Source organism: uncultured Desulfovibrio sp. (assembly GCF_910584445.1).
GTDB lineage: Bacteria > Desulfobacterota > Desulfovibrionia > Desulfovibrionales > Desulfovibrionaceae > Desulfovibrio.
Window position 1 is genome coordinate 30,133 of sequence record NZ_CAJUBO010000013.1, and the last position, 42,682, is coordinate 72,814.

Sequence of the window (42,682 nt, forward strand, 5' to 3'; positions counted from 1 at the left end):
CATCCTGGGGCTGGCGAGCGCCGCCGTTGCCGCCTGCCTGCTCCTGAGCGCGCGGCGCGCCGCGCCGCCGACCCCCGGGGAACAGCCGGAAGCGCAGGCCGGGGGGACACGGGGTACGCGCGCGGACGGGACAGCCCCCCGCAAGGCCAGGGACGCCTGCTCCGCCGGGCCGTGCCGTTCCTCGCATGGACGCGGCGTATGGGCGCAGGCCGTTCCCTACGGGCGTCCTTCCTGAGTCCGAAACGTCCGCCCCCGTGCGCGCGGAGGGCGGCGGGATGCCCGCCCCGCGGCCATCCCGCGGGCGGGGAACGGTTGTCGGGGAAACATGCATACGGAGAGCGTGTGGATACTGCCATGCAAGACGTCAGCAGGGCCAAGGCGCGGTTTTTGCGCGCGGCGGACGCCGTTGCCCCGCTCGACTATGTGCGCGAGCATCCGCTGCGGAGCGTCGGCTGCTCGTTTCTGCTCGGCCTGGCCCTGAGCTTTCTGCGCCGGGGTCCCGGCGGCCTTGCGCTGCTGCCCCTGGCGCTTCAGGCGACGGAACTGGCCGCCCGCCTCGGGCTGCTCGCCAGTCCGGAAACGCGGGAGCCGGCAGACGACTGAAACGCGCCGCCATCCCATGCGCCCGTAGCTCAGCAGGATAGAGCAGGAGCCTTCTAAGCTCTTGGTCAGGGGTTCGACTCCCTTCGGGCGCGCCACAGCAGACGACAGGCTTCCCATGGATGTGGGGAGCCTGTTTTTTTGTATGCCAGCGTCCGGGTAAAAATTTTTTTACAAAAAGGCTTGCGTTTTGCGCGCAATGCCGGTACAAAAATTTTGCCCCGCATGGGGTGGGGCGTTTTTCCCTGTTTCGGGGACAGAAGAAGAGGAAGGGACGATGAAAAAACTGTGTACGCTTCTGCTTGCCGCGGGCCTTGTCTTCGGGGCCGCCACCGGCGCGAGCGCCATTGATTTCCAGGCCAAGGGCCAGTGGCTCATGGGCTTCGGCGTTCAGGATACCAATTTCATCCACAAGACGCGTAATGCGGACGGCAAGAAATCCGCCACCAATACCGATGACAAGTTCGGCGCGGTGCAGCGGCTTCGCCTCCAGCTGGATGCCGTTGCCAGCGAGAGCCTCTCCGGCACGGTCGGCTTTGAGATCGGCACCACCACCTGGGGCCAGGCGGAGAGCGGCGGCGCCCTCGGCGCGGATGCCACCAACGTCATCAGGCTCAAGCGCGCCTATATCGACTGGATGGTTCCCGAGACGGACCTCAAGTTCCGCATGGGCATCCAGGGCGTGACCCTGCCCAACGTGGCCGGCGGTTCCGCCGTCATGGACACGGATGTGGCCGCCATCACCGCCAACTACAAGTTCAACGACGCCGTTTCGCTGACCGCCCTGTGGGCGCGTCCGCTCAACGACAACTTTGACGGCAACCGCACGATTGGACGCCATGACTCCAACCGCGCGGGCTACCTCGACAATCTGGATCTCTTCAGCCTCATGGTGCCCGTCACCCTGGACGGCTTCTCCATCACGCCCTGGGCCATGCTCGGCATGAAGGGCGCCAACTCCATGGAAGGCATCGCGAAGTGGCAGGGCCGCAGCAGCGAGAACGGCTTCTCGACGAGGGACGGCAACCCGAACTACAGCCTCTATCCTTATCCGGGGCTTGCGGGCCGCAACAATATCGGCGGCACCAGCAAGGGCTACGGCACCCTGTTCTGGGCCGGTCTGCCCTTCGCCATCACGGCCTTTGATCCGCTGAACATCGAGGTGGACCTCAACTACGGCTACTCCGAGCCTATGGGCCGGTACTGGGCCTCCAAGAACGGCGTCGCCAAACGCTCCAGCACCGAGCGTCAGGGCTGGCTGGCAAAGGCCCTTGTGGAATACAAGATGGACTGGGGTGTTCCCGGCATCTTCGGCTGGTATGGCTCCGGCGACGACGGCAACCCCAAGAACGGTTCCGAGCGCATGCCTTCCGTCGTGCCCATGGGCAACTTCACCTCCTTCATGGGCGACGGCAACTACGGCTGGGCCTGGCAGGACTTCTGCCTTGACTATTCCGGCACCTGGGGCATCGGCCTTCAGGTCCGCGACATGAGCTTTGTGGAAGATCTCTCCCACACCTTCCGCGTGGCCTACTGGGGCGGCACCAACAGCACCGGTATGGTCAAGTACATGGAAAATTCCTGGGCCTGGAACGACGGCATGGGCAGCAACACCGGCCCGTACCTGACCACCAACGACGGCCTGCTCGAGTTCAACCTCGTCAACAACTACAAGATGTACGAGAATTTCGACATCAACCTCGAACTCGGCTACATCGCCAACTTCGTGGACAACGACACCTGGAAGAAGGCGGGCGCCCGCAATACCTCCTTCCAGAAGCAGGATGTCTGGAAGGCCGAAGTCATCTTCGCCTACAGCTTCTAGTGTCTGTCGGCAAACGCCGACACGAACGAAAGAACGCAAAAACGGGGAGCCGGAAGGCTCCCCGTTTTTGCATGTTCAGGAGGAGGCGTTGCGGGGCGGAGGGGCGCCCCGCGTCATCTTCTGGCTCTAGTTCCAGCAGCCCCCGCGCGGGCCGTAGCCGCCATGGTGGCCGCCGCGGCGCCCGTGGTGGTAGCCGTAGCCGTAGCCGTGGCCGTCCGGACCCCAGCAGGGACCGTAGCCCGGGCCATAGCCGGGTCCGCCGTAGCCGGGTCCAGGCCGTCCCTGGGGCGCGGGCGCGGCATAGGCGTCCGCCGGGATGCCTTCCTTGGCGAGTTTGGCGCGCAGGTCCACGCGGGCGGCCATCAGCTTGCCGCGCAGTTCGCCGATGTCACGCGAAAGGGACTCGATCTTGCCCTTGTCGGGTTCGGGGCTGGCAAGCTGGGCGTCCAGTTCCGCGCGCTTGGCGCGCAACGCGTCGCGGAGGGCGTTGGTGCCGGCGAGGCTTTCGGAATGGAGCTTTTGGGCCGTGGCCTGCTGCTCGGGGGAAAGCCCGGGGTAGGCGTAGGCATCGGGGCGGTAGTCACGGCCGTTGGCGGCTTCCGCCGCGCCGGCCACGCCAAGGGCCAGGATGCCGGCCAGGGCCAGGGTGGTGATGCGTTTGCTGAGCATGGTCATGATGTTCCTCGTTGCTGAAGTTTGGGGCGCATGTGGCGCCGGAATTCCTGTGGCCGCCTTATAGCAAGCGCCATGCCATTATATATAATATACTGAAAGAAAAGATAAATTTCAAAAATTTGTCCCGCCGCCTTGCGTGCTGGGTGCGGATTGTGTACCCTTTTTACCCAGAGGCGGTCCATGGTGAGTAAAAAGGATACGGATCCCGAAAAAGCGGATACTTTCGACACGGTCGCGCCCGGCGTGCCGCGCGCAAGGGCGCGGCGCGGGGATGCGGTCCTCCCTTCCCCCGCGTCCCCGCCGTTCCGGCAGCAGCTTCTCCTGCTGGCGGGGCTTGCGCTGGCGGGGCTTTGCATCGCCGTCCTCGTCATCACGCGCGCTGTGGAGCGCGAGCGGGAGCAGATGCTGGCGGCCATCCATGGCCGCGCCGATTCCCTCGTCTGGGCGCTGGAGGGGAGCGCGCGCTTTCTGGACCCGGGACCCCACGGGAACGGCATGCTGGCGCGTCTGGCGGAAGAGGTGGCCCGGCAGCCGGGCGTGGCCTGGATCGCCATCACCGACGGCGCGGGCCGCATCCTTGCGGACAGCAATCCCGAGCTGGCAGGCTCGGTGCTCTACACGCCGGAGGAACTGCGCCGCCTGGCGCCGGGCAGCCTGACGCAGGGCCGCTTCAGCCCGGACGACCCCTCCATCTATGAGACCTGGCGCCTGTTCGCCCCCGGCCGCCTGCGCGGCGTGCACGGACGGCACGAAGGGACGCGCCCCGGCCCGGAACGGGCGGCCCGCTGCATTTTTGTGGCCCTGGATGTGACGGGCATGGAGGAACGGCTGGAGGAATATGTCCTCCACCTCTGGTTCATGGCCGGGCTTGTCCTGGTGGCGGCGCTGGCGACAACCGCGCTGGGGCTGCTCTTTCAGCGCTACCGTTCCTCGCGGCGCCGGCTGGCGGATGCCGAGGCTCTGGCCGCCCAGGTGGTGCGGAACTATCCCGCCGGGCTGGTCGTGCTCGACACGGCGGGCGACGTGCGTCTGTGCAATGCCCGCGCCCGCGCCCTGCTCGGCATGGAAGCGGCGGATGCGGCGCGGGACGCCGCCGGGCGGGGGGCGCCGGACACGATGGCGGCGCGCCTGGCCGGGACCGGGCTTGACTGGTCCGCGCTCATGGCCGAGCTGGACGGCGGCGTCCCGCTCCTGGAGCGCGAGCTGGAGCTGGGGCGGCCGCAGGGCGCGCCGCTGCCGGTGCAGCTGACGGCCGCGCGCCTGTCCGGCGCCGGGCATGAGCCTCTGGGCTATCTGTTCGCCCTGCGCGACCTGGGCGAGATCCGCAGTCTCCAGCGCCAGCTCCGGCAGCACGAGCGTCTTTCGGCCCTGGGCAATCTGGCGGCGGGCCTGGCGCACGAGATCCGCAATCCATTAAGCTCCATCCGGGGCTATGCCACCTATCTGACGGAGCGGCTGCGCGACGACCCGCTCGGCCATGCCACGGGCCAGGTGCTCATTGAGGAAACGGAGCGCCTGAACCGCGTGCTTTCCGACCTGCTCAGTCTGGCGCGGCCGCGCGAGCTGGCGCGCGCTCCGGCCAGCCTGGGCGCCGTGCTTTCTCGGGTGGTGGCCGTGGCCGCGCCGGACGCCGCGGAAAAGGGCGTGCGTCTGCGCCTCCGCCTGCCGGAAGGCGGGACGGATGCGGCAGAGGTGGATGCGGACCGGCTCATGCAGGCGGTGCTCAATCTGGTCATCAACGCCATCCAGGCCACGGACGCGGGCGGCGAAGTGGAGGTGGCGCTCGCGCGCGGGCGCGGCCCGGAACAGGCGCGGGACTGCTGGCGCATCAGCGTGCGCGACACGGGCTGCGGCATGTCGGCATCCACGACGGCCCAGATCTTCACGCCCTATTTCAGCACCAAGGCCGGCGGCACGGGCCTGGGCCTGAGCATCGCCCGCCAGATCGTGGAACAGCATGGCGGCGAGATCAGCGCCGGCAGCCTGCCCGGGCGCGGCACCACCATGACCATCCTGCTGCCGGACGGAAGCGGCGGCGCATGCCGGGCGCGCCCGGCGGAGGGCGCGGCATGAAGGCGAAACTGTCCATCCTCGTGGCCGATGACGACGTGGCCCACGGCCGCATGCTCCGCACCCTGCTGGAAAACTGGGGCTATGCCGTGGACGTGGCGGGCGACGGCGCGGAAGCCGTGCGCGCGTGCCGGGAGCGGTCGTTCGACCTTGTCCTGCTCGATGTCCGCATGCCGGTCATGGACGGTCTGGAGGCGCTGCAACGGATCAGGGAAGCGCGGCCTGCCCTGCCCGTGCTCATGATGACCGCCTATTCGGATGTCCCCGCCGCGGTGGAGGCCATCAAGAGCGGCGCCTTCGACTACCTCGCCAAGCCCCTGGACTTCGAGCGGCTCAGGGTCAGCCTGCGCAACGTCTTTGCCCATGCGGACCTGGTGGAGGAAAACGCCGCCCTGAGCCGCCGCCTTGCCGAAGGGAGCGCGCGCGGCGGCATCCTCGGCCAGAGCGCGCCCATGCGGGCGCTCTGGGAGATGATCCGCACCATCGCGCCCAGCGAGGCCACGGTGCTGGTGGCCGGGGAGTCCGGCACCGGCAAGGAGCTGGCCGCGAAGGCCGTGCACGACCTGAGCCGCCGGGCCTCCGGGCCTTTTGTGGCCGTCAACTGCGGCGCGCTCACCGAGACCCTGCTCGCCTCGGAGCTTTTCGGGCATGAAAAGGGGGCCTTCACCGGGGCGGACCGGCGCCATGACGGACTCTTCGTGCGGGCGCGGGGCGGCACGCTCTTTCTGGACGAGATCGGCGAACTGCCGCTTTCCATGCAGGTCAAGCTCCTGCGCGTCCTGCAGGAGCGCGAGGTGCTCCGCGTGGGCGGCGCCAGGCCCGAACCTGTGGATGTGCGCGTCATCGCGGCCACCAACAGGGACCTCGCCGAAGAGACGGCGCACGGCCGCTTTCGCGAGGACCTCTACTACCGCCTCAATGTGGTGACGCTCACCATGCCGCCCCTGCGCGACAGGGACGGTGACATCGAACTGCTTGCCCGGCATTTCGCCGCGCGCTTCGCGCAGGCCAACCACAAGCGCGTGACGGGCATCACGCCGCAGGCCCTGGACATCCTCACCCGCTACGCCTGGCCCGGCAATGTGCGCGAGCTGGAAAACGTCATGGAGCGGGCCGTCATCCTCATGCCCGGCGAACATATCGACGCGCGCGAGCTGCCGGAACGCCTGCTGCGGCCGGCTGGCGGGGCGCCGGAGGGGGGAGCGGCCGGCACCGGCACAGGCTTTGGTGATGACGGGCCTGCCGCCCTCCCCGGGGAACTTCCCGGTGATGGCGGACGCCTGCCCACCCTCGAGGAGGTGGAACGCGCCGTCATCGAGCGGACCCTGCGCCGGTGCGGCGGCAACAAGAGCGAGGCGGCGCGGGTCCTGGGCATCACGCGCAAGACCCTGCATGCGCGGCTCACCAGGTACGGCGGGGGATCCGTGGAGGGCGGGCCGGGGACGGAGACCCCGGAAAAGGGGTGAGGGGATGGCGGTCATTTTTCTCGTGGGGGGCCGCGGCGCGGGCAAGACCACCGTGGGCCGGGCGCTGGCGCTGCGCCTCGGGTGCGCGTTCACGGACATGGACCAGTTCCTTTGCGGACGCGCGGGCATGAGCGTGGCGGACATTGTGGCGGCCGAAGGCTGGAGCGGCTTCCGCGCCCGGGAAAGCGCGGCCCTGCGCGAGGCCGCGGCGAGCGCGGCGCTGCTCCCAACGGGGGCGGTCATCGCCACCGGCGGCGGCATCGTTCTGGACGCGGGCAACCGGAGCTTTCTTTGCGCGAACGGCGTGGTCTTCTGGCTCTCGCTGCCGCCGGAGGCCGCGGCCGCGCGCCTTGCGGCCAGTCCGCTGGCAGCGCAGCGGCCGTCGCTTACCGGGCGGAGCATGCTGGAGGAGCTGCGCGAGGTGCTGGCGGAGCGCGCCCCCCTCTATGCCGCCTGCGCGCACCATACGGTGGACGCCTCGGCATCCCCGGACGCGGTCTGCGCGGCCGTCCTGCGTCTGCTGCCGGGCGCGGCATGAGCGGTCGCCGGCAACTTTTTTTCGTATTTTGCCATATTTGTTCCCAATACCCTTTGACATAATCCTGACAGGGGGCTATGGTACGGGAGCTTTTTCACCCATTGTCATTGCAGGGGGCCGTGCATGCTGGACCTGAATATCACCCTCCTTTTTCAGCTGGCGAATTTCTTCATTGCCCTCTTTGTGCTCAATCTCCTTCTTATCCGGCCTGTCCGCGAAATCATCAAAAAACGCAACGGCATCATGGACGGCATGGCCGCGGAGGCCGATGCCTTCAATGCCGAGGCCACGGAAAAGCTCAACGCCTATGAGGCGGAGCTGGCCCGCGCCCGGCAGCAGGCGGGCCTTGCCCGCGAGGAAGGCCGCCAGTCCGGCCTGAACGAGCAGCAGGATATCGTGGGCGAGGCGCAGCAGAGCGCGCGCCAGCTGCTCGCGGAGAACCGCTCGGCCCTGCGCGGCCAGGCCGAGGCGGCCCTGAACGAGCTTCGCAACGGCATCAGCGATTTTTCCGCCAGGCTCGGCAACCGTCTGCTCGGCAATTCCTAGGCACTGGCACACACGGGTCCGCAGATGATGAACGCAGACCGCAACGGGGGGTGCGTCTTGAGCAAGAGAACTTTCCGCAACTTCCTTCCCGCTTTCCTGGCCGGTCTTCTGGTCCTGGCGGGCGCGGCCGAGGTCCTTGCCGCGGAAGGGCATCCGGCCCCGCGCTGGGGCGACTTTGCCTGGCGGGTGGTGAACCTCGTGGTCTTTGTGGGCATCCTCTGGTATTTCGTGGGCGGTCTCGCCAAGCGCTTCTTCAGGGGGCGGCGCCAGACCATCAAGGATACCCTGGACGAGCTGGAAAAACGCCGTGGCGAGGCGCGCGAACATCTCGCGGCCATTGAGGCGCGCATCGCCAACCTTGAGGCCGAGCGCCGGGCCATCCTTGAGGAAAGCAAGGAACAGGCGGCGCGGCTCAGGCAGAACATCGTGGACGAAGCCCGCCGACAGGCCGGGCAGATCGTGGAGCAGGCGCGCCGTGCCGCGGAAAACGAGGGACGTGCCCTGCGCGACCAGGTGCGTTCCACCCTGGCCGACGAAATCGTGGAGGCAACGGAAAAGGCCCTGCGCGGCAAGCTCACCGAGCAGGACCATGACCGGCTCATCGCCAACTCTCTGGACAAGGTGGTGCTGCGTTGACCGACACCGTTGTTGCGAGAAGGTACGCCAATGCCCTGTTTTCGCTGGGCAGGCGTGAGGGGGGCGACACCCTGGCAAAACGCGGGGCCTGCCTCGCGGCCCTGGGGGATCTTGTCGCCGGGGAACCGAAGCTGGGCGCTGTGCTGAAAAGCCCGGTCGTCGGCGTGGAGGAAAAGAAGGGCGTGCTGGGCGCACTGCTGGAAAAGCTCGGCGCCGACCAGACCATGCGGAATTTCTGCTTTCTTCTGGCTGACAAGGAGCGCCTTGCCTCCCTGCGCCAGATCGCCGGCTGGTACGGCATCCTCCTCGACGAGGCCAACGGGGTCCTGCGGGGCAGGGTGATCACCGCCGTCAAGCTCTCCAAGGCCAAGCGGGAGCAGCTGCGGGCCGAGCTGGCGAAGAAGAGCGGCGGCGACATCGAACTGGCCTTCAGCGTGGACCCGGAGATCCTCGGGGGCATGGTGCTCGCCGTGGGGGACAAGGTGCTGGATTCGAGTCTGCGCGCGCAGCTGGGGATCCTCCGCGAGACTTTCAAGAGGGGTGTGTAGATGCAGATCAAAGCGGACGAGATAAGCAAGATCATCGAGGATCAGATCCAGAACTACGAGCAGCGCGTGGAGATGAGCGAGACCGGCACCGTGCTCTATGTGGGTGACGGCATCGCCCGCGTGCACGGTGTGGAGAATGCCATGTCCATGGAGCTGCTGGAGTTCCCCGGCGGAGTCATGGGCATGGTGCTCAACCTTGAGGAGGACAACGTGGGCGTGGCCCTCCTCGGCTCGGACGTGGGCATCAAGGAGGGCGACCCGGTCAAGCGCACGGGCAGGATCTTTTCCGTGCCCGTGGGCGAGAAGGTCATGGGCCGCGTGCTCAACCCCCTGGGCGAACCCATCGACGGACTCGGACCCGTTGAGGCCGACGAGACCCGCCCCGTGGAAATCAAGGCGCCCGGCATCATCCAGCGCAAGAGCGTGCATGAGCCGATGCCCACGGGTCTCAAGGCCATCGACGCCATGACGCCCATCGGCCGCGGCCAGCGCGAGCTGATCATCGGCGACCGCCAGACCGGCAAGACGGCCGTGTGCGTGGACGCCATCCTGGCCCAGAAAGAGACGGGCATCCACTGCTTCTATGTGGCTATCGGCCAGAAGGAATCCTCGGTGGCTCTGGTGGCTGACGTGCTGCGCAAGCACGGGGCCATGGAATACACCACCATCATTTCGGCCACCGCCTCCGATCCGGCGCCGCTCCAGTATATCGCGGCCTATACCGGCTGCACCATGGCGGAATACTACCGCGATAACGGCAAGCACGCCCTTATCGTTTATGACGACCTTTCCAAGCAGGCCACGGCCTACCGCCAGATGTCCCTCCTGCTCCGCCGCCCGCCGGGACGTGAAGCCTTCCCCGGCGACGTCTTCTACCTGCATTCGCGTCTTCTGGAGCGCGCGGCCAAGCTCAGCGACGAGCTGGGCGCCGGCTCGCTCACGGCGCTGCCCATCATCGAGACGCAGGCGGGCGACGTGTCGGCCTATATCCCGACCAACGTCATCTCCATCACGGATGGTCAGGTCTATCTGGAGCCGAGCCTGTTCAACGCCGGCGTGCGCCCGGCCATCAACGTGGGCCTTTCGGTGTCCCGCGTGGGCGGTGCCGCGCAGATCAAGGCCATGAAGCAGGTGGCCGGCACCATGCGTCTGGACCTTGCCCAGTACCGCGAGCTGGCGGCCTTCGCCCAGTTCGGTTCCGACCTCGACAAGGCCACCAAGGCCAAGCTGGAGCGCGGCGCGCGTCTGGTGGAGCTGCTCAAGCAGCCCCAGTACCAGCCCATGCCGGCCCAGGAGCAGGTGGCATCCATCTGGGCGGCCACGCACGGCTATATGGATGACGTTCCCGTGGAGGACATCCGCGCCTTCGAGGCGGACATGCTCACCTTCCTGCGCGATACGCGCAAGGATGTGCTCGATGCCATCAGGGACAAGAAGGTCATCGACGCTGACGTGGAAAAGGGGCTGGAAGACGCCGTCACCGCCTTCAAGCAGGGGCGGCAGGCCTAAGCGCGGGAGAGCCGGATGCCATCGCTCAAAGACGTAAAAATGAAGATCGTGGGTGTCGGCAAGACCAAGCAGATCACCAAGGCCATGGGCATGGTGGCCTCGGCCAAGCTGCGCGGCGCCCAGAGCCGCATCGAGCGCTTCCGCCCGTATGCCGCCAAGTACCGCCAGGTCATCGGCGAGCTTGCGGCCAAGGTGGATGGCGTGAGCCACCCCCTGCTCACCGAGCATGAGGAGAAAAAGCGCTGCTGCATCATCCTCGTCACCTCCGACAGGGGGCTGTGCGGCGGTTTCAATGCGGGCATCATCGCCGAGGGGCTTCGGCTCGCGCGGGAACGGACGGCGGAAGGCATGGAGGTGAGCTTTCTCTGCGTGGGCAGGAAAGGCCGCGACGCCATCCGCAAGAGCGGTTTCGCCCTGGGCACGTCCTTTGGCGACCGCATGGGCAGCGTGGACTTCCCGCTGGCAAGCGCGGTGGCCGTGGAGGTCATCCACGCCTATGAGAAACTGGAGCTGGACGAAGTGTGGCTCGTGTATGGCGAGTTCCTCTCCATGGCAAAGCAGCCGCCGGCATCCCTGCGTCTGCTGCCGCTCAAGGCGCCCGGCGCGGAGAGCGGGCCGGACTCCGGACCCCAGTGCGAATATGTCTATGAGCCGAGCGAGGCCAAGCTCCTGGAGGATCTTCTGCCGCGCTACGTCAAGGTGCAGGTGTACAGCGGCCTGCTGGACACGGCGGCCAGCGAGCATGCCGCGCGCATGGCCGCCATGGACAACGCCACGCGCAACTGCGACGAGCTCATCAACACCCTGACCCTGCTCTACAACAAGACCCGGCAGGCCTCCATCACCAGCGAACTCATCGACATCGTCGGCGGCGCGGAAGCGCTCAAGGGCTAAGGAGCGAACATGAGCAAGAACATCGGCAAGATCGTCCAGGTCATCGGCGCAGTGGTGGACGTGGAGTTCAGCGACGGCCACCTGCCCGAGATCCTGACCGCGCTCGAGATCAAGAATCCCAACAATAAGGACGCCCCGGACCTTGTCTGCGAAGTGGCCCAGCACCTGGGCGACAACGTGGTGCGTACCATCGCCATGGACGCCACCGAGGGCCTTGTGCGCGGCATGGAAGTGACGGATACGGGCAAGCCCATCATGGTGCCCGTGGGCAAGGCCGCCGTGGGCCGCATCCTCAACGTCATTGGCCGCCCCGTCGACGGCCTCGGCCCGGTGGAGGCGGAAAAGCACTATCCCATCCACCGTCAGCCGCCGCAGTTCACGGACCTGAATACCAAGGTCGAACTGCTTGAGACCGGCATCAAGGTCGTGGACCTGCTCGTGCCTTTCCCCAAGGGCGGCAAGATGGGCCTCTTCGGCGGCGCCGGCGTGGGCAAGACGGTCATCCTCATGGAGATGATCAACAACATCGCCAAGCAGCACGGCGGCACCTCGGTCTTCGCCGGCGTGGGCGAGCGCACGCGTGAGGGCAACGACCTCTATAACGAGCTGAAGGAGGCCGGCGTTCTGGAGCGCGCCACGCTCGTTTACGGGCAGATGAACGAGCCTCCGGGAGCACGCGCCCGCGTGGCCCTGACGGCCCTCGCCTGCGCCGAGTATTTCCGCGACGAGGAACATCAGGACGTGCTGCTCTTCATCGACAACATCTTCCGCTTCACCCAGGCGGGTTCGGAAGTGTCGGCCCTGCTCGGGCGCATGCCCTCGGCCGTGGGCTACCAGCCCACCCTCGGCACGGACCTGGGCGGCCTGCAGGAGCGCATCACCTCCACCAACGAGGGGTCCATCACCTCGGTGCAGGCGGTGTACGTCCCCGCTGACGACCTGACGGACCCGGCCCCGGCCACGACCTTCTCGCATCTGGACGGCACCCTCGTGCTTTCGCGCCAGATCGCGGAACTCGGCATCTATCCCGCCGTGGACCCGCTGGACTCCACCTCCCGCATCCTCGACCCCAACGTGGTGGGCGAAGAGCATTACAGCGTGGCCCGGCGTGTGCAGATGGTGCTCCAGAAGTACAAGGAACTTCAGGACATCATCGCCATCCTCGGCATGGACGAGCTTTCGGACGAGGACAAGCTCACGGTGGCGCGCGCGCGTCGCATCCAGCGCTTCCTCTCCCAGCCCTTCCATGTGGCCGAGACCTTTACGGGCATGCCCGGCCAGTATGTCAAGCTCGAAGACACCATCAAGGGCTTCAAGGGCATTCTGGACGGCGAGTATGACCACCTGGCCGAGAGCGACTTCTACATGGTGGGCGACATCAGCCAGGCCATCGCCAAGTACGAGGCCCGCAAGGCCCAGGAAGAAAAAGCCTGAGTTGCAGCGCCCGCCCGCGGTCGCGGGCGGGCGCGCTGCCGGGGCTTCTGATCCCGGCTCCCATCCGTCAGGCGGCGGTGTCCCGTTGTCACGATGGAGAGGCACGGCCCGGTTTTTCACGCGCTATTTGAGGAGCAGCCATGGCTACATTGCGACTGGAAGTCGTCACACCGGACAAGACCGTGGTGAGCACGGATGCGGAAATGGTCATCTGCCCCGGAGTGGTGGGCGAGTTCGGCGTCCTGCCGCATCACGTCTCCCTGCTTTCGGCCCTGAAGATCGGGAATCTGCGCTATCGCGCCAACGGCAAGGATGAAGAGGTCTTCATCTCCGGCGGCTTTGTGGACGTCAACAATAATATCTGCAGCGTCCTGGCGGAATCGGCGGAGCATGCGCGGGACATCGACACCCGGCGGGCCTTGGCCGCCAAGGAACGCGCCGAGCAGCGCCTGGCCCGGCGCGAGGAGGATCTGGACGAAGTCCGGGCGCAGGTCGCGTTGCAGCGCGCCCTCATGCGCCTTCAGATCGCCGGGGTCTAGAGCATTTTTTGATGGAAGTTGCTCAAACCGTTTCAGAAAATCCAAATATGTCCAGTTAGCATGTTCTTTCAGCATGTTAACTGGGCATATTTGCCGTATGCCATCCACCAAAATCCCCCTGAATCCGGAAAATCCGTCGGTAGACATGCTGGCAGTCCGTAGGCCGGAGCTGTCGGTGATGGCATCCTGCGAAGAATTTTTGCAGGATCGTTCGCGAAAAAGCGTGGTTTTTCGCGCACTCCCGGCGGCTATGCCGCCGCAAAACCCTTACGGGTTTTGTAGTGTCTACTTTTGCAAGTAGACCCTGGCGTGGGAGGAGTGGGCATCTACGTGCGGACGTGTTTCAGACGGGCATACAGTGTTGCGCGCGAGAGGCCCAACTTTCGTGCCGCGGCGCTCGCGTTGCCGCCACATCCGCGCACGGCCTCCGCTGCTTGTTCCGGGCTTACGGCCCTTGCTCCCCCGAGTCTGGGCTTTCCGATGTCCACGTTTTCGCGAATCCACGGGGGCAGGTCGCGCAGGCTGATCTTCCGGTTTTGGGCGGCAATATCCGCATAGATCAATGCGTTGCGTAATTCGCGCACATTGCCGGGCCACGCATATGCCATCATGGCCCGCATGGCTGCGGCATCCACGCGGCTTGAGAGGTTATCGACTTTCAGGAAATGTCTGATAAGGAGCTTCAGGTCGTTGCCTCTCTCACGCAGGGGGGGGATGGCGAGCGGCAGCACGGCCAGCCTGAAAAACAGGTCTTCCCGAAATTCGCCGCTGTGGGCCATTCGCCGCAGATCCTTGTTGGTGGCGCAGATGAGCCGGATATTCACCGAGCGGCTTGTAAGCGAATTGAGCCGTTGCACCTGGCCGGTTTCCAGCGAGCGCAGTAGCACCCCTTGCGACTCCAAGGGCAATTCACCCACCTCATCCAGAAACAGCGTGCCCTTGTCCGCAATTTCCATCAGGCCTGGCTTGCCCTCCTTCCTTGCGCCTGTGAAGGCTCCGGGCGCATAGCCGAACAATTCCGAATTGATTAAGTCGCGTGGAATGGCCGCGCAGTTGATGCAGACAAAGGGAGCCTCTGCCCTGCTGCCGCCACGCTGGATGGCACGGGCCAGCAATTCCTTTCCGGAACCTGTGGGTCCGGTAAGGAGCACAGGTTCATCAGAGGCGGCATAGCGTGCCGCCATTCCGAGGCAGGCAAGCATCCCCTTGTCCTGGGTCACGATGTCGCCGGAAAGCAGAGTGCGGCCGGAGGTGAGGCGCGAGAGGAGTTTTTCATTACTGGCGAGTCGATCCCAGAGGCCGTTCCAGCCCTCGTTGCCGACGCATAAAAGTTGCGAAATGAAGCCCGTCACCTGGCCGCTGGCATCGCGGATAGGGATGCGGTTGACGAGGATCCGCGTTTTCTCCTTGAATACCGAACTTTCCTGGTAAAGCTCTTCGCGGCCCTGGCGCATGACTTCTTCGGCACGCGACCTGGGCATGAACTCGGTGATCCTGTGCCCGATGATCTCTTCCGGCGGCCGCCCCAGATAGGCGGCATATGGTTCGTTGATATATCTGACAACGCAGGCCCTATCGCAGTAAAAGACGCCAAAGGGAAGGGAGCGCAGAACGGCCAGCGTTGTCTTGTCCGGCTGCCCATTTTGTTCATTCATCGCGGTTTGTGGGGTTTTTGTGTTTAATTCGGCTGAAAATCTGTCAAAATGTGTATAAATTGTAGAATTTCCTGTCAAGAAGTGCCTTCCGGCCTTTCCCTGTTGAAGGGCTGCCTTATAAAATCCATAAAATTCGAAGAGATGTGAGCATTGTCTTTCTTTGGCCCGCTTCTTGCCTAATAGGAAACAGCCGGCGCGGGCGATGCGCCGCAAATCTTCTAATCAGTTGAGGCAAGAGCCATGAGTTGTTGCAGCGCGGGGTATGAGGTGCTTTCTCCCCAGGAAGAACGTATCGAGGCTGGGAAGTTGTATGATACGCCACCCGAGGGATTGAGTCCAGGTCGTGAACGGATCTACCGGATGCTGAAGCGTCTGAGGGAACAGAGGCTCCCCCGCATCAGCATGGACCGTGCCCGTCTGTTTACCGAATCCATGAGGGAGACGGAAGGCGAGCATCTGGACTTGCGCTGGGCAAAGGCTCTCCTGCACATAGCGAAGAATATTCCCCTTCATATCGAGGAGGACACCCTGCTGGCCGGGCGCTGCGATGGCAAGAGCGGCCGCCACGGCATCATTTTCCCCGAGCTGGAAGGCGGTTTTCTGGATCGCGTGGCCGACGCGTTTGAAAAGGAAAACGACGTTTACGAACTTTCCGCAGCAGACGCTGCATCCATGCGGGAGATGGCTGAATACTGGCGTGGCAAGACCCTGCTCGACAGGTTGTATGCGGCCATTCCACCTGATACCCGACGCCTGATTTTCAAGGATGGCGACTATTACGGGCAAAAGTACATCATCACCCAGACGGCCTCCACGCGTTCTTCCCTGCAATGGGTGCCGGATTATGGCAAGGTAATCAACAGGGGCTTCGCCGCCCTGCGCGATGCAGCACAGGCGCGCCTCGACACGCTGGATCTGCTGGATTCAGAGATCGCCCTCAACGAGGAACCCTTCCTGCGCGCCCTGATCATGAGTTGTGACGCCATGATCCTGTTTGCCCACCGCTACGCCGACCTGGCCGCCAATATGGCCGCCAGGACTTCCGAACCCAAACGCCGTGCCGAGCTTGAACGCATGGCCCGGACCCTGCGCCGCGTACCGGAATTCCCGGCCCGGGATTTTTACGAGGCTGTGCAGGCGCACTGGATCTTTCAATGCTTTTCCCGCCTTGAGCAAAGGACAAGCTCAGTCATTTCCAACGGGCGTCTCGACCAGCTTTTCTACCCCTTCTATGTGGCGGACAAGAAGGCGGGCACGCTCACCGATGATGATGCCCTTGAGATTCTCGAAAATCTCTGGCTCAATATCGCCAACTACATCAATATCAGCGTCAGCCCCCAGGCCAAGGCCTTTTACGAGGGGCACGCCCATTGGGAAGCCGTGACCATCGGCGGCAAGCTCCCCGACGGGCGCGACGCCACCAACGAGCTTACCTACCTCATCCTGCAGTCCAAACGCGCCGTGCCGCTGAACTATCCCGACCTCGCCGCGCGCATCCATTCTCTTTCGCCTCAGCCGTACCTCATGGAGGTGGCCGAAACCATCAAGGAAGGCTCGGGCTTCCCCAAGATTTTCAACGATGAGGAGATCATCCCCCTCTACCTGCAAAAGAATGTGCCGCTGGAAGTTGCCAACGACTATTCCGCTTCCGGCTGCTCTGAAGTACGCCTGCCTAACTGGGATACCTGCCTCACCCCCCACCCCTGGCTCAATCTCGGTTCCGTGCTTGAGATGACCCTCAACAACGGCCGTCTCCATTATTTCGACAACCAGCGCTTCGGGCTGGAAACGGGCGACGCGCGCGACTTCAAGAGTTTTGACCAGCTCTTCGAGGCCTTCAAGAAGCAGCTGTATCACATGTTGACACGCGCCTTTGTGCTGGTGCGCTGCGTGGAGAAAACGCGGGCGGAAAATCTGGCTACACCGCTCTTCTCCCTCTTGCATGACAAGGCCTTCGAGCAGTGCAAGGATCTCCACTCCAACGCCATCAAAGGCGGTGCGAGCGTGGGTTTCTACGACCTCATCGGCCTTGGCACGGTGCTGGATTCCCTGGCCGCTATCAAGAAGCTCGTCTTTGAAGAGGAAAAGCTGACCATGGCCCAGGTCTGCGACGCCCTGGACGCCAACTTCGAGGGCTTTGACACTGTGCGCGCCCTGCTCGGCACGGCCCCCAAGTACGGCAACAATGATCCCTATGTGGACAGCATCGGTTACGAGCTGGAAAAGGCCGCAGTGGAGTTTTCGCACAAGTACCGCACCGGCAACGATACCGAGCTGGATGTCCGCTATGTGCCGGTCACCTCACATATCCCGCTCGGCAAGGTGGTCTGGGCCACGCCCAATGGCCGCCTGGCCGGAACCTACCTCTCCGAGGGGTCTTCGGCCTCCCATGGCGCGGACACCTGCGGCCCCACGGCGGTGCTGCTCTCCAATGCCCATACCAAGTATCTCGGCCTGCCCGAGCGCGCTGCCCGGCTGCTGAACATCAAGCTCAGCCCCGCGGCCATCGCCGGTGTCGCCGGTTCGCGCAAGCTCACCCAGTTCCTGCGCACCTTCTGCGACCTCAAGCTCTGGCATCTCCAGTTCAATGTCATCAACAGGGAAACCATGCTCAAGGCGCAAAAAGAGCCGGAACACTACCGCAACCTGCTGGTGAGGGTGGCCGGTTACAGCGCCTACTTTGTGGACCTTTCGCCCAGTCTTCAGGACGAGATCATTGACCGCACGGAGCAGACGGAGGTGTAGCCGTGCGGGACGACACCATGGCAGCCAAGGGCGCCGTCAGGGGCATGATTTTCAATATCCAGAAATTCTCCGTCCATGATGGCTACGGCATCAGGAGTACGGTCTTCTTCAAGGGATGCCCCCTTGGTTGCCTCTGGTGCTCCAATCCCGAATCACAAGCCGCCGGGTTCGACTATTCGCGCTCCAGCCTCCGCTGCAAGGGCTGCGGCATCTGCGTGGCACACTGCCCCGAGGGGGCGCTGGTCCGGGGCGAAGACGGGAGCATCCTGCGTGACGCGCAGAAATGCGTCATGTGCGGGCGCTGCGCTGATGCCTGCCCTGAAGGGGCCATAAACCTTGTGGGGCGGGAAGCCACCGTGGCCGAAGTTCTGGCGGAAACAGCCATGGACGGCGTTTTTTACCGCGACAATGGCGGCCTGACCATCAGCGGTGGCGAGCCGTTGCTGCAACCGGTGTTCGCGGCGAGCCTTTGCGAGCTGGCGCGACGTCAGGGAATGACCACGGCCATGGAGTCTTCCTTTGCCGCGCCTTTGGAACATGCGCTCTCGGTATGCGGCCATCTCGACCAGCTCATGACGGATATAAAGCATATGGACAGCAAGAGACACAAGGGGGCCACGGGACTCGGCAACGAGCGCATCCTCGCCAATATCGGCGAGGTGCGTCAGCGCTTTCCCGCGCTGGACATGCTCATTCGTTGCCCCGTGATCCCCGGTTTCAACGATGACGAGGCGCATGTGGAACGACTGGCCCGCTTTGTGGGTTCCCTTCCCGGCGCAAGGCTCGAACTTTTGGCCTATCATCGCCTTGGTGAAGGCAAATACGCCAATCTCGGGCGTCCCTATCCCCTTGCAGGCGTGGCTCCGCTCCCAAAAGAAAGGATGACGGAATTGCGTTCCCTGGCGGCGGCGTATGCGCCTCCGCCGGCCCAGGAATAACTGGTATTCCCCGTCGCCCGGTTTGGCGGCGGCTGTCAAATCCTCAAACAGGAGAAGGACGATGAGAAGATCAAGCTGGCTGACCCTCCTGCTCGCGCTTGCCCTGCTGGTTTTTCCGGCAGCGGGGAATGCGGCCTATCCTGAGAAACCCGTGGTCATGATCGTGGGCTACGCGGCGGGCGGAAGCACGGATATTCCCGCCCGGGCCTTCGCCCAGGTTCTGAGCAAGAAACTCGGCAAGAATGTGGTCATCAAGAACGTCACCGGCGCTTCCGGCGTGGCCGGCAATGCCGAGGCGGCCTTCTCCAAGCCCGACGGCTACACCATCCTCTATGGTCCCGCCGGACCCATGGCTATGTATCCCAATATCCAGAAAATGCCCTATGCGCCGGACGCGCTGACGCCCGTGTGCCGCGTGGTACAGGACAATACCGTGCTGTTCTCGCCCAGGAACGCCCCGTGGCACGACTATAAAAGCATGGTCGAAACCATCGCCAAGGAGCCGGGCAAGTACCGCTACGCCACTTCCGGCAACAATAATCCCGCCCACATGGCGAACCTTCTGCTTTTCAAGGAGCTGGGGCTGGATGTGGGACATCTCCCGGCCAATGGCGGCGCCGGCTGCGTACAGGCCATGAACGCGGGCAATGCCCATTTTTACGCGGACATGCCACCCGTGGGCAAAACCTACGATCTCCAGCCCATTGGCGTCTATGCCAGCGAGCGCCTGCCCCATGCGCCGGACATCCCCACCTTCAAGGAGCTGGGCGCCAACCCGCCAGATACCTATGTCTGGCAGGGGCTGTTCGTCCCCAAGGGCACGCCCCGGGAAGTGATCGACACGCTGGCAAAGGCCACGGAAGAAGCGCTCAACGACCCCGAGTGCAAGGAACTCTTTAAAAAAATCCAGACCACTGGCGCCTACATGGGCACGGAAGAGTTCAAGAAGTTTTATCCTGAGGAGATCAAGCGCTGGCATGACATCTATGTCAAGGCCGGCGTACTGAAGGAATAGGCGGATTTCGCAGGGTCGCAGGGTCTCGTTGCCCTGCGGCTCCGCCTCTCCGGACGCCCGTGTGACGAAGCCGGCCGTCCGGCCGTGGAAAACACCTGCGGCGAACAGCCGTGAGGAGGGGCTATGCCCAGCTACAAATACCAGGAATTCATCTTTTCCCTGCTGATGTTGGTGGCCGGGCTTGCGCTCGTCGTCCATTCGTATTCGGACGCCTACACCCATTCCCACTCCGGGAACGGCGCTCTGGAACCCATGTTTTATCCCCGGCTCGTCCTCTGGCTCTGGTGCGCCTCCTCCCTCGTCATGGCTCTTCGTGCGCTCAGGCTTTCCCCCAAGATCCGCAAAAGTTTCAACGGCAGGCAGGTCTGCCTGGCCCTCGGCATGATGACCGGGATGCTGGCGCTCATGCTCGCCTTCGGCTTCATGGCCGGGGCCGCGCCATTTGTGGCCTCGTTTGCGATTTTACTCGGCTACAGGCACAAGTGGCGGCTTGCCATCGCCTCCCTGCTCATCCCCCTGTTTCTCTATGTGCTCTTTGAGCACGCGCTCGGAATCATGCTGCCCTCGCCGCTCTGGGATCCACTTGGCATCTGACGCCAGTTCATAACGAGCCCTGCGGGGCGAGGAGATCGGGATGGAAGCCTTGCTTGAATCGCTGACCAATATCGGCTGGATAACGCTTCTGATGGTCTTTGTCGGGACGCTGTTCGGGACGGTCCTGGGCGCCCTGCCTGGCTTGGGGTCCATCGTGGGCATCAGCGTTGCGTTACCCTTCACCTTCACCCTGCCCAGCGCGGCCGCCATCGCCCTCTTGCTGGGGGTGTACGCTGGCTCTATCTATGGTGGCTCCATTTCCTCCATTCTCATCAATACCCCGGGAACGCCGCAATCGGCGTGCACCGCCATCGAGGGCTATCCCATGGCGCGGATGGGCAAGGCGCGGGAAGCCATTGGCTGGGCGACCATGGCCTCCCTGCTCGGCGGCTGCTTCTCCTGCCTGGTCTTTCTCATCTTTGCCCCGCAGCTTGCCAACTGGGCCAGCAAGTTCGGGGCCATGGAAATCACGGCCCTCGTCTTTCTCGGGCTTTCGTCCATCTGCCTGCTTTCTGCTGAATCCAAGGTCAAGGGCATCTTTTCCGGACTCACCGGCCTTGTCCTCGCCATTGTAGGGCAGGACCCCATTACGGGCGAGGTCCGCTTCACCTATGACTGGTATCCGCTCATGTCGGGAATCACATTGATCCCGGTGGTGGTGGGGGCATTTGCCATTGCCGAGGTGCTGGCCCGGGTGGACGCCATCACGCGCACTGAGGAACTCAATCCCGTCAAGTGCGGCCTGATGAAACTGCCCTCTCTGGCCGAGATTGGCAAGCGCTGGAAGCAACTGCTGAAATCGTCGTTCATCGGCACGATGATTGGCGTATTGCCGGGCGCTGGTTCCACCGCCGCTGCCTTCATCAGCTATGGCGAGGCCAAGCGCAGCTCCCCCCACAGGGAAAACTTCGGCAAGGGGGAAGTGGACGGCATCATCGCAAGTGAGGCGTCCAACAACGCGGTGACAGGCGGCGCGCTGGTTCCCGCCTTCGCGCTCGGCATCCCCGGCGATGCGGTGACGGCCATCATGCTGGCGACGCTGATCTTCCATGGGGTGGTTCCCGGGGCCAGGCTGATGCAGGAAAGCCCGGCCACGGTCTATTCCGCCTTCATCACATTGACCATTGCCAATATCCTGCTCATTCCCTGCGGCATGATCGTCATGGCTATGTTTTCGCGCCTGCTGCGCATCCCTGAGCAGATATTCCTGCCCTTCATCTTCCTTATCTGCCTTCTGGGCGCCTATTCGGCGCGCAACAACGAGCTTGATCTCTATCTCGCGCTCATTGCCGGCGGCCTGGGCATCGCATTCCGCTATTTTGGCGTTTCCGTGGCGCCAATGGTCATCGGACTCGTGCTTGGCGCTCCCTTTGAATACAGCCTGCGGCAAGCCTTCATCCTTTCCGAGGGACATTTTTTCACGTCCTTCATGGAACACCCCATTGCGGTGTTCCTCCTCGCGTTGACGGTACTCCTTCAGGGCGCCCCGTGGGTGGTCAGTCTGAGAAAGAAACGCACAATCCCGGCAAATGGTTCCGGGCAGTAAATGAGGAAGGGGATCATGAAAATCCTGACCATTGGCGCTGCGGGCTTCCTTGGTTCCTTTGTGTTGAAGGAACTGACGGCCACAGGCTGCGAACTTGCAGGCGCGGATTTTAAGGACAAGCCGGCTGAGTTGCCTGCGACCATCGCCTACAGGCATGTTGACGTGACGGATTTTGAAAATGTCCGGGAAGTGGTGGCCTGGGCCAAGCCCGACACGGTCATCAACCTTGCGGGCCTTTTGACGAACATCTGTGCGAGCAATCCCTTTCAGGCCACGCGGGTCAATGTCATGGGCGCGGCCAATGTGCTTGAGGCCTCACGTCTCAATGGCGTGAAAAGGGTGGTGTTCGCCTCCAGCGCCGGGGTCTGCTCCCCGGATCGCATCGACACCCGCGAAACGCGCCCGGTGTCACCGCAGGTCTCCATGTATGGAGCGACCAAGTTTTATGACGAAGTCCTCTGCCGCCAGTATGAGCAAAATTTCGGCATGGAAACCGCTTCCCTGCGCTACAGTCTCATTTACGGACCCGGTGACGTTTCCACCCCAGGCAATGCCCAGCGCCTGAAAAATATTGAAAGCTGCGTCCTCGGGAAGGATGTGGTCATTGACGACGCCTCGGCAGAGGATCGCGTGCACCTGCTGCACGTTGCCGATGCGGGCCGCGCCACCGCCATGGCGGCCACCAGCGCTGCTCCTGTTTCCGGCGCCTACAATATTTCCGGCCCGCTGGGAGACTTCCTGTCGTTCGGGGAAATCGTGGACATCCTCAGGGCGGCCTTCCCGGAAGCAGGCCAGGTCATGTTTGGCAAGGGCGCCGCGCCCCAGGAGTTTGGACTCTACTCGCACAGGAAGGCCCGGGAGGCCTTTGGCTATGTTCCGCACATCAACGCGCGCGTAGGCCTGGTGGAGAATGGCAAAAACCGCTTGCAAAAAGCGGGATAGCCGCCGGCAGTGTTGCGGCGTCCCTTGCCCGTGCAGCGGGGATGATCGGCGATGATTTCCACGCACAGGCGCACGGCGCACACGGCAAGGCCGGTCCATTGGCGTCATCGCCCACGCGTGACAGGGCGCGGACATCTGCCGCTGGATATGCCGCTCACCGCCGCCGCGCCTCCCCGCTCTGGGCCGCAGGCCCGCGTTCGATACGCGCGAACGCGTTGTGGTTGTGGATGGACTCCATGCTCTCCACCTCCACGGTGAACCAGGCCACCCGCGGGTGGCGCTCCAGCTCCCGGGCCACCGCGCGCACCACGTCCTCCACAAAGGCGGGGCGGGAAAAGGCCTGTTCGGTGACGAACTTTTCATCTTCCCGCTTGAGCAGGGTATAGACAGCGGAGGAACCCGCCGCCTCGGCCAGCTCGATGAATTCCTCCAGCCAGACGAAGCCGGTGATGCGCGCGCGGATATGCACCAGGGCGCGCTGGCTGTGCGCGCCCTCCCGGCTGATGGCCTTGGAGCAGGGGCAGACGGTCATGACCGGCACGGCGAGTTCCAGAAGGAAGGTCTGGCCGTTGTCGTCCAGCTCGCTCGTCACGCGGCAGTCATAGGCAAGCGGCGCGGCGTCGCCGCGCGCGGGCGCGTTTTTGCGGACGAAATAGGGAAAACTGAAGCGCGCCCACGCGCGCCGCGCATCCAGCCGCTGGCGCACGCTCTCAAGCAGGCGCAGCACGGACTGGCGATCCAGCCCCTCGTCCCAGTCGTCCAGGGCCTGGACGAGACGGCTCATGTGCGTCCCCTTGCGGGCCGAGGGTAGGTCCACCCCCAGGTCCGCGCTGGCGACAGTGGCCTGGCTGCCCCCGGCGCGGTCGCGCACCCGCAGGGGCAGGCGCAGGCCGCGCACGCCCACGCGGTCGATATCGAGAGGAACTTCAGGCGTCCTGTTCTGCACGTCTTCCATGGAACCATTCCTTTTGTCGTCTGCGCGCCGCCATGCGGCTCAGGCCAGCTCCCGGCCCAGCGGCGCCGGGCTGAACGCGCCGTGGCGCACGCCCCGGCAGGAGACGAGCCTGTCCGCCAGCGCCTGCACGCGTCCGGCCTCGCCCCGAAGCACCAGCACTTCCAGGCAGTTGTCGTGATCGAGATGCACATGGGTGGCGGCCACGATGACATCGTGATCCTCATGCTGGAGATGCATGAGCCGCCGCGCCAGGTCGTGCTTGTGGTGGTCATAGACCAGGGTCAGCGTTCCGGCGGCCTGTCCGTCCGGCGTGCGCCATTCCGCTTCGCCCAGGGCGCGCCGGATGAGGTCCCTGAGGGCCTCGGAGCGGTTGCTGTAGCTCTTGCGGGCGCACAGGGCGTCAAAGGCGGCCAGCAGATCCTCGTCCAGCGAAACGCCGAAGCGCGTAAGCTTTCCCATACTCTCCCTCCCCGCGCGCGGCCCGGGCGGTCGCGCGGATGGATGATGCCCCGCCTGGCGGCGCCCGCCGGACGATGCGACCGGAACATCCGGCGGCAGACGCAGTGACGCCGTCGCTGCCGTCCTGGGTGAAGTCGTTGCGCCGCCGCGCCGGCCGCTCAGGAGCGCGTCAGTTCCCAGATGCCGATGGTCGGCGTGCCCTGGCCGTCCGGCGACGCCACAGTGGCCGTGTGGACGCGGCGCCCCGTCCAGCCTTCCCGTGCCAGAGCATGCAGAAATGCCTCATAGACCGAGCGCCCAGGCTCCGCCACCCAGACCGCGCCGCCCGGCGCCAGGGCATGGGCCAGCAGGCGCAGCACCGGCGCCACAAAGCGTTTCTCGTACATGATGTCGCCGCCCCAGATGCGCGTAAAGGCGCGCGCCGCAAGCGCGGGGCGCCGCCAGTCCATGAGCGCCCACAGGGGCTGCGGGACGCCATTGCCCGCGGCATTGCGCCGGGCGAAGCCGAGCGCCGCCTCTTCATAGTCCAGCGCCAGCACGCGGGCGCCGAGCCACTGGCCCACCAGGGCCGTCAGCCCCAGCCCGCAGCCCAGGTCCAGGCAGGGGCGTCCGGCAATGTCCGCGCGGCGCAGGGCGAGCCATTCGGCAAGCACCAGGCTGGAAGGCCAAAGCTCCGTCCAGTAGGGGATGCGCTCGTCCTCAAAGGCCGCCGCATCCTCGGTCATGGCATCCCAGAGCGCCTCGAGGTCGGCGGCCCGTTCCAGGCGCCAGTCGCGCCCCGCGCAGTGGGCCGTGATCCATGCGCCACCGGTGATGGTCCCTGCCGTTGGTCGTGTCATCCGGCAACGATAGCCCAAGGCGGCGCCGCTGTACACCGGCCGCAGCGGGCGCGCGCCGCGCGCCATTGTCTCTCCCGGCGCCTTCTGCTATGGTCTCGCCGCACATGCGGGGAGGCAGGCTCATGGGACAGGACATTTTCGATCTCGTCATCATCCTCACGCTTGTCTTCTTCACCCTGCGCGGCGCGGGTGTTGGCCTGGTGGGCGAAGTGGCGGGCGTCGCCTCGCTCGTGGGCGGCTTCTGGGGCGCGCGGGCCTGGCACGGGCTTGTCTCGCCCCATCTGACCTTCATCAGCGCCGAAGGCTGGCGCACGCCCGTGGCCTATGGCCTGGTCTTCGTGGGCGTCATGCTCGGCGTGGGGCTGATCGCGCGCCTGCTCAGAAAGGCGGTGGCGCTGTCCTTCGCGTCCTGGGCGGACAGGCTTGCCGGGGCGTTTTTCGGCCTTGCCAAGGGTGTCCTCATCTGGGCGCTGGTGCTCATTGTGGCGGAAAAATTTTTCCAGAACGACGCCTTCATGCGCGATTCCCGCGTCATGCCCTATTTCCACGCCCTTGTGGCGCAGCTGCGCGCGTGGCTGCCGCCGGACATCGCGGCGCGGTTCGGCATCTGACGCGGCAGTGGAGTGGATGCCATGGAAGATCCGGGATGCGCCGCCCTCGGCGCCCTGCGGGACGTGATCGACCGCCTGACGGCGCCCGACGGCTGCCCCTGGGACAGGGAGCAGACGCCTGAAAGCCTGGCGGAATACCTCATCGAGGAAAGCCACGAACTCGCCGCCGCCCTCAAGGCCGGCGATGTGGCGGGCGCGCGCGAGGAACTGGGCGATGTGGCGTTCCTCCTGCTCTTTGTGGCCCGCCTTTTCGAGCGCAAGGGGCAGTTTTCCCTGGCGGACGCGCTGGACGAAAACCGCGCCAAGATGATCCGCCGCCATCCGCATGTCTTTGCCGGCGAGACCTTTCCCGACCTGGACGCCCAGCTCGCCCGCTGGGAGGCCATCAAGCGCGCCGAGCACGAGGCGTCCGGCGCCCCGCAGGGGCTGTTCGCCAGCCTGCCGCCCAGCCTGCCGCCGCTCATCAAGGCCTACCGCATCCATTCCAAGGCCGCCCGCGTGGGCTTTACCTGGGCCGCCGACGAGGAGGTGGAGCAGCAGGTGGAGTCCGAGTGGCTGGAATGGCTCGATGTGGCCGCCGGCGACGACACCGCCGCGCAGCGCCACGAACTGGGCGACATGCTCTTCAGCCTGGTGGAGCTGGGACGCCGCAAGGGCATCAAGGCCAACGACGCGCTGGACGCCGCCACGGCCCGGTTCCTGCGGCGTTTTGCCCGCATGGAGGAACTGGCGCGCGGGCGCGGCCAGGACTTCACGGCGCTTTCCCTCGACGAGAAGGACGAACTCTGGAACGAGGCCAAGGCCGAGGAGACGCCCGGCGGCGCCGGGGCGGAGGCGTAGCCGTGAAGGCCGGGCGTCCCGTTCCGGGCGCCCCGTTCCTGTGCGCCGTGCTGTGCGCCCTGGCGGTCTGCATGGCCGGCGGCTGCGGGCGCCGGGCGCCGGCACTGACGCCGCCGCCCGCGAGCAACGGCCTGCCGCGCGCCGATCCCGGCTATCTGCAATGGCTGGAGCGCCAGTCCATGCTGGGGCGCGTCCCGGAACTGGCGGCCCAGGTCTCGGGCACGGAGCGTCTCTGGCATAACAGCAGCACGGCCCGGCGCGTGCCGGTGCTGTTGCGCGCCGCTCCCAACTGGCTCGCGCTGGACGCCCGCGTCCTTGCCTCAGGCACGCCCCTCTTTCGCGCGCTGCATTCGGCGCGCCTGCCGGAACGGCTCCCGGCGCTGGGGCTGGAGGGGCTTTTTCTCGCGCCTGTCGGCGAACAGGGCGACGTCTGGACGGCCAGGAGCGCCGCCGGGGGACAGCCCCGCGGACGCGCGGCCACGGCGGCCGCCTCGTTCATGCCCGATCCCGCATGGGGCAGCGGGGAAGACTTCGCCCGCCTGGCGGAAATGGCGGAAGCGGCGGGGGTCCAGACAGGGGGCGAGCTGCCTCCGGCCGCCACCGGCCTCGGGCCGGACTTCATGCTCCAGGCCCGGCAGGCGCCGCGTTTTGGCGGTGTCTATGCCATGATCTCCGTGCCGCGCGAGGCCTGGGGCGATTTGCCCGAAGCCGCGGAAGAATGGGACTGCCGCCCTCTGGAACCCGAAGCCGTCGCCCGTCTGGCCGACCGTGGCCTCCTGCCGCCCGCGCTCATGCGCGACCGGCTGGCCTGGGCCGCGCCATCGGGCTGGGCCGCCACCGGCGAAGTGCGCGGAGTGGACGGCCAGCTTCGGCGCTGGGTCTATCGCCACGGACCGGCGGTATTGCGGCCCGTCCTGCACTGGCAGGACCCCGGCGGCCAGGCGCGGCGCATTTTTTCGGCAGCCAGCATCCTGCAGACCGGCCTTGAGGGGCAGACGCTCACCGGTCTCAGGTTCGAGGCGCTCATGGGGCTTGATGTGCCGCCGGCGGAGGGGGCTTCCGGCGGGGACGGGAGCGCCCCCGACCGCGCGGCCCTCACGCCCGGCCTGGAAGCCCTGGACGAGGCCGCGCGCGAGATCCACCGCTACGGCGGCTGGGCCATGCAGGCGGATGCCCTGCCCGCGGCGCTTGCGCCCCTCGTGCTGGACGGGCCGGTGGATTTCACCCGGGATGCCGCCACGCCCGCGGCCGCGGCCCGCGCCCTGCGGGAGGGCGACGCCGCGCCGCTGGCCGCCGCCCTGCGCGCGGCCCTTGACGCGGGCATTGAACAGCGCCGGTGCGCGCGCGGACCGGATGCCCCGGGCGGGTTCGCGTCCGGGACGCGGGGGGACACGGCCGCCTCCCTGGCCCTGCGCGCCCTGGGGCTGCCCGCGCGCATCCCCGCCGGCGCCGGAGAGCGGCGCGCCCTGCGCGATGCCTGTCTCTTCCTGCTCGGCTGGCGCATCGGCCTGCCCGGACTCGCGTTTTTCAGCCCCGCGGAGCTTGCCGGGGCGCTGCCGCCGGAAGGCGGCGGCGACGGCGTGACGCCGGTGTGGGACGAAACGCCGGGCCGCGCGGGCGCCGCGCCGCCCATGCCGCTCGCCTTCGGCGCCCTGGCGGAGCAGGAGGGGGACGACGGCAGCTTTTTGCGCGCCGTGAGCCGTCTGCTGCTCGCCCGCAAGGCAACGGGGCTTGCGCTGGGCGAGCTTGTGGCCGTGAGCGGCGGCAGGGACGGCTGGGTGGCAACGGTCAGTTCCCTGCCTGAAGGCGGCATGTGGCTCGTCGTGGGCAATGCCTCGCCGCGCCGGCGCGCGCTCTCCGTACCGCTGCCCCGGCCGGCGCGTTCCGCGAGGGATGCGGCGCCGGATGCCTCCGGCCGGGCGCCGCGTCTTGCCGCCGGCGGCCGCGCCGTGGAGGTGGAGCTTGACGGTCGGCAATGCCGCCATGTACTTCTGGAGAAGCAATGAAGCCCGCGTCCGGGGATGCCGTGACGCGCGGGTCCCCGGATCGGGGCAATGTCGGGACACATATATTCCAAGGAGCCAGCCATGAACGACGCTGCGAACCCCACCGGCAAGGATGACGGCCCGGTGACGGCACCTTCCCCTTCCGGCGCCGGGCCTTCCGGCGCGTCGTCCGTGACGGCGGGATCCGAACCCGGCGCGCCGGGGCAGGAAGCCGCCGCCTCCGTTGCGACTGGCGCGGCAGAAGGCGGCAGCCGCCACGGCGACACCGTCGCGGAGGCCATGGCGGCCGCGGAAGCCGCCGAACGCGCCGGCGATGCCCGGCGGCCCGACCGTTGCGAGCGTGTTTTCCGCGCCCTGGCCCATGCCGGGCCGCTCTTCCTCCTGCTGGTGCTTGCCGCCCAGGTCTGGCCCGATTTCTGGCACGCCGCGCGCGGCGATGCCCTCTACTGCCCGGCCGAGGCGCGGAACATCGAGGCCTTTTTCCTCTCCATGGCGCAAAGCGCGTGGCTCACGCCCGGCGCGGACGGCGTGGCCCACTGGCCGTTCTTCACCTGGTTCCTGGGCATGCTCGCGCCGCTTCCGGTCATGCTCACGGGTTCGACCGACCTGCTCTTCCCCCTTGCCGGGGCGCTGGGCGCGGCCCTGGCCCTGCTGGCGACCTGGGGCCTGGCGCGCGCGGCGGGCTTCGGCGCGCAGGCGGCCCTGGCGGCGGGGCTGCTGCTCCTGGCCGCGCCGCTCTTCGCGCCCCTGGGGCATTTCACCGGGCCGGCGGCGCTGGCGGCGGCGCTCATGGTGTTTTCCCTCGTCTGTTTCTGCCGGGGCTGGCAGGCGGAACGCGCCTGGTGCGCCCTGCCCGCGGGCTTTGCCCTGGCCGGTCTTGCCGGTCTGGCGGGCGGTCCCTTCCACCTTGCGCTGCCCCTGGTCGCGAGTGTCTGTTTTCTCGTCTGGCGCGGCGGGTTCCGGCGCGCCCAGGCCCTGGACGCGCTGCTGGGCTTCCTGCTCCTGCTCCTCCTGCTGGGGGCGTGGCTCGCGGCCATCATGCTCGGCGAGGATGACGGCGGCTACCTGCACCAGCTCTTTGCCGGGGCCGCGCAAAAGCCGTGGCCGCTGCCGCCGCTCTGGTGGCTGGCCGCCGCGCTGGCGACGGCGGGGCTTGTCCCCTGGATACTGGCGGTGTTCGGCGTTTCCTGGGTGCGGGTGCTGCGCGAGGCGCCCCGCAGCCTTGCCGCGTCGCGCCGCGCGGGCGGCGCCGCCCTTGTCTGGATCAGCCTGGCGCTCGGGCTGCTGTTCACGCCCTGCATCCCCGCCGCCGAGGCCCAGATGACGGCTGTGGCCCTGGCCTGTGTGGCCGCCCCGCTTCTGGGCAAGGCCATCCTTGCCCTTCCGCGCCTGGGCGGCCATCTGCTCTATGCCTGCGCCGCCCTGCTGCTGCTGGGAGCGGGCCTGCTCCTGCTCGGCGCGAGTTTTGAACTGACGCAGGGCGCGCTGGCGCGGATGTTGCCGGTCATTCCTGACGCGCAGATCCTGGCCGCCCTCCGGGGCATGCCGGGGCTGCCCCTGCTGGGTGGCCTCTGCCTGCTGGCGGCCGTGGTCATGGCGCGTTTTGTGCGTGGCGAACATGGCGGCGGGGGCCTCGTGGCGGCCTCGGTGATGGCCGTCCTGCTCACGCAGCCGGCCACACTCCTGCTGGCGCCCCAATTGGGGACAGTGCCCGCCGCCGGCCTGCAAACGCTGGCCGCCGTCCAGAAGGCGGCCCAGGCGCGCCTTGCGCCCCGGCAGGCGCCCGGGGAGCATGAAGGCGCCCCAGCGGTCCCGCCCGCTCCCGAGACCGGCGCCGCGCCGGAAGCCGGCGGCATGACGGCACCGGCCATGCCCGAGCCTGTGGTTCCCGTTGCGCCGTCCACGCCGGACCCTGCCGACACGCCGGCGCAGGCTGCGCCTCCGGCCGCGCCCGCGACGCCGGACGCGGGAGCAGCCCCTGACGCGGCCCCGCAGGCAAGTCCCGAAGCCGCCCCCCGGACGGTTCCCGAAACCGGGACCGCGCCCGAAGTGCCGCCGTCTCCAGAAGCGGAAAAGGGGGACGCGGCGCCCGGACCGGGCCGCGCGCTTCCCCCCGCAGCGTCCGGCGCGGAGGACGTGACCAGGCTCTGAAGCCCATGGATGTCCGGCTGTTGCAATTCCGGACGTTGGCGACCCTTTCCTTCGGCGGTTGACGCACGCGGCGTGCGCGGGCATGCCGTGTGCCCCGGCTGTGGAAAAGGGCGGGGGCGCCTTCGTTGCGTGTGTGCCGCTTTGCGCTTGACAGCGGTGGGGAAAGCGCGTATCCATGCTCCGTTCAAGTGGTCGTGCCCCGTGTTTTCTGGCTTTCAGGGCCGGCCGCTGCGTCCTCGAACGGGAGTGCGGGTCCGCCCGCGCGCGATCGCGCCCGGCGCGTCCGCGGTGTCCGTTCATGCGGGGAGGCCTTGAGAGGCCCCCTTTTTTTTGTCCCGGCGCCGGGCCGCATGCGTTGTCGCGCCCCCGCCCATGGAGAATGCCGAACGCCATGCCGGAAAGCCTTGAGGAAACCGTCACCCGTCTCGTGACGCCGCTTGTCCGCGCCCAGGGTCTGGAACTCTGGGGGGTGGAGGTCCTGCACAGCGGCCGTTTCACAGTGCGCGTCTTCGTGGACCTGCCCCGCGCGGCGGGCGCGACGGGCGCCGCTCCGGCAGCCGCCGGGACGGGTCCGGATCTCGCGGAGTCCGGTTCGGCCAGCATCGGCCAGTGCGAGGAGATTTCCCGGCAGCTGGGCCTTGCCATGGATGTGGAGGACTGCATGCCCGAGGCCTGGGTGCTGGAAGTTTCCTCCCCCGGCTTTGACCGTCGATTTTTCACGCTTGACCAGCTCGTCCCCTATGTGGGCGACCTGCTGGAGGTGCGGCTTGCGGCGCCGGTGAGCGCCGCCGGGGAAAACGGCGCCGCGCCGCGCATGCGCTGGCGCGGCAGGCTGCTCGCCGTGGACGCCGAAGGGTTTTCCCTGGAGCCGTGCGCGCTTTCTCCCGAAGGGGAGGTGCGCCCCGAAGGGCAGCCCCCCGTGCGGCTGCCGTGGTCGGAGGTGCGCCGGGCCGCGCGGATCCCCGTTTTTCAGAAGCCCGTCAAGCCCGGCAAGGGGCGGGGCCGCCATCCCAGCCAAGCCTGCCGCGCCCGCGCGGCAGCCGGAGGCAGACATGAATCTTGAACTCAAGAAGGCCATTGACCAGATCAGCAAGGACAAGGGCCTTGACCGCGACATGCTCATCGACACCCTGGAAGAGGCCGTGCGGATGTCCGTGCTGCGCCGCTTCAGCGAGGACATGGACGTGGAAGTGACCTATAATGACGATACCGGTGACATTGAGGTCTATCAGTTCAAAATCGTGGTCGAGGACGGCGACGTTGCCAATGAGGATACCCAGATCGCCCTGGCCGAAGCCCGCGAGCACGATCCCTCGGTCCAGCTGGACGACGAGATGGGCTTCCGCGTCAAGGTGGAGGACCTGGGCCGCATCGCCGCGCAGTCGGCCAAGCAGGTCATCATCCAGCGCATGCGCGACGCCGAGCAGGAGATCATCTACGAGGAATACAAGGACCGCGTGGGCGAGATCGTCTCGGGCATCGTCCAGCGGCGTGACAAGGGCGGCTGGGTGGTCAACCTCGGCCGCACCGAGGCCATCCTGCCCCGGGAGGAGCAGATCCCGCGCGAGCACTACAAGCGCGGCGACCGCCTTCAGGCGCTCATCATCGATGTGCGCAAGGAGGGGCGCGGCCCGCAGGTCGTCATTTCGCGCGCGCACCGCGACTACATGGCGGCGCTCTTCCGCCGCGAGGTGCCCGAGGTGGACGACGGCGTGGTGCAGATCATGGGCGTCGCGCGCGACCCCGGCTCCCGGGCCAAGGTGGCCGTCATCTCGCGCGAGCGCGATGTGGACCCGGTGGGCGCGTGCGTGGGCGTGCGCGGTTCGCGCATCCAGAACATCGTGCAGGAGCTTCACGGCGAGCGCATCGACATCGTGGTCTGGAGTCCGGACATCGCCACCTATGCGCGCAATGCCCTGGCGCCGGCCCTGGTTTCGCGCATCGTGGTGGACGAGGAGGAGAACCTGCTGGAAGTCATCGTGCCCGATGACCAGCTCACCAACTCCATCGGCCGCAAGGGGCAGAACGTCAAGCTTGCGGCGCGGCTGCTCGGCTGGAAGGTCGATATCTTCACCGAGACCCGCTACAACGAGGCCAATGCCATCGGTCACGGACTCGAACAGGTGGCGAGTGTGGCCGAAGTTTCCATCGAGGCCCTGCTGGCGGCGGGCTATTCCTCGCTGACCGCCCTGCGCGCGGCCACGGACGGGGAACTTTCCGACAAGCTCGGCATCAGCGAGGCGCGCATCTCCGACCTGCGCTCGGCCATCAACTTCCTTGCGCCGGTGGTGGAGGAAGACCCCGAGCCGTCGGATGTGAGCCTGGCGCTGCCGGAAGCGGGGGAAACGGCGCCGGCGGAAGGTGACGGCGCCGGGACGGACGGCGGGCATGCCTGAGTCCGGTGCGGACGGCGGCCCGGTGCGGATGTGCGTCATCTGCCGCCGCCGTTTTGCCAAGGCGGCCCTGCGCCGCCATGTGCTGACGCCGGAAGGACGTTTGATCATTGACGAGACGCACGCCAGCCCGGGCAGGGGCTGGTATCTGTGTTCCGATCCTGCCTGCGAACGCAGGTTCGCGAACTACAGGCCGGGAACGCGGCATTCGGGGCGGCGCGCACGCGCTGCCGCCGGGACGAGCAAGGGGGCCATATGGCAGAAATGAAGATCAAGGTGAAGGATCTCGCCAGCGAGCTTGACGTGCCTTCCAAGGACATGCTCCGCGCCCTGCGCGAGCTTGGGGTCTCGGCCAAGAGCATGGCCGGCTCCCTCGAGCCGGACGAGGCCGGGCGCCTGCGCGCGCACTTTGCCGCCCGCAAGGAGAGCGCGGTGGAATGCACCACTGTCCAGCCCAATGTCATCGTCCGCCGCCGCCGCAAGGAAAGCTCCCCGGCTCCGGAAACTCCGGCGCCGGCTGAAGCCGCCGCCCCCGCTCCGGAAGCGGAGCGGGAACCGGAGGCGGAACCGGCGCCGCCCGCGGAAGCCGTTGCCGCGGCTCCGGCCGCAGGGTCCGCCGCTCCCGCGAAAGAGCCTGTGCCCGCCCCCGAGGCCGCGCCCCGCCGTCCCGCGGGTGCGCGGGTCATCAGCCGGCCGGGCCAGGATGCCCCGGCGCGAAAGGTCGCTGAAAAAGTCGCGGACCCGGCGCCCGCGGAAGCGTCCGCGCAGAAGGCTCCCGCCGAACCGGCGCCTGCCGCGCCGGATGCCCCTGCGCCGGATGCCGCCGCGCGGGAGGAGTCCACCGCCCCGGCGCAGGACCCCGCGTCCGGAGCGTCGCGGACGGACGAACCCGAAGCCGTGCCCGCGGCTCCCGCCGAACCGGCGGAAAAGGGCGCCAAACTTTCCCGCATCGCGCGGCCGGACGCCTCGGCCGTGCCTGAAGGCTCCTCGGCGCCGACCCTGCCCCCGCGCAGCGAAACGCGCCGCGACGCCGATGCCGACGGGGACGGCGGCGAAGAGCGGCCGCGCGGCACCGTCCGGCAGGAAGCCGCGCCGCAGGTGCGGATCATTTCTCGGCCCGCGCCCGGCAGTCAGCCGCGTCCCGCCCCGGCGGGGGCGCCCGGCGGCCGTGGCGGCTATCGCGATGGTCAGCGCCCCGGCGGCGGCTACGGGCAGCGGCCCGGCGCTTCCGGCGCGGGCAGGCCCGGCGGTTTCGGCGCCGGACGGCCCGGCGCGCCCGCGTTCGGCCAGCCCGCTCCCGGGCAGGCCGACAGCCGTGACGGCCAGAGCAAGAAAAAGCGTCTCAAGGGCCGCCGCACCGTGGACTTCCAGCAGGGCGATTTCGGCCGGCATGGCGACGACGAGGAGGGCCTGCGCCTCAATCGCGGCCGGGGCCGTCGCAAGGGCAGCAAGCCCCAGGCCGCGCCGCAGGCCACCCAGCCCATCAAGGCGGCCAAGCGCAAGATCCGCGTGACAGAGGCCATCCGCGTGGCGGACATGGCCCACCAGATGGGGCTCAAGGCCAACGAGATCATCAAGGTGCTCTTCGGGCTTGGGGTCATGGCTACCATCAACCAGTCGCTGGACATCGACACCGCCACGCTGGTGGCGGCCGAGTTCGGCTACGAGGTGGAAAAGGCCGGCTTCTCGGAAGAGGACTACCTCATGCCCAAGGAGGCCGACGCGCCCGAAAGCCTCCGTCCCCGGCCGCCGGTGGTGACCATCATGGGCCATGTGGACCACGGCAAGACCTCGCTGCTCGACGCCATCCGCAAGTCCAACGTGACCGGCGGCGAGGCGGGCGGCATCACCCAGCATATCGGCGCCTACCATGTGAAGACCAAGCGTGGCGAGATCGTCTTTCTCGATACGCCGGGCCATGAGGCGTTCACGGCCATGCGCGCGCGCGGCGCCCAGGTGACGGATCTCGTCATCCTGGTGGTGGCGGCGGATGACGGCGTCATGGAGCAGACGCGCGAGGCCATCAACCACTCGCGCGCGGCCAACGTGCCCATCATGGTGGCCGTCAACAAGATGGACAAGCCCGGCGCCGACCCTGACCGCGTGCTGCGCGAGCTGGCCGAGCTGGGGCTTCAGCCGGAAGACTGGGGCGGCGACACCATCGTGGCCCGCGTTTCCGCCAAGACCCGCGAGGGTCTGGACGACCTGCTCGAACTCGTGGCCCTGCAATCGGAAATCATGGATCTCAAGGCCAACCCCGACAAGCCCGCGCGCGGCCATATCGTGGAGGCGCGGCTGGACAAGGGGCGCGGCCCGGTGGCTACGGTCCTCATCCAGGAGGGCACGCTCCGCCAGGGCGACAACTTCGTCTGCGGGCAGTTCTCGGGCCGCGTGCGCGCGCTCACCAGCGATCAGGGCAAGAAGGTCAAGGAGGCCGGGCCTTCCATCCCGGTGGAGGTGCAGGGCTTTGAGGGCGTGCCCGAGGCCGGCGAGGAATTCCTTGTGGTCGCCGACGACAAGGTGGCCCGCCGCATCGCGGATTCGCGCGCGGTGCGCCAGCGCGAGCATGATCTGCGCTCCGAGGCGCGGGTCACGCTGGAATCCTTCCTGTCGCAAAGTCCCGCGGACCAGGAGGCCAAGACCCTCAACCTCGTGCTCAAGGCCGACGTGCAGGGCACGCTGGAGGCCATCACCGAGGCTCTGAACAAGCAGAGCACGGACAAGGTCAAAATCAGCGTGGTGCATGGCGGCACGGGCGCCATCAGCGAGTCGGACATCCTGCTCGCCTCGGCCTCCCGGGCCATCATCATCGGCTTCAACGTGCGGCCCGCCGCGCGCATCAAGGATGTGGCCGAGCGCGAGAATGTGGACATCCGCTTCTATGACATCATCTACAAGCTTGTGGATGACATCAAGAGCGCCATGGCCGGCATGCTCGCGCCGGTGCAGCGCGAGGTCTATCTCGGTCAGGCCGAAGTGCGCGAGACCTTCAGCGTGCCCAGGGTCGGCGTCATTGCCGGTTCCTATGTGGCGGACGGCAAGATCGCGCGCAACGCGGGCGTGCGCCTCCTGCGCGACGGCGTGGTCATCTATACCGGCAGGATCGCCTCGCTGAAGCGCTTCAAGGATGACGCGCGCGAGGTGGTCAAGGGCAATGAATGCGGCGTGGGCCTTGAAAACTTCAATGATGTCAAGATCGGCGACGTCATCGAGGCGTTCGAGACCGTGGAGGAGGCCGCCACCCTTTAGAGCATTTTGCTGAGGAAAATATCTGTAAAACAGATATTTTCCTCAGGTTTCGCTGCCTGCATTTCCCCGCAGAGCGGGACAAGCGGCGGAAAAGCGTGGTTTTCCGCCTTATTACGGCGCGTGCGTCTGCTCTCGCAGCCGCCAGAGCGTTACGCAATTTCATTGCGAAAACGCTCTTGCCCCGGACCGGGGCCGACCTTTCACCGGAGGCAGCGCCCCGCTGCCTCCGGCGCGTGCGACGGGAACCCCTCATGCCCATGTTCCTGGCGGTGCTGACCGTTGAATTCAGCCTGGACGGCAACGACAACCTCAAGGCCAAGCGCCGCGTGGCTAACAGCCTGAAGCAGAAGGCGCGCAACACGTTCAATGTTGCCATTGCCGAGGCGGGCACCGAGAACAGCCTCACCAGGCTCCGGCTGGCGGTCGTGTCCGTCTCCAACAGCGAGCGCCATCTGCGTTCGCGCATGGACAAATGCTGCCTCATGCTTGAGTCCGTCTCTCCCGAGGAAATGATCGACAGCGAGGTGGAGATCTATGCCGCTGATTGACGCCGTGCCGGAAAAATGGCGCGGCGATGCCCTGCGCGTGGCCGATGCCCTGCGCGGCCTGGATCGCGTGCTCGTCGCCGCGCATGTCAATCTGGATGGCGACGCCCTGGGTTCCATGGCCGCCGCCGGCTACCTGCTCGCGGCCATGGGCCGCAAGTTCGCGTTGTACAGCTCCACGGGACTGCCGGGCACGCTGGCCTTTCTGCCGCTGCCGGGCAGGCTCCACACCAGCCTGGCGCATCTGCCCTTTGCGCCGGAGAGCGCCCTGTTTCTCGATTGTGACGAAACGTACCGCCTGGGCGCGGAGCTGGCGCAGCAGGCGGACAGCATTCCCGGCATCAATATCGACCATCACCTCGGCGGCCCGGGCATGGGCAGCATCGCCAACTGGGTGGACCCCGGAGCCGCGGCCACGGCCGAGCTGATGGCCTGCGTGGCCCTTGCCCTGGAGCAGCCGCTCACAGGACCCCTGGCCGATTCCGTGGCCCTGGGGCTGATCACCGATACCGGCGGCTTCTGCCACGGCAATACCGATGCCGATGTCTTTGAGCTGTGCGCCCTGCTCGCCAGGGGCGGCTGCCGCATCTCGGACCTGCGCGAGCGGCTGGACAGCGGCTGGCGCATGGGCCGCCTGCGCCTCTGGAGCCGCCTGCTCGGGCGCGTGCGCCTGGCCTGCGATGAGCGGGTGGCCGTGTGCCCGGTCTTTCGGGAGGACCTGGAGGAATGTCATGCCTCCCGTGAGGAGATGGAAGGCATGGTGGACTGGTTCCGCCGCATCCAGGGCGTCCGGGTGGCGGCCCTGCTGCGCGAGGAAGGGCCGGAATGCTGCAAGTTCAGCCTGCGCTCGCGTGGCGGCGTGGATGTGCGCGCCATGGCAATGGCCCTTGGCGGCGGCGGCCACCGCAACGCCGCGGGCGGCACCGTTGACCTGCCCATGGCCGCGGCCGAGGCTGTCCTGCTGGAGACCGTGGGCGCGGCGCTGGCCCGCGAGCGGGACGCGGGGGCGCGGTGATGTCCGTCTGTTCCCGGCATGGCGCGCGACCTGGCGGGACGCGCGCTCTCGGCTTCGCCGCCGCCATCCTTTTCGCCGTCTGGGCGGGACTTTGCTGCTCCGGCGGCGCGGCCCGCGCCGTGTCCCCGGACAGCGCGCGCCTCACGCCCGTGGTGCGCGCCGTGCGCGCCGCCGCGCCCGCGGTGGTCAACATCACCAGCGCCCGGTTTGCGGAGCGCGGGCGCCGTTCGCCGCTGGAACGCTTTTTCGGCCCGCTGCCCGACCAGCTGGAGGGCGGCGCCCGCCAGAAGCGCGTGAGCCTCGGCAGCGGAGTCATCGTGGACGGCGACCGGGGCCTGGTGCTCACCAATGCCCATGTGGTGGCCGGCGGCGACGAGATCATGATCCATCTTCAGGACGGGCGCGAGTTTCCCGCGCGCATCCTGGGCGCGGAGCCGGATTTTGACCTGGCCGTGCTGGAGATCAGGGGCGCCTCGGGGCTGCCCTCGGCGCGGCTTGCCGATACGGGCGACCTCATGCCCGGCGAGACGGTGATCGCCATCGGCAATCCCTTTGGCTTCACGCATACGGTGACCACGGGCGTCATCTCCGCGCTGGGGCGTTCCCTCCGCAACGAGGGGGGCATGCTCACGGACCTCATCCAGACGGATGCGGCCATCAACCCCGGCAACAGCGGCGGCCCGCTCCTGGACCTGGACGGGCGCCTCATCGGCATCAATACCGTGCTGGACGCGCGGGGCGAGGGCATCGGTTTCGCCATTCCCGCGGGCAAGGCGCGCCGCGTCATGGAAGACATCATGGCCGGGAGCCGCGCGGCGCCGCTCTGGCTGGGCCTGCTCGGGCAGGATGTGGACGGGCGCACGGCGCAGGCTCTGGGGCTGGATGCGGCCGGCGTCCTCGTCCGCGAGGTGGTGCCGGGCACGCCGGCGGCAGGCGCGGGCATCGAGACCGGGGACATCCTCGTGCGCCTGAACGGCATGGCGCTCCGCGACGGGCGCGACCTTGTCAATGCCCTGCGTAACCAGACTTCCGGGGAGCGCGTGCGCGTTGTCCTGCGCCGCGCCGAAACGACGCGCACGCTCGACCTGACGCCCGTGCCGCTGGATGACGCCGCGGCGCGACGCCTTCTGGAGCGCCGCTGGGGCTTTGATGTCAGGGAAGGCAAGGGCGGTCTCGCGGTGGCGACGGTGCGGCCGGACGGACCCGCGGCCTTTCTGCGGCCCGGGGATGGCGTGGCCGGCGCGGCGGGGCGGCGCGTGCGTTCCCTCAAAGAACTGCTGGATGTGTTCCGGCGCGAACGCCTGGCGCCGGAGTCCATCCTGCAGATCGTGAGGGATGGCCGCGTCTATCAGGCGCGGATCGTGCCCTGAACCGGACCCCGGGAAGCCGGAAGAAATTCCCCGGCTACTTGACAGGCCCTTCCCGGAAAGCTATGCCTTGCTGGCGGAGGAGAACCGCCGCAAACGCAGAACATCAAATTTCTGGAGGAAACAATGGGCTACAATGTGACTGTCGATACCGACAAGTGCGTGGGCTGTGGCGAGTGCGTGGATGTCTGCCCCGTGGAAGTCTATCAGCTGAAGGACGGCAAGTCCGAACCTGTCAACGCCGAAGAATGCCTCGGCTGTGAATCCTGTGTCGAGGTGTGCGAGAGCAACGCCATCACCGTGGAAGAGCAGTAGTCCGTCCCCGCGGGGAGACCCCGCGGAGATCCGTTCTGGAGCGCCGCCGGACGCGCATGCCCGGTGGCGCTTGCCGTTTCCGCTCCCCGCCGCCGAGGCGGAGGAGGAAACGCGCGCCGTCCGCATCCGGCTCCCGGCGCGCCCGCACCGCATCCACACCCCGGCCCGGAGCACCGGCAGGAAAGCACATGATCCCAGACCTCAGCCCCATATTCGCCCGCTATACCGCCCTGCGGGACGAGGCGGACGCCGTCTTTGCCCGCGTTGCCGCGCAATATCCCGAGTGCGTGACCTGCCGCCAAGGCTGTAGCGATTGCTGCCATGCGCTCTTCGATCTTTCCCTGGTGGAGTCCATGGCCGTCAATGCCGCGTTCAACGCGGCCTTCGGGCATGGCCGCGAGCGCTCGGAGATCCTGACGCGCGCTTCGCAGATCGACCGCGCCCTCACCAGGCTCAAGCGGGAGATGTTCCGCGCGGAAAAGGATGGCGAAAGCCCCGAGTCCATCATGACCAGGGCCGCCGCCCTGCGTGAGCCGTGCCCGCTGCTTGGCCCGGACGACCGCTGCCTGCTCTATGCGGCGCGGCCCATCACCTGCCGCCTGTACGGCATCCCCACGGCCATTGGCGGGCAGGCGCATGTCTGCGGATTTTCCCGTTTTGACAAGGGGCAGTCCTACCCCACGGTCCAGCTTGACAGGTTCCAGGCGCGGCTGGATGCCCTCAGCCGCGAGATCGCCGAAACCGTCCAGTCCCGTTTTTCGGAGCTTGCCGAGGTCTATGTGCCGCTGTCCATGGCGCTGCTTACGCGCTACGACGAGGACTATCTCGGCATCGGCCCCGCCAGGCCGGAAGAGTGAGCCATGGGCGACGCTGATCCCCGCATCCCGGCATCCGCGCCCGGCGCCATGGCCGCGCGTCTTTTCGCGGAAGAGGTCCCGCGCGAACTGAGCGCCGAAGAAGCGCGCCTCAAGCGCGAGATCTACGAAAAGATGAACCCGCGGCGCCGCAAATTCGTGGACCGCCTGGGCTATGATCTCTGGGACCCGTTCCAGAGACCCAATGATCCTCTGGACATGCGTACGGACAGAAGCCAGCGCACGGCCCAGGAACTGCTCGACAGCTTTTCGCGCGCCGTCGGCGCGGCTTCGCGCGACCGGGCCTATCGCGCGGGCGTGGCCGAATGCGCCCTGGGCATCATCAACAAGGACGAAAAGTATCAGGGCATTTTCGATTTCTGCCTCTGGTATCATGAGCTTCTGAAACGGGAGGGACACCTGTCATGAAAGAACGCTACGACGATATCGACGAATATATCGCCGACCTCAAGGCCGAGATCGCGGTCAATGAAAAGTGCGCCAACCACTATTACAATCTTGGGCTGGCCTTCCTGAGCAAGCGCGATTTCGTGGCCGCCGAGGAGGCGTTCCTGGCGGCGCTGCGCAATTCTCCCCATCTGGCCGAGGCCTATGTCCAGCTGGGCGGCATCTGCCTTGAACGGGGGGATCTTGAGGGCTGCCTGCGCTATAATCAGGAGGCCGCCAATTCGCGGGCCAAATTTCCCATCCCCCAGAGCAATATCGCCTTTGTCCACCTCCAGCGCGGCGAACCGGACAAGGCCATCGAGGCGCTCTCCAAGGCGCTGAAATGGGATCCGGACTTCCTTCAGGCCAAGAACGCCCTGGTGACGGCCCATTTCATGAAGCGCGAACTGGACACGGCGGAAAAACTGTGCCGGGAGATCCTTGCCAGGGAACCGGGCTTTGCCCCCGCCTGGAACAACCTTGCCCTGGCGCTCTTTGAGCAGGGGCGCGCCGCCGAGGCGGGCGAAGCCGCCGACAAGGCCCTGGAACTCGGTTTTGAGGTTCCCGCGGGCTTTCTGGAGGAGCTGGCGGCCGCGCGCGGTTGATGCCGGCGCGGCGCGATGCCCCGGCTTCGGCGGGCATGCGGCGCCATTTTCGCGGAAACACCGGGACCGGATGCCGCGGGCGTCCGGGCCGGTGTTTTTTCTTCCCGGGGGCGGACAGAGGAATATCTTCGGGCATTTTGTGAGTGAAGATATCCATTTTCCCTCACGTTTCGCTGCCATCGCTTCAGCCGTTGCGACGCAGGAAGCTACGGATGAAGACAGTACCTGGTTCCTCGACACGCGATGCCAAGAAATCGCTGTCGCTATCCGTACGCGGCAGAGCCGCTAACGGCTACCGCATTTGGCGTCCGGAACGCGGTCTGGACGCTCCTTCGGCGCGGGCGCCAGCTCCCGCTGCCCCAGAGCGGTTTGGATGCTTTCAGTACCAAATCGCTCCATAGGCACGCTTCTTGCTAGAATAAGGGCGGACTGACAGCGGGCGGACATTTCTGCCGTTCCGCCCATTCGACGCAAGGAGCATATCATGGAAGTGCAGTTCCGCAGCCGCAATCACGATCTGGGCGCGTTTTTCCCCACCTTTCAGGAGCGTGTCAACGCCATGCTTCCGGCCGAGGGGCGCGCCGGAGGCGCCGCCGCCTCAGCCGCCGCGCCCGTGCTGGACACGGTGGAGGATCTGCCCGTCACACCGCATTATCCCGATAATGAGGAGGTGCGGATGACGCTCGCCCGGGTGGAGGAGGAAGCCGTGCTCCAGAGCGAGGAACTGGTCCAGGCGCACTCGGGACTCAATGAACAGCGCGTCGCCCGTCTGCTCGGCCTGCTGGACGACTAGGCATTTTGCTGAGGAAAATATCTGCACGACAGATGTTTTTCCCAGGTTTCGCTGCCGTCATCTTTCGGCGGGCGCGTTCCGGCGCGGGACCGGCCGATCGCGACCTCGTGCGCGATGCCTGCCGGGGGTCCATCTTTCCCCCGCTGTGGACGGGAAAAGCCGCCCGGAGCTTGACAGTTTTGGAGGGAAAGCGTAGCTTGGCCTTCTTCGAGCGGGAGTAACTCAGTGGTAGAGTGCAACCTTGCCAAGGTTGAAGTCGCGGGTTCAAATCCCGTCTCCCGCTCCAGAACATTGGCGGCATAGCCAAGTGGTAAGGCAGAGGTCTGCAAAACCTCCATCTCCAGTTCAAATCTGGATGCCGCCTCCAGTTTTTTCTTCGGCGGTCATATGGCCGCGGACGGACAATGCGCTCCGTCTTCCGCCCCTCTGCGGGCGGTGCGCTCCATGCGGGAGTAACTCAGTGGTAGAGTGCAACCTTGCCAAGGTTGAAGTCGCGGGTTCAAATCCCGTCTCCCGCTCCACC

The 42,682-nt window shown here is 66.7% G+C and carries 39 protein-coding genes and 4 tRNA genes; 38 read left to right on the forward strand and 5 right to left on the reverse strand.

Annotated features, from left to right (window positions below; all coding sequences use genetic code 11):
• Positions 1-354 precede the first annotated feature (354 nt).
• The 3 genes from QZ294_RS07470 (at position 355) to QZ294_RS07480 (ending at position 2,425) form a co-directional block, all read left to right on the forward strand.
• Complete coding sequence (locus QZ294_RS07470; RefSeq protein ID WP_297048518.1) at positions 355-603, forward strand: hypothetical protein; 249 nt, start codon at positions 355-357, stop codon at positions 601-603.
• Between the two features lie 18 nt (positions 604-621).
• Positions 622-698: transfer RNA gene (locus QZ294_RS07475), tRNA-Arg, on the forward strand.
• A 179-nt stretch (positions 699-877) separates the two neighbouring features.
• Positions 878-2,425 carry an outer membrane homotrimeric porin gene (locus QZ294_RS07480; protein WP_297048520.1) on the forward strand — a complete coding sequence of 516 codons (1,548 nt, stop codon included), beginning with the start codon at positions 878-880 and terminating at the stop codon, positions 2,423-2,425.
• A gap of 126 nt (positions 2,426-2,551) precedes the next feature.
• Here the strand turns inward: QZ294_RS07480 and QZ294_RS07485 are convergent, their stop codons facing one another.
• A complete protein-coding gene (locus QZ294_RS07485; RefSeq protein ID WP_297048523.1) occupies positions 2,552-3,100 on the reverse strand; it encodes a periplasmic heavy metal sensor in 549 nt (182 codons plus the stop codon).
• A 180-nt stretch (positions 3,101-3,280) separates the two neighbouring features.
• On the opposite strand from QZ294_RS07485, the gene QZ294_RS07490 reads away from it, so the two are divergent.
• The 10 genes from QZ294_RS07490 to QZ294_RS07535 all read left to right on the forward strand — a co-directional run bounded on the left by QZ294_RS07490 (position 3,281) and on the right by QZ294_RS07535 (position 13,280).
• On the forward strand, positions 3,281-5,173 hold the full coding sequence (locus QZ294_RS07490; protein ID WP_297048525.1) for an ATP-binding protein: 1,893 nt from the start codon (positions 3,281-3,283) through the stop codon (positions 5,171-5,173).
• Positions 5,170-6,636: a sigma-54 dependent transcriptional regulator gene (locus QZ294_RS07495; protein WP_297048527.1), complete on the forward strand. Its 1,467-nt coding sequence runs from the start codon at positions 5,170-5,172 to the stop codon at positions 6,634-6,636. Before QZ294_RS07490 ends, QZ294_RS07495 begins: the two co-directional genes overlap by 4 nt.
• 4 nt (positions 6,637-6,640) lie before the next feature.
• Complete coding sequence (gene aroL, locus QZ294_RS07500) at positions 6,641-7,174, forward strand: shikimate kinase AroL (RefSeq protein ID WP_297048529.1); 534 nt, start codon at positions 6,641-6,643, stop codon at positions 7,172-7,174.
• Between the two features lie 123 nt (positions 7,175-7,297).
• The gene (locus tag QZ294_RS07505) at positions 7,298-7,720 is read left to right on the forward strand and encodes an ATP synthase F0 subunit B (RefSeq protein WP_297048531.1); all 423 of its coding nucleotides are present in this window, start codon (positions 7,298-7,300) and stop codon (positions 7,718-7,720) included.
• A 57-nt stretch (positions 7,721-7,777) separates the two neighbouring features.
• Positions 7,778-8,356: an ATP synthase F0 subunit B gene (locus tag QZ294_RS07510; RefSeq protein ID WP_297048533.1), complete on the forward strand. Its 579-nt coding sequence runs from the start codon at positions 7,778-7,780 to the stop codon at positions 8,354-8,356.
• The gene (gene atpH / locus QZ294_RS07515) at positions 8,353-8,904 is read left to right on the forward strand and encodes an ATP synthase F1 subunit delta (RefSeq protein ID WP_297048535.1); all 552 of its coding nucleotides are present in this window, start codon (positions 8,353-8,355) and stop codon (positions 8,902-8,904) included. Before QZ294_RS07510 ends, atpH begins: the two co-directional genes overlap by 4 nt.
• The gene (gene atpA, locus QZ294_RS07520; RefSeq protein WP_297048537.1) at positions 8,905-10,413 is read left to right on the forward strand and encodes a F0F1 ATP synthase subunit alpha; all 1,509 of its coding nucleotides are present in this window, start codon (positions 8,905-8,907) and stop codon (positions 10,411-10,413) included.
• A gap of 15 nt (positions 10,414-10,428) precedes the next feature.
• A complete protein-coding gene (locus QZ294_RS07525) occupies positions 10,429-11,307 on the forward strand; it encodes a F0F1 ATP synthase subunit gamma (protein ID WP_297048539.1) in 879 nt (292 codons plus the stop codon).
• A 9-nt stretch (positions 11,308-11,316) separates the two neighbouring features.
• Positions 11,317-12,741, forward strand: coding sequence for a F0F1 ATP synthase subunit beta (gene atpD, locus QZ294_RS07530; protein WP_297048541.1), 1,425 nt, complete (start codon positions 11,317-11,319; stop codon positions 12,739-12,741).
• A 140-nt stretch (positions 12,742-12,881) separates the two neighbouring features.
• Entirely contained in the window at positions 12,882-13,280 is a 399-nt protein-coding gene (locus QZ294_RS07535; protein WP_297048543.1) for a F0F1 ATP synthase subunit epsilon, read from the forward strand.
• Between the two features lie 326 nt (positions 13,281-13,606).
• Here the strand turns inward: QZ294_RS07535 and QZ294_RS07540 are convergent, their stop codons facing one another.
• Positions 13,607-15,148: a sigma 54-interacting transcriptional regulator gene (locus QZ294_RS07540; RefSeq protein WP_297048545.1), complete on the reverse strand. Its 1,542-nt coding sequence runs from the start codon at positions 15,146-15,148 to the stop codon at positions 13,607-13,609.
• 27 nt (positions 15,149-15,175) lie between these two features.
• On the opposite strand from QZ294_RS07540, the gene QZ294_RS07545 reads away from it, so the two are divergent.
• The 6 genes from QZ294_RS07545 to QZ294_RS07570 all read left to right on the forward strand — a co-directional run bounded on the left by QZ294_RS07545 (position 15,176) and on the right by QZ294_RS07570 (position 22,715).
• Positions 15,176-17,680, forward strand: a complete 2,505-nt coding sequence (locus QZ294_RS07545; protein ID WP_297048547.1) for a pyruvate formate lyase family protein — start codon at positions 15,176-15,178, stop codon at positions 17,678-17,680.
• 17 nt (positions 17,681-17,697) lie between these two features.
• Positions 17,698-18,618 carry a glycyl-radical enzyme activating protein gene (locus tag QZ294_RS07550; RefSeq protein WP_297048549.1) on the forward strand — a complete coding sequence of 307 codons (921 nt, stop codon included), beginning with the start codon at positions 17,698-17,700 and terminating at the stop codon, positions 18,616-18,618.
• Between the two features lie 61 nt (positions 18,619-18,679).
• The gene (locus QZ294_RS07555) at positions 18,680-19,633 is read left to right on the forward strand and encodes a tripartite tricarboxylate transporter substrate binding protein (protein ID WP_297048551.1); all 954 of its coding nucleotides are present in this window, start codon (positions 18,680-18,682) and stop codon (positions 19,631-19,633) included.
• A 123-nt stretch (positions 19,634-19,756) separates the two neighbouring features.
• Positions 19,757-20,227, forward strand: a complete 471-nt coding sequence (locus tag QZ294_RS07560; protein ID WP_297048553.1) for a tripartite tricarboxylate transporter TctB family protein — start codon at positions 19,757-19,759, stop codon at positions 20,225-20,227.
• A gap of 40 nt (positions 20,228-20,267) precedes the next feature.
• Complete coding sequence (locus tag QZ294_RS07565) at positions 20,268-21,773, forward strand: tripartite tricarboxylate transporter permease (RefSeq protein WP_297048554.1); 1,506 nt, start codon at positions 20,268-20,270, stop codon at positions 21,771-21,773.
• A gap of 15 nt (positions 21,774-21,788) precedes the next feature.
• Positions 21,789-22,715 (forward strand): NAD(P)-dependent oxidoreductase, encoded by a 927-nt coding sequence (locus QZ294_RS07570; RefSeq protein WP_297048556.1) that lies wholly within the window; start codon positions 21,789-21,791, stop codon positions 22,713-22,715.
• Between the two features lie 154 nt (positions 22,716-22,869).
• On the opposite strand, the gene folE2 is transcribed toward QZ294_RS07570, so the two are convergent.
• The 3 genes from folE2 to QZ294_RS07585 form a co-directional block, all read right to left on the reverse strand.
• On the reverse strand, positions 22,870-23,670 hold the full coding sequence (gene folE2, locus QZ294_RS07575; protein ID WP_297048558.1) for a GTP cyclohydrolase FolE2: 801 nt from the start codon (positions 23,668-23,670) through the stop codon (positions 22,870-22,872).
• Between the two features lie 39 nt (positions 23,671-23,709).
• A complete protein-coding gene (gene nikR, locus QZ294_RS07580; RefSeq protein WP_297048560.1) occupies positions 23,710-24,129 on the reverse strand; it encodes a nickel-responsive transcriptional regulator NikR in 420 nt (139 codons plus the stop codon).
• A 158-nt stretch (positions 24,130-24,287) separates the two neighbouring features.
• Positions 24,288-24,968, reverse strand: coding sequence for a methyltransferase domain-containing protein (locus tag QZ294_RS07585; protein WP_297048592.1), 681 nt, complete (start codon positions 24,966-24,968; stop codon positions 24,288-24,290).
• Between the two features lie 122 nt (positions 24,969-25,090).
• Here QZ294_RS07585 and QZ294_RS07590 point away from each other — a divergent pair, with 122 nt between their 5' ends.
• The 19 genes from QZ294_RS07590 to QZ294_RS07680 all read left to right on the forward strand — a co-directional run bounded on the left by QZ294_RS07590 (position 25,091) and on the right by QZ294_RS07680 (position 42,680).
• Positions 25,091-25,579 (forward strand): CvpA family protein, encoded by a 489-nt coding sequence (locus QZ294_RS07590; protein WP_297048562.1) that lies wholly within the window; start codon positions 25,091-25,093, stop codon positions 25,577-25,579.
• Between the two features lie 21 nt (positions 25,580-25,600).
• Positions 25,601-26,419, forward strand: a complete 819-nt coding sequence (mazG, locus tag QZ294_RS07595) for a nucleoside triphosphate pyrophosphohydrolase (protein ID WP_297048564.1) — start codon at positions 25,601-25,603, stop codon at positions 26,417-26,419.
• Between the two features lie 2 nt (positions 26,420-26,421).
• A complete protein-coding gene (locus QZ294_RS07600) occupies positions 26,422-28,425 on the forward strand; it encodes a hypothetical protein (protein WP_297048566.1) in 2,004 nt (667 codons plus the stop codon).
• 81 nt (positions 28,426-28,506) lie between these two features.
• Positions 28,507-30,576, forward strand: a complete 2,070-nt coding sequence (locus tag QZ294_RS07605) for a hypothetical protein (protein ID WP_297048567.1) — start codon at positions 28,507-28,509, stop codon at positions 30,574-30,576.
• A 379-nt stretch (positions 30,577-30,955) separates the two neighbouring features.
• The gene (gene rimP / locus QZ294_RS07610) at positions 30,956-31,639 is read left to right on the forward strand and encodes a ribosome maturation factor RimP (protein WP_297048569.1); all 684 of its coding nucleotides are present in this window, start codon (positions 30,956-30,958) and stop codon (positions 31,637-31,639) included.
• On the forward strand, positions 31,629-32,972 hold the full coding sequence (nusA, locus tag QZ294_RS07615; protein ID WP_297048571.1) for a transcription termination factor NusA: 1,344 nt from the start codon (positions 31,629-31,631) through the stop codon (positions 32,970-32,972). The genes rimP and nusA overlap by 11 nt, the downstream gene beginning before the upstream one ends.
• Complete coding sequence (locus QZ294_RS07620) at positions 32,965-33,237, forward strand: YlxR family protein (RefSeq protein ID WP_297048573.1); 273 nt, start codon at positions 32,965-32,967, stop codon at positions 33,235-33,237. Before nusA ends, QZ294_RS07620 begins: the two co-directional genes overlap by 8 nt.
• Complete coding sequence (gene infB, locus QZ294_RS07625; protein WP_297048575.1) at positions 33,225-36,218, forward strand: translation initiation factor IF-2; 2,994 nt, start codon at positions 33,225-33,227, stop codon at positions 36,216-36,218. The genes QZ294_RS07620 and infB overlap by 13 nt, the downstream gene beginning before the upstream one ends.
• Positions 36,219-36,475: 257 nt before the next feature.
• Entirely contained in the window at positions 36,476-36,766 is a 291-nt protein-coding gene (locus QZ294_RS07630; RefSeq protein ID WP_297048594.1) for a DUF503 domain-containing protein, read from the forward strand.
• Positions 36,753-37,778, forward strand: coding sequence for a DHH family phosphoesterase (locus QZ294_RS07635; protein ID WP_297048577.1), 1,026 nt, complete (start codon positions 36,753-36,755; stop codon positions 37,776-37,778). The genes QZ294_RS07630 and QZ294_RS07635 overlap by 14 nt, the downstream gene beginning before the upstream one ends.
• Entirely contained in the window at positions 37,778-39,148 is a 1,371-nt protein-coding gene (locus QZ294_RS07640; RefSeq protein WP_297048579.1) for a trypsin-like peptidase domain-containing protein, read from the forward strand. The genes QZ294_RS07635 and QZ294_RS07640 overlap by 1 nt, the downstream gene beginning before the upstream one ends.
• Before the next feature lie 111 nt (positions 39,149-39,259).
• A complete protein-coding gene (locus QZ294_RS07645; protein WP_366140556.1) occupies positions 39,260-39,460 on the forward strand; it encodes a ferredoxin in 201 nt (66 codons plus the stop codon).
• 188 nt (positions 39,461-39,648) lie between these two features.
• The gene (locus tag QZ294_RS07650) at positions 39,649-40,317 is read left to right on the forward strand and encodes a YkgJ family cysteine cluster protein (protein ID WP_297048583.1); all 669 of its coding nucleotides are present in this window, start codon (positions 39,649-39,651) and stop codon (positions 40,315-40,317) included.
• A gap of 3 nt (positions 40,318-40,320) precedes the next feature.
• On the forward strand, positions 40,321-40,743 hold the full coding sequence (locus QZ294_RS07655; RefSeq protein WP_297048584.1) for a hypothetical protein: 423 nt from the start codon (positions 40,321-40,323) through the stop codon (positions 40,741-40,743).
• Positions 40,740-41,366 carry a tetratricopeptide repeat protein gene (locus QZ294_RS07660; protein WP_297048586.1) on the forward strand — a complete coding sequence of 209 codons (627 nt, stop codon included), beginning with the start codon at positions 40,740-40,742 and terminating at the stop codon, positions 41,364-41,366. The genes QZ294_RS07655 and QZ294_RS07660 overlap by 4 nt, the downstream gene beginning before the upstream one ends.
• A 484-nt stretch (positions 41,367-41,850) precedes the next feature.
• Complete coding sequence (locus QZ294_RS07665; RefSeq protein ID WP_297048588.1) at positions 41,851-42,159, forward strand: pseudouridine synthase; 309 nt, start codon at positions 41,851-41,853, stop codon at positions 42,157-42,159.
• A 211-nt stretch (positions 42,160-42,370) separates the two neighbouring features.
• Positions 42,371-42,445 (forward strand) — tRNA-Gly (locus QZ294_RS07670).
• Between the two features lie 7 nt (positions 42,446-42,452).
• Positions 42,453-42,526: transfer RNA gene (locus QZ294_RS07675), tRNA-Cys, on the forward strand.
• A gap of 79 nt (positions 42,527-42,605) precedes the next feature.
• Positions 42,606-42,680 (forward strand) — tRNA-Gly (locus tag QZ294_RS07680).
• Positions 42,681-42,682: the final 2 nt, after the last annotated feature.

What these genes read in the sequence shown, in the direction of transcription:
- QZ294_RS07470 (WP_297048518.1), top strand. Translation starts at nt 355, where the DNA reads ATGCAAGACGTCAGCAGGGCCAAGGCGCGGTTTTTGCGCGCGGCGGAC.
- QZ294_RS07480 (WP_297048520.1), top strand. Translation starts at nt 878, where the DNA reads ATGAAAAAACTGTGTACGCTTCTGCTTGCCGCGGGCCTTGTCTTCGGG.
- QZ294_RS07485 (WP_297048523.1), bottom strand. Translation starts at nt 3,100, where the DNA reads ATGACCATGCTCAGCAAACGCATCACCACCCTGGCCCTGGCCGGCATC.
- QZ294_RS07490 (WP_297048525.1), top strand. Translation starts at nt 3,281, where the DNA reads ATGGTGAGTAAAAAGGATACGGATCCCGAAAAAGCGGATACTTTCGAC.
- QZ294_RS07495 (WP_297048527.1), top strand. Translation starts at nt 5,170, where the DNA reads ATGAAGGCGAAACTGTCCATCCTCGTGGCCGATGACGACGTGGCCCAC.
- aroL (WP_297048529.1), top strand. Translation starts at nt 6,641, where the DNA reads ATGGCGGTCATTTTTCTCGTGGGGGGCCGCGGCGCGGGCAAGACCACC.
- QZ294_RS07505 (WP_297048531.1), top strand. Translation starts at nt 7,298, where the DNA reads ATGCTGGACCTGAATATCACCCTCCTTTTTCAGCTGGCGAATTTCTTC.
- atpA (WP_297048537.1), top strand. Translation starts at nt 8,905, where the DNA reads ATGCAGATCAAAGCGGACGAGATAAGCAAGATCATCGAGGATCAGATC.
- QZ294_RS07525 (WP_297048539.1), top strand. Translation starts at nt 10,429, where the DNA reads ATGCCATCGCTCAAAGACGTAAAAATGAAGATCGTGGGTGTCGGCAAG.
- atpD (WP_297048541.1), top strand. Translation starts at nt 11,317, where the DNA reads ATGAGCAAGAACATCGGCAAGATCGTCCAGGTCATCGGCGCAGTGGTG.
- QZ294_RS07535 (WP_297048543.1), top strand. Translation starts at nt 12,882, where the DNA reads ATGGCTACATTGCGACTGGAAGTCGTCACACCGGACAAGACCGTGGTG.
- QZ294_RS07545 (WP_297048547.1), top strand. Translation starts at nt 15,176, where the DNA reads ATGAGTTGTTGCAGCGCGGGGTATGAGGTGCTTTCTCCCCAGGAAGAA.
- QZ294_RS07550 (WP_297048549.1), top strand. Translation starts at nt 17,698, where the DNA reads ATGGCAGCCAAGGGCGCCGTCAGGGGCATGATTTTCAATATCCAGAAA.
- QZ294_RS07555 (WP_297048551.1), top strand. Translation starts at nt 18,680, where the DNA reads ATGAGAAGATCAAGCTGGCTGACCCTCCTGCTCGCGCTTGCCCTGCTG.
- QZ294_RS07560 (WP_297048553.1), top strand. Translation starts at nt 19,757, where the DNA reads ATGCCCAGCTACAAATACCAGGAATTCATCTTTTCCCTGCTGATGTTG.
- QZ294_RS07565 (WP_297048554.1), top strand. Translation starts at nt 20,268, where the DNA reads ATGGAAGCCTTGCTTGAATCGCTGACCAATATCGGCTGGATAACGCTT.
- QZ294_RS07570 (WP_297048556.1), top strand. Translation starts at nt 21,789, where the DNA reads ATGAAAATCCTGACCATTGGCGCTGCGGGCTTCCTTGGTTCCTTTGTG.
- folE2 (WP_297048558.1), bottom strand. Translation starts at nt 23,670, where the DNA reads ATGGAAGACGTGCAGAACAGGACGCCTGAAGTTCCTCTCGATATCGAC.
- nikR (WP_297048560.1), bottom strand. Translation starts at nt 24,129, where the DNA reads ATGGGAAAGCTTACGCGCTTCGGCGTTTCGCTGGACGAGGATCTGCTG.
- QZ294_RS07585 (WP_297048592.1), bottom strand. Translation starts at nt 24,968, where the DNA reads ATGACACGACCAACGGCAGGGACCATCACCGGTGGCGCATGGATCACG.
- QZ294_RS07590 (WP_297048562.1), top strand. Translation starts at nt 25,091, where the DNA reads ATGGGACAGGACATTTTCGATCTCGTCATCATCCTCACGCTTGTCTTC.
- mazG (WP_297048564.1), top strand. Translation starts at nt 25,601, where the DNA reads ATGGAAGATCCGGGATGCGCCGCCCTCGGCGCCCTGCGGGACGTGATC.
- QZ294_RS07605 (WP_297048567.1), top strand. Translation starts at nt 28,507, where the DNA reads ATGAACGACGCTGCGAACCCCACCGGCAAGGATGACGGCCCGGTGACG.
- rimP (WP_297048569.1), top strand. Translation starts at nt 30,956, where the DNA reads ATGCCGAACGCCATGCCGGAAAGCCTTGAGGAAACCGTCACCCGTCTC.
- nusA (WP_297048571.1), top strand. Translation starts at nt 31,629, where the DNA reads ATGAATCTTGAACTCAAGAAGGCCATTGACCAGATCAGCAAGGACAAG.
- QZ294_RS07620 (WP_297048573.1), top strand. Translation starts at nt 32,965, where the DNA reads ATGCCTGAGTCCGGTGCGGACGGCGGCCCGGTGCGGATGTGCGTCATC.
- infB (WP_297048575.1), top strand. Translation starts at nt 33,225, where the DNA reads ATGGCAGAAATGAAGATCAAGGTGAAGGATCTCGCCAGCGAGCTTGAC.
- QZ294_RS07630 (WP_297048594.1), top strand. Translation starts at nt 36,476, where the DNA reads ATGTTCCTGGCGGTGCTGACCGTTGAATTCAGCCTGGACGGCAACGAC.
- QZ294_RS07635 (WP_297048577.1), top strand. Translation starts at nt 36,753, where the DNA reads ATGCCGCTGATTGACGCCGTGCCGGAAAAATGGCGCGGCGATGCCCTG.
- QZ294_RS07640 (WP_297048579.1), top strand. Translation starts at nt 37,778, where the DNA reads ATGTCCGTCTGTTCCCGGCATGGCGCGCGACCTGGCGGGACGCGCGCT.
- QZ294_RS07650 (WP_297048583.1), top strand. Translation starts at nt 39,649, where the DNA reads ATGATCCCAGACCTCAGCCCCATATTCGCCCGCTATACCGCCCTGCGG.
- QZ294_RS07655 (WP_297048584.1), top strand. Translation starts at nt 40,321, where the DNA reads ATGGGCGACGCTGATCCCCGCATCCCGGCATCCGCGCCCGGCGCCATG.
- QZ294_RS07660 (WP_297048586.1), top strand. Translation starts at nt 40,740, where the DNA reads ATGAAAGAACGCTACGACGATATCGACGAATATATCGCCGACCTCAAG.
- QZ294_RS07665 (WP_297048588.1), top strand. Translation starts at nt 41,851, where the DNA reads ATGGAAGTGCAGTTCCGCAGCCGCAATCACGATCTGGGCGCGTTTTTC.